A 56,272-nucleotide genomic window follows, 5' to 3' on the forward strand; every position below is an offset into this window, starting at 1 on the left:
TTCCCGGGCCAGCCCGCGTTGCTCCAGCGCACGGCGGGCGACTTCCACCAGACGTTCCGGCGAGAAGGGCTTTTCCATGAAGTCGTAGGCGCCGTCACGCATGGCGCCGACCGCCATCGACACGTCGCCGTGGCCGGTGATCAGCACCACCGGCAGGCTGCGGTCGCGTTCCTTCAGGCGAGTCAGCAATTGCAGGCCGTCGATGCCCGGCAGACGAATGTCGCTGATGACGATCCCGGCGAAGTTGTCGCCCACCAGATTCAACGCCTCTTCGGCGCTGCCCACGCCCTGGCTGTGAATGTCTTCAAGGGCCAGCGCCTGCTGGCAGCCGAGCAGCACATGGGGATCGTCTTCGACGATAAGGACGGTCAATTCAGTGTTCAATTTCATCCCCTGTCGCAATGCCATTGTAGGAGTGAGCTTGCTCGCGATTGCAGTCGACCAGACACATCGGTGGTGCCTGAAAGCATTTAATCGCGAGCAAGCTCACTCCTACGGGAGGTAGGTGTAACCTCGGGCTCATATTTTGGGTTCTCCACCTTCCAACAACGGCAAAATCAACACAAACATCGTGCCCCCTTCCACCGGGTCTTCGGCATTCAGGCTGCCACCGGCCGCCGCCGCGAGGCTGGCCGACAGGGTCAGGCCCAGGCCGAGCCCCTGTTCGCCAGGCTTGGTGGTGAAAAACGGTTCGAACAGATGTTTGCGCGCTTCGGCGTCGATGCCGTGGCCGTTGTCACGCACCCGCAGGCGGTAACGGCCTTCGAACACATCGCCCTGCAGCCACAGCACCGGCAAGGGCTGCGCCTGCATGGCGTCGAGGGCGTTGCCGATCAGGTTGACCAGAATCTGCTCCAGACGGGTCTGGTCGATAGCCAGTTCGACGTCGGCAAACTGCTGATGCAGATCCAGCGCGCTGTTTTCCAGACGCCCGGCGAGCACCTGCAAGGCGGCGTCCACCGCTTTGACCAGCGATGCCTGACCCTTGTCATCGCCACGACGGGCGAAAGCACGCAGGCTGGCGGTGATGCGGCCCATGCGGTCGACCAGATCGTTGATGGTGCGCAGGTTGGTGCTGGCGGTGTCCAGCGCGCCGCGTTCGATGAAACGCACGGTGTTGCCGGACAGCGTACGCAACGCCGCCAGCGGCTGATTGAGTTCGTGGGCGATGCTGGTGGACATCTGGCCGATAGCCGCCAGTTTGCCGGCCTGGACCAGTTCGTCCTGGGCCTTGCGCAGGGTTTCCTCGGCTTGCCTCCGCTCGCGGATCTGCCCCTTGAGCCGTTCGTTGCTGGCGCGCAGATCGGCGGTGCGTTCGGTGATCCGTCGCTCCAGTTCGTTGTTGGCTTCCTGCAGGGCTTCACGGGCGGCGAGGCGGGTGGAAATCACCTTGCGCCGCTCGTTCCAGGCAATCAGCAGAAAGGCCACCAGGGCACAGGCGACCGCCACCAGCATGCCCTGATTGGCGGCTTCGCGGCGCAGGTCTTCCAGCGGCGTCAGCAGAGTCAGGTGCCAGGGTGTGTCGGCCAGATCGCGGGTCTGGGCCAGATAGCTGACCACCGTATGTTCGTGATCGACGCTGCTGTTGGCGGGGAAGGTCAGTTTCTCCACGCCGTCGGCAATCGACTCGCGCTCCAGCGGCACCAGCTCATTGAGCGGCCACCAGTAATATTGCAGGCTGCGGGCGAGGCGATCCTTGGTTTCCTGATTCAGCGGGCGTACCGACTTGAGCCGGCGTGCCGGGTCGCTGGACAGGATGATGATGCCGTTCTCGTCGCTGACGAAGGCTTCCAGACGCGCCCGTTGCCAGCGCTCTTCCAGCGCTTCCAGACGCACCTTGATCACCGCCACGCCGATGATCTTGCCTTTCTCTTCCAGGCCGTGGGCCAGGTAATAACCGGGCTCGCCGGTGGTGCTGCCAATGCCGTAGAAGCGCCCGGGCAGGCCGCGAATGGCGTCCTGATAGTAGGCGCGGAAGGACAGGTCTTCGCCCAGATAACTGTCGGCATCGCGCCAGTTACTGGTGGCCAGCACGCGACCGGTGGTGTCGAGCACATAGATAGCGCGACTGCGGCTGCGGCGGTTCAGACCTTCCAGATAATCATTGACCTTGACCCGCAATTCAGGCGACGGATCGTTGAGCAGGTCGGAAACGTTGGACTCCAGCTCCAGCACGCTGGGCAGGTAGTTGTATTTGGCGATTTCGCTTTCGACGGTGCGCGCGTGCAGTTCAAGCTGACGCTCGCCATTTTCACCCAGCGCCTTGATGCCGTTCTTTTCGCTGTACAGATAGGTGACGTAGCCCAGCGCAACCATCAGCAGGATGATCAGCGGCGGCAGAAACAGTTGGCGGATGAGACGGGGTTTCACGGCAAGTGATGGTGGCGCGGTAAGAGGGGGGTCGCATTTCATCACAGTCGTCCTGGACCGACCAGCCGCCCGTGTCATGGATAGTGAACACGGACGACCGATCGTTTTTCTGCCCTTGTGGGGCGAATACTTTCTTGCTTAGTGCTGCAGGATCTTGTTCAGGAAGTGCTGAGCACGCTCGGAACGGGCGTTGATGTCGCCGAAGAACTCTTCCTTGGCGCAGTCTTCGATGATCTGGCCCTTGTCCATGAAGATCACCCGGTCAGCGACCTTGCGGGCGAAGCCCATTTCGTGGGTCACGCACATCATGGTCATGCCTTCGTGGGCCAGTTGCACCATCACGTCGAGCACTTCGTTGACCATTTCCGGGTCGAGCGCCGAAGTCGGTTCGTCGAACAGCATCACCACCGGGTCCATCGCCAGCGCACGGGCAATCGCCACGCGCTGTTGCTGGCCGCCGGACAGTTGGCCGGGATGCTTGTGGGCATGGGCCGACAGACCGACACGCTCAAGCAACGCCAGGCCTTTCTTGGTGGCTTCTTCCTTGCTGCGGCCGAGCACCTTGATCTGCGCGATGGTCAGGTTTTCGGTGATGCTCAGGTGCGGGAAGAGTTCGAAATGCTGGAACACCATGCCGACCCGCGAACGCAGTTTCGGCAGATTGGTTTTCGGATCGGCGATCGAGGTGCCGTCGACGACGATGTCGCCTTTCTGGAACGGTTCCAGCGCGTTGACGCACTTGATCAGGGTCGATTTGCCGGAGCCCGACGGGCCACAGACCACGATCACTTCACCTTTCTTGACCTCGGTGCTGCAATCGGTCAGTACCTGAAAGTCCCCATACCACTTGTTGATATTTTTGATGGAAATCATACGGCTAACCTTTTTTGCATGAGCTTGACCAGACGCGAGGCGGTGAAGCTGATGATGAAATACACAAGACCCGCGATGATCAGGAATTCATTGGAGCGGCCAATGATGTCGCCGCTGGCACGGGCAGAGTTGAGGAAGTCGACCAGACCGACCGTGTACACCAGCGAGGTGTCCTGGAACAGGATGATGCTCTGCTGCAGCAGCAGCGGGGTCATCTTGCGGAACGCCTGGGGCAGGATGATCAGGCGCATCATCTGGCTGTAGGTCATGCCCAGGGCCTGGGCGGCGCCCATCTGGCCACGGGAAATCGACTGCACACCGGCGCGGACGATTTCGCAGAAGTACGCCGCCTCGAACATCATGAACGCCACGACGCAGGAGGTGAACGCACCGACCGGGGTGTCTTCACCGGTGATCCAGCGCAGCACGAACGGCACCGCCAGATAGAACCAGGTGATCACCAGCAGCAGCGGGATCGAACGGAAATAGTTGACGTAAGCACCGGCGAGGTTCGACATCAGCTTGTTGTGCGACAGCCGCATCAGTGCCAGCAGAGTGCCGAGAACGATACCGCCGACCACGCCCATGACCATCAGCTGCAGGGTCATGACCATGCCGTTCCACAGACCGGGAATGGCCGGGACGATTCCAGAGAAGTCCATCATTTACCTCCCACGGAGATCAGGCCTGGCACCGCGACTTTCTTCTCGATCAGGCGCATCAGCAACATCAGGCTCATGTTCAGGGTGAAGTAGATCAGGGTGGCAAGGGTGAACGCTTCAAACAGGTTCGCGGAGAACTCGGCGGTCTGCTTGGTTTGCGCCAGCAGCTCCATCAGGCCGATCAGCGAGGCCACGGAGGAGTTCTTGAACACGTTGAGGAATTCGGAAGTAAGCGGCGGAATGATGATCCGGTAAGCCTGCGGCAGCAGCACGTTCCAGTAGATCTGCGGCAGTTTGAAACCCATGGCGCGGGCGGCGGATTCCTGGCCGCGCGGCAACGCCTGGATACCGGTGCGCACCTGCTCGCACACCCGTGCGGCGGTGAACAGACCCAGACACACGACAACGCTCAGGAATGCCGAGGTGGTCGGGTTGAGGTCCTGCTTGTACCACTCCTGCAGGTTTTCCGGCAGCAGATCGGGTACCAGGAAGTACCAGATGAACAGCTGCACCAGCAGTGGCACGTTACGGAAGATTTCCACGTAGACCGTGGCGATGGTCGATACCACACGGTTTGGCACCGTACGCATGACCCCGAGTACCGAGCCGAGGATCAAGGCGATGATCCAGGCGACGATAGAGATGCCGATGGTCCAGCCCAGTCCGGACACGTACCAGTCCAGATAGGTTTCGCTGCCAACGCCGGTGGACTTGAAGAAGACGCCCCAGTCCCAGTTGTAATTCATCAGGGTCTCCCCTCTGATCGATCGTTATGCACGCACACCGCTTTGCAGCGGCTTCCGGAGAGGTACATGGACCTCTCCGGGAGTCAGGCTCTACAGGTGAAGCTTGAGGAAAAGAGGCTTACGCCTTCTTCTCTGGCGCTGGCTTGTCGTTCGGGTTTTCGATCAGCTTCTTGAGCTCGTCGCTCATCGGGAAGCTCAGGTTCAGGCCTTTTGGAGGAATCGGCTGGGTGAACCACTTGTCGTAGATCTTGTTGATCTCGCCCGACTTGTAGAGGCCGACGATCGCGTCGTCCACGGCTTTCTTGAATGCAGGGTCGTCCTTGCGAACCATACAGCCGTAGATTTCATAGGATTGCGCGGTGCCGGTCACGTGCCAGTCGGTCGGCTTCTTGGCCTTGGCCATTTCGCCTGCCAGCAGCGCGTCGTCCATCATGAAGGCAACGGCACGGCCCGATTCCAGCATCTGGAAGGATTCGCCGTGGTCCTTGGCGGAGATGACGTTCATGCCCATCTGCTTGTCGGCGTTCATGGCCTTGATCAGACGCTCGGAAGTCGTACCGGCGGTGGTCACCACGTTCTTGCCTTTGAGGTCGTCGAAATCGTTGTAGGGCGAGCCGACCTTGGTCAGCAGACGGGTACCGATTTCGAAGATGCCGACGGAGAAGTCGACTTGCTGCGCGCGCTCGGCGTTGTTGGTGGTCGAACCACATTCAACGTCGACGGTGCCGTTCTGAACCAGCGGGATACGGGTTTGCGAGGTGACCAGGTTGTACTTGACGTTCAGATCAGGCTTGTTCAGGTCTTTCTTGATCGCTTCGACGATGGCCAGCTGGATATCGTGGGAGTAGCCGACCGGTTTGCCGGAGGCATCAGCGATGTAGGAGAACGGAATCGACGAGTCGCGGTGACCGAGGGTGATGGTGTTGGAATCGCTGATCTTCTTCAGGGTTCCAGTCAGCTCGGCGGCGAAAACCGGGGTGCTGATCAAAGTGGCAGCAATGGCTGCACCCAGGATGTGGGGAACGATGCGCATCTGTTAATCCTCGACTTTGTTTTTCTTATGGGTCCGGTGTTGGACGGCCCTATCGTTTCAGAACGCTTCAACGGCGGCCCAATCAGGCGGCACGCTACATCGGAGCAATCGTGCTTGAGTGTAGAGCATGACTCATGCCAAGCACGTGACAGGATCTAAGATGCTGAATTTAAAGGGTATTTTTTGGTGTGGCGGCTTTTTGCCGGGATCTGTCGTCCGGGATGCCGAATGGGGCGGGGAGAGGTGTTCGGAAATCCGAATGGGCGGGGGCAGGGCATTGCTTTGGCATGCCGTGCCGAATTGTGTCGGACACTACAAACCTGTGGGAGGGAGCCCTGCTCGCGAAGACGTCACGTCAGACGCTACAGCATCGACTGATCCAGCGCTTTCGCGAGCAGGGCTCCCTCCCACAAAATCATCCGTTCGGCGCGCGAGTGGCGGCGTCAGGAAAATATCTATTCGGACTCATGCCGCTTCTATAGCGCTTTTCTGCAGCCCCCGTTTGTCGAGATACGCCTGCACGTTCTGCTGTTCTTCTGCCGTCGTAAACAGGCCCAGCTTGGTCCGGCGCCAGAGAATGTCGTCCGCGCCGATGGCCCATTCCTCGTTGCACAGATAATCCACTTCGCGGCTGTACAGGCCGCCGCCCAGATGCTCGCCCATGTCGGCCAGACCCTGCATGCCGTCGACGATGCGCCAGCTGCGCGACCCGTAGGTGATGGCCCAGCGCTTGGCGATCTCCGTCGGCAGCCAGCTGTGGCGTTGTTGCAGTTCTGTCGCCAGGGCTGCCGGCGTGGTCATGTTTTCACCACCCGGCAAGTGGGTCCTGGCAGTCCAGCTGGCGGTCATTTTCGGGAAGAACGGCGCCAGTTGCTGCATGGCCGACTCGGCCAGCTTGCGGTAGGTGGTCAGCTTGCCGCCGAACACCGAGAGGATCGGCGCTTCGCCGCTATTGCCGGACAACGACAGGGTGTAATCGCGGGTGATCGCCGACGGGTTGTCCGACTCGTCGTTGCACAGCGGACGCACCCCGGAATAGGTGCGAATGATGTCGTCGCGGCTGAGCTGCTTTTTGAAGTGTTCGTTGACGATCTTCAGCAGGTAATCGGTTTCGCCTTCGGTGATCGCCACCTTCGCCGGATCGCCGGTGTACTCGCGGTCGGTCGTGCCGATGATGGTGAAGCGTTCCAGATACGGGATGGCGAACACGATGCGCTGATCTTCGTTCTGCAGGATGAACGCGTTCTCGCCTTCATACAGCTTCGGCACGATCAGATGGCTACCCTGGATCAGGCGAATGCCGTACTGCGACTCCAGTTTCAGGTCTTCACGAATGAATTTGGCGACCCACGGTCCGGCAGCGTTGACCAGAGCCTTGGCGTGAATGGAAAACAGGCTGCCGTCGGCGCGCTCCATGTTCAGGTGCCACTGGCCGCCGCTGCGGCGGGCGCTCAGGCAGCGGGTGCGGGTGTGCAGATGGGCGCCGTTTTCACGGGCAGCCATGGCATTGAGCACCACCAGACGGGCATCGTCGACCCAGCAGTCGGAGTATTCGAAACCGCGGGTGATGCTGGCATTCAGGGGACTGTTGGCGCCAAAGCGCAGGTTCTTCGAGCCCGGCAGTTTTTCCCGCTTGCCCAGATGGTCATAGAGGAACAGGCCGGCACGAATCATCCAGGCCGGACGCAGGTGCGGGCGATGGGGCAGCACGAAACGCATCGGTTTGACGATGTGCGGCGCTTTTTCCAGCAGCACTTCACGCTCGGCCAGCGCCTCACGCACCAGGCGGAATTCGTAATGTTCGAGATAGCGCAGACCACCGTGGATCAGCTTGCTGCTGGCCGACGAGGTGTGGCTGGCAAGGTCGTCCTTTTCGCAAAGGAACACCGACAGACCGCGTCCTGACGCATCCGCCGCAATCCCGACACCGTTGATGCCACCGCCGATGACGGCAATGTCGTAAACCTCGGAAAGGGGTGGAGTAGTCAAAGCGCTCTGGGCCATCGGGGCCTCCTGTCTGGATTCGATCAGGTTCGCTTGAGGCGAATTCGAACATTTGTGTTCATTTCCGAAAATAGTAACGCAATAAGACAGGGGCGACCACTCGGTATCGATTGAAAATACTGATCAGAGAGAAAGGAAAGGAACAAAAGCGAACATCGGAGGTGCAGCGAGGTGTCGGTATTGTGAATCCGTCAGGGGGCATGGCCTGTGGGAGGGAGCTCTGCTCGCGATGGCGATAATTAGGTCACCCTGGGTGTCTGACCTGACGCTATCGCGAGCAGAGCTCCCTCCCACCATTCTCTACCTGACGTGCGAGCGGCGGCGTCAGGCGATATCAGCAAAAGCGGGGATCAGACGATTTCCAGACGAATCTTGTTCTGCGCCAACAATTGCGCCAGCGCCGGGACCGGTGCCTGATCGGTGACCAGGCAATCGATCAGGGTGATCGGCCCCAGGCGCACCATGGCGTTGCGGCCGAACTTGCTGGAGTCGGCGGCAAGAATGACCTGCCGGGCGTTGGCGATGATCGCCTGGGACACCCGCACTTCCTGATAATCGAAGTCCAGCAGGCTGCCGTCTTCGTCGATGCCGCTGATCCCGACCAGGGCGAAATCGACCTTGAACTGGGTGATGAAATCGACGCTGGCCTGGCCGACCACGCCGCCGTCGCGGCGCACGTTGCCACCCGCCAGCAGCACTTCGAAATCATCCTTGCCGCTGAGGATCGAAGCCACATGCAGGTTGTTGGTGATGATTTTCAGATGGCTGTGATTGAGCAGGGCGCGGGCGATGGATTCGGTGGTGGTACCGATGTTGATGAACAGCGACGCGTGATCGGGAATCTGCGCGGCAATCGCCTCGGCAATGCGCTGTTTCTCGTCGCGCATCTGATCGGCACGCATGGCGTACGCGGTGTTTTCGATACTGGAGTCGTAGGCGGCACCACCGTGGTAGCGGCGCAACAGGTTCATCTCCGCCAGCTGGTTGATATCGCGCCGGATGGTTTGCGGGGTCACGACGAACAATTGCGCCATTTCCTCGATGCTGACATAGCCGCGCTCACGGACCAGCTCGAGGATCTGCTGTTGACGGGGTGGCAGATTCATTTTTTTTCCTTCGGGCAAGGGCGCCCATGATGCCGCAGGCAGCCATTACCTGTCAGCCGGAAAAAGAACCTGAAGCCACATGAGGTCCTGTAGGAGTGAGCTTGCTCGCGATGCGTTCTGTCAGCTAAATCTGTCACAGACAAATCGCTATCGCGAGCAAGCTCACTCCTACAGGGGGCGGGGTTATTCGGTGGTTTCGTGCGGCTCCCAGTCACGGGTGCGTTCGACGGCCTTGCGCCAGCCGGCGTAGAGTTTTTCTTTCTCTACGTTATCGCACTGAGGCTCGAACTTGCGTTCGATCACAGCCTTGTCCTTCAACTCGTCCAGGCCGCTCCAGAAACCGATGGCCAGTCCCGCCAGATAGGCCGCGCCCAACGCCGTGGTTTCGCGCATTTTCGGGCGTTCGACCTGAGTGCCGAGAATGTCGGCCTGGAACTGCATGAGGAAGTTGTTGGCCACCGCACCGCCGTCTACACGCAGCGCCTTGAGCGGTTCGCCGGCATCCTGCTGCATGGCGTCGAGCACGTCGCGGGTCTGATAGGCGATGGATTCCAGCGCGGCACGAATGATGTGATCGACCTTGACCCCGCGGGTCAGACCGAACAGCGCGCCGCGAGCGTAAGGGTCCCAGTAGGGCGCGCCGAGGCCGGTGAAGGCCGGCACCAGATAGACGCCGTTGCTGTTCTTGACCTTGGTGGCGAAGTATTCGGTGTCCATCGAGTCGTTGACGATTTTCAGCTCGTCACGCAGCCACTGCACGGTGGAGCCGCCGTTGAACACCGCACCTTCCAGCGCGTAGGCCACTTCGCCGCGCGGACCACAACCGATGGTGGTGAGCAGGCCGTGATTGGACTTCACCGCTTTTTTGCCGGTGTTCATCAACAGGAAGCAGCCGGTGCCGTAGGTGTTCTTGGCCTGACCGGGCTCGACGCACATCTGGCCGAACAGTGCCGATTGCTGGTCGCCGGCGATCCCGGCAATGGCAATGCCGCTCTTGCTGTGGCCGTAGACTTCGGAGGACGACTTGACCTCGGGCAGCATTTCCCGTGGTACATCGAGCACGTCCAGCATGCGCTGGTCCCACTCCAGGGTGTGGATGTTGAACATCATGGTGCGCGAGGCGTTGGTGTAGTCGGTGACGTGGACCTTGCCGCCGGTGAATTTCCAGATCAGCCAGCTGTCGACGGTGCCGAACAGCAGTTCGCCGCGCCGGGCGCGTTCGCGGCTGCCTTCGACATGGTCGAGAATCCACTTCAGCTTGCTGCCGGAAAAGTACGGGTCGATGACCAGCCCGGTGGTTTCCTTGATGTAATCCTCAAGGCCGTCACGCTTGAGCTGCTGGCAGATTTCCGTGCTGCGCCGGCATTGCCAGACCACGGCGTTGTAGATCGGCCGGCCACTGTCCTTTTCCCAGACCACCGTGGTTTCGCGCTGGTTGGTGATGCCGATGGCGGCGATCTGGTTGTGGTGCAGGTTGGCCTGGGCCAGCACCTTGGTCATGCAGGCCGTCTGGGTGGCGAAAATTTCCATCGGGTCGTGTTCGACCCAGCCAGGCTGCGGGTAATGCTGAACGAATTCGCTCTGGGCAGTGCTCACCACATTGGCATCGCGGTCGAAAATGATCGCGCGGGAGCTGGTGGTACCTTGATCGAGGGCGATGATGTAATTCTTGTTTTCGGTGTCGGTCATGTCGGTTGCCTGGTAATAAAGCCGGTATCCGGGAGAGCTGCCATCAGTTTACGTGCGAAAGGGCGTGCGTCACTCGATGACATCGAAGTCTCGCGCCTGATATTCGTATTCGAAAAAATATAGACGCAAACGAACGATGTCAAAGGTCGAAAGCGAACGGTGACGGCAGGCCTGTCACCACGCCGATTTTCCCGCCGGGTCGCGGGCCAGACTGAGGCGTTTCAAGAGCAGATGGCCTAAAGTAGTGGCAGCCAACAAGAAGCATTCTGGTCGTCTGGAGCCCTGCATGACCCCCGCACTGGATTTACTGAAAAAAGTTCGCGCCGAACACCGTATTCATAGCTACGAACATGATCCCAAGGCCGCTTCCTATGGTCTGGAAGCCGCAGAGAAACTCAACCTGCAACCCGCTCAGGTGTTCAAGACCCTGCTGGCCAGCACTGAAAAAGGCGAGTTGCTGGTCGCGGTGGTCCCGGTGGTGGGGTCGCTGGACCTCAAGGCGCTGGCCCATGCTGCCGGCGCGAAAAAAGCCGAAATGGCCGACCCGGCCGCCGCGCAACGTGCCACTGGCTATCTGCTGGGCGGCATCAGTCCGCTGGGGCAGAAGAAAAGATTGCGAACCTTTATCGACGAAACCGCTCAACCCTTTGCCACGATTTTTGTCAGCGCCGGACGACGCGGGCTGGAGGTCGAGCTGTCGGCCGCCGTGCTCGCACAACACACCAACGCGACATTTGCACAGATTGGCCGTGAATGATCGGGACGCGTCCTCTGGCCGGTCCGGATCATTGACGTTGTGACCAAAGCAGCGACCAGGGTCGGGCGCTGCGTACTTCAAATCACTGGGGATGCCTTCCATGCAGCTTGAATTTCATCAGGTCGATGCTTTCACCGATCAGCCGTTCGCGGGCAACCCCGCGATGGTCTATCGCCTGGATGCCTGGCTCGCAGATGAGCTGATGCAGCATATTGCCGCCGAACACAACCTGTCGGAGACAGCGTTCGTCGTGCGTGAGGCGCAGGGCTGGCATATCCGCTGGTTCACGCCGACCACGGAAGTGCCGTTATGCGGTCACGCCACGCTGGCCACCGCCCATGTGCTGTTTGAACAGTACGGTGAAACGGCGGCGGTCATCGATTTCATCGGCAAGTCCGGGCCGTTGAGCGTCACCCGTGAAAACGGTCGCCTGTTGCTGGATTTCCCGGCCATGCCGCCGAGCGAGGTGGGGGTCACGGTCGATATCGAGCGGGCACTGGGTGTCGAGGTGGTCGACGTGCTGGGTGCTGCCGCGCTGCTGGTGGTGCTGGAGTCGGAGCAGGCCGTGCGCGACTGCAAGCCGGACATGGCGGCCATTGCTCGCCTGCCATGGCCGGGCGTGATCATCACGGCCAAGGGGGATGGCGAACGGCATGACTTTGTCTCGCGCTACTTCGCGCCGAGCCATGGCATCCCGGAAGACCCGGTGACCGGCGCGACCCATTGCAGCCTGATTCCGTACTGGTCGGCCCGCCTGAACAAGTTCAGCCTGACGGCGTTTCAATGCTCGGCGCGGGGTGGGGAATTGTTCTGCCGCCTGGAAGGCGACCGGGTGAAGATCGGCGGGTATGCCACGCTGGTGGCGAGTGGAACATTGTCGTTGGGGTAGTGGTGAACGTCCGGCTGCCCCTTGTAGGAGCTGGCTTGTCCTGCGAGCGCGCCGGGGTCGCGTCCGACCGAAGTCGTCGTAAAACCTGCGCACGCGGTCTGTCTGATACACCCCATGCACAGAATTTACGACTGCTGCGCAGCCGGTCGCAGGACAAGCCAGCTCCTACAAAAGGGCAGTGTCAAATGTCCTGATGCACCGGCACGCTGCCCACGGCGGGGAACAGCACCAGATGTTCAGCGGCAACGCGAATCCCGGTTTCGTCGCCAGCGCGCAGGTCGACATGGCTGGGAAACAGCGCTTCCAGTTGCGTGCCGGTCGGCAATTGCAGGCGGTACAGGGTCGCTGCGCCCTGAAAGGTCTTGCTGGCGACTTTGGCTTTCAAGCGGCTGTCCGGCGCGTAGACAACGTCGTCCGGACGCAGCAGCACGTCCATCGGCGCGCCTGGACTTCCCGCATAGGCGCGGTTGCCACGCAGCAGGCCCAGTTCGGTTTGCACCGATTCGCTGTCGACCAGTTGCCCGCGAATGAAGTAACCCTGGCCGACAAAACTGGCGACGTAAGGCGTGGCCGGTTCGTGATACAGGTTGTAGGGGGTATCCCACTGTTCCAGCCGGCCTTCCTTGAACACGCCGACGTGGTCGCTGACGGCGAAGGCTTCTTCCTGGTCGTGCGTCACCAGAATCGCGCTGGTGCCACGGGCCTTGAGAATGTCGCGTACCTCATGGCTGAGGCGACGGCGCAGTTCGCCGTCCAGGTTGGAAAACGGTTCGTCGAGCAGCAGCAATTGCGGCTCGGGTGCCAGCGCACGGGCCAGCGCCACACGCTGCTGCTGGCCGCCGGACAATTCATGGGGGTGGCGCTTGCCCAGCGCGCCGAGGTTGACCAGTTCCAGCATCTCGTCGACCACCTGTTGCAGACGCGGGTGGTTGCGGATGCCGAAGGCGATGTTCTCGGCCACGGTCAGGTGCGGAAACAGCGCGTAGTCCTGGAACACCATGCCGATCCGACGCTTCTCCGGAGCCAGAGTAAAACCGGCCCTGGAAATGACTTCACCGGCCAGCACGATTTCCCCGGCATGCACCGGCTCGAAACCGGCGATGGCGCGTAGCGTGGTGGTCTTGCCGCAACCGGATGAACCCAACAGGCAACCGATGTCACCGGCGTTGAGATGCAGATCGAGGTTCTGCACCACACGCTGCTCCTGATAGCCGCAGGCGAGGTCACGCAGTTTCAGCAGCATGGGCGCACTCACGCGGGGCGATAGGCCGGAGCGACGAGGAATTCCAGCAAGGCCTTCTGCGCATGCAGGCGGTTCTCGGCCTGATCCCAGGCGACCGAACGCGGGTCGTCGAGCAGGTCTTCGCTGATCTCTTCACCACGATGGGCCGGCAGGCAATGCATGAACAACACGTCGTCGGCCGCGAGGTCGAGCAGGGCACGGTTGACCTGGAACGGCTTGAACAGCGCCAGGCGCTTGGCGGCCTCTTCTTCCTGACCCATGGAGGTCCAGACGTCGGTGCTGACCAGATGCGCGCCCTTGACCGCTTCGCGCGGGTCACGGGTCACGGTCACACGGTCGCCGGCCAGGGCCATGAAACGCGGATTGGGTTCGTAACCTTCAGGGCAGGCCACGCGCAGTTTGAAGTCGAACTGGATCGCCGCTTCTATATAGCTGTTGCACATGTTGTTGCCGTCGCCGATCCAGGCCACGGTCTTGCCCTGGATCGAACCGCGGTGTTCGAGGAACGTCTGCATGTCAGCGAGCAACTGGCAGGGGTGCAGGTCGTCGGACAGGCCGTTGATCACCGGCACGCGGGAGTGCGCGGCGAACTCGGTGAGGTTGCCGTGGGCGAAGGTGCGAATCATCACCGCATCGACCATGCGTGACATGACCCGTGCGCCGTCGGCGATCGGCTCGCCGCGACCCAATTGGGTGTCCCGGGGCGAGAGAAAAATGGCCTGACCGCCGAGCTGAATCATGCCGGCTTCGAAGGAAACCCGGGTACGAGTCGAAGATTTCTCGAAGATCATCGCCAGCACGCGGCCTCGCAGCGGCTCGAACAGCACACCTCGATTTCGCAGGTCCTTCAGCTCAATGCCGCGTCGGATTACGGCGCCCAGCTCATCTGGCGTGTAATCCATCATCGAGAGAAAGTGCCTGGTGTTCATCATTAACTACCTTGTCTGCAACAGACCGCAGATCCTCAAAGCCGGGTTTTATCGGGAAAACGGGCGAGACCTGCGGCAAAAGCCGCACGGGGCGACGAATAGGGAAGGCGCGAGGGTATAAGAAAATGTCGCCTCGTGCCAAGGCCCGCCGTGCGGGAAATTGCCTGTCAGACGTTCGGTCGCCGGAAATGGGCGCTTGCAGGACGCTTTTCATGTAACGAAGTGCTACAGTTGCTTCCATCGGCAGGCACTTAGCCACCTTTACCTTTCAAGGTTTTCGGTTGCGTGCCGATAAACTGGCGATTACTGCCGAATCTGTAATAGTTAAAACCGCCGCAGGCCTTCTGCGACGCGCTTCACGCCGTGGAGACCAGGACGTTTCCTAAACCGGCAGTGTGGGTTATAAAGACCGCTTATGTACTCCAGAGAGGGGTGGGGAATGGATTCAAAAGAGAAACAACTGACGGAATTGCTCGGGCTCACCGCCCGCACCCTGACGCACCTCACCGCTTCCATGACATCAATGTCGTTTGAACTGATGCGCAGCGAAGACGAAGTGACGCGTTCGGCAGGCCGTCGCATGATCGACCGCATGGCGACCATCAGTGCCGGGCTGGATGATCACTGGCGTCTGATCGGTGAACTGACCGGCGTGCAGGTTTCCCAGGAACAGGTCGAGACCGTGTCCGAGCTGCAAATGCAGCGCAAGGTCGTCACCCCCATTGGCGGTTCCGCCTCCTGAGTTTCATCCCTCTTTTCTGCCACATCAGGGTGAGTCATCGGCTACCCTGATGCTGCACGATTCACCGAATTGACGTCTCTGGCGCAGTCGGGCGACAAGCCCCATAGTTTTGTTTCCGCGATCACCCGGATCGCCCTACAAAAACATGAGACTGGCGATGACCAAGACTCTCCACCACCGTGCCTGTCACCTGTGTGAGGCCATCTGCGGCCTGACCATCGAAACCACTGTCGAAGACGACGCCAGCGTGCGGATCAGCTCGATCAAGGGCGATGCACAGGACACGTTCAGCCGTGGGCACATTTGCCCCAAGGCGGTGGCGTTGCAGGACATCCAGAACGACCCCGACCGGCTTCGCCAGCCCATGCAGCGCATCGGTGACCAATGGCAGCCCATCGAGTGGCAGGCCGCTTTCGACCTTGTTGCCGAACGCTTGCTGGACATCCAGCAGCGCCACGGGCAGAACGCGGTGGCGGTGTATCAGGGCAACCCCAGCGTGCACAACTATGGGCTGATGACCCACAGCAACTATTTCCTTGGCCTGTTGAAAACCCGCAACCGCTTTTCCGCGACTTCGGTGGATCAACTGCCGCACCATCTAACCAGTTACCTGATGTATGGCCATGGCCTGCTGCTGCCGATCGCCGACATCGATCACACCGATTTCATGCTGATTCTGGGCGGTAACCCGCTGGCGTCCAACGGCAGCATCATGACCGTGCCCGATGTCGAGAAGCGCTTGAAGGCGATTCAGGGCCGCGGCGGCAAAGTGGTGGTGGTCGATCCGCGCCGCAGTGAAACGGCGGCGATTGCCGATCAACACCTGTTCATCCGCCCCGGAGGTGATGCTGCGCTGCTGATCGGCCTGCTGCATACCCTGTTCGCAGAAGGGCTGACCCGTGACAGCCACTTGCCTGTGGACGGGCTGGAAGAAGTCCGCGCGGCCATCGGACCGATGGATGCCGAGGCGATGAGCCCGCGCTGTGGCGTGCCGGCCGAACAGATCCGCCAGCTGGCGCGGGATTTTGCGGCCGCACCCAGCGCGGTCTGCTACGGCCGCATGGGCATTTCCACCCAGGCATTCGGCACGCTGTGTCACTGGCTGGTGCAGCTGATCAATCTGGTCACCGGCAACCTCGATCGGGTCGGCGGGGCGCTGTGTACCGAACCGGCGCTGGACCTGGTGGCGTCCACTTCCGGTGGTGGTTTCAACCGCTGGCAAAGCCGCGTATCGGGCCTGCCGGAGTACGGCGGCGAGCTGCCGGTGTCGGCGCTGGCCGAAGAAATGCTCACGCCCGGTGAAGGGCAGGTGAGGGCGCTGGTCACCGTGGCCGGCAACCCGGTGCTGTCGACCCCCAATGGCCGGCGGCTGGACGAAGGGCTCGACGGCCTGGAGTTCATGCTCAGCATCGACCTGTACATCAACGAAACCACGCGCCACGCGGACCTGATCCTGCCATCCACCTCGGCGCTGGAAAACGATCACTACGACACCACCTTCAACATGTTTGCGGTGCGCAATGTCAGCCGTTTCAACCGGGCGATCCTGGCCAAGCCGGAAGGCGCGCTGCACGACTGGGAGATTTTTGTCGGCTTGGCCCAGGCGTTTGCCGCCCGCGCCGAACGTGAACTGAAACCGACGTTGCCACCCGCGCAGATGGTCGATAGAGGCCTGCGTGCCGGGCTATATGGCGATGCGTCACCTTACAAGCTGTCGCTGGAAACCCTGCGCGATTACCCCCATGGCATTGACCTCGGAGCGCTCAAACCCAATCTGACGACCCGCCTGAGAACCGCCAACGGCCGTGTTCAGGCGGCGCCGGAAGTGATCCTTGCCGATCTGGTGCGCTTCGCCACCTTGCCGGTTGCGCAGGGGGACGAGTTGCTGTTGATCGGACGGCGGCATGTGCGCAGCAACAACTCCTGGATGCATAACTATCACCGGCTGGTGAAGGGCAAGCCACGCCACCAGTTGCTGATGAACCCGGACGATCTGGCCAGTCGCGGCCTGGCGGACGGTCAGCGGGTGCGGGTGAGTTCGCGGGTGGGTGTGATCGAAGTGGAAGTGCTGGGCAGCCCGGACATGATGCGCGGCGTCGTCAGCCTGCCTCACGGCTGGGGTCATGGCCGGCCCGGCGTACACATGGACATCGCGCGCGAGCAGCCCGGTGAGAGTGCCAACGACCTGACCGACGAACGGCAGCTGGACGCGGTTTCCGGAAACGCTGCGCTCAACGGCGTGCCCGTGACCGTGGCTGCGGCATGACGGGCGTAATACTTTCGTGGAGAACTAAAGCCAAGACCGAGCGTTACGCTAGGTAATCCGTTACAATGCGCCACCGTGTCGACTTGTACAGTCGTAAAGTTCAGCCGAGGTGCTCCGTGGATATCATTGAAACGATCAAAGACCAGATTGCCAAAAACACTGTTCTGATTTACATGAAAGGCGCGCCGAACGCCCCGCAGTGCGGCTTTTCGGCCAAAGCTTCCCAGGCGCTGATGGCCTGTGGCGAGAAGTTCGCTTACGTCGACATCCTGCAGAACCCGGAAATTCGCGCCAACCTGCCGAAATACGCCAACTGGCCAACGTTCCCGCAACTGTGGGTGGCCGGTGAGCTGGTCGGCGGCAGCGACATCATCACCGAGATGTACGAAAAAGGTGAGCTGCAGACCCTGATCAAGGACGCTGTCAGCAAGGCTTCGGCCTGACATCGGCCGCTTCGGCTTGCCGCACCTTGCTGGCAAGCCGACATGAAAAAGCCCCGCTCTCTGACGAGAAGCGGGGCTTTTTCGTATCCGGGATCTGAAGATCAGTCTTCTTCGCCCATCTGCGACTGCAGGTAGTTTTCGATACCCACCTTGTCGATCAGGCCCAGCTGGGTTTCCAGCCAGTCGATGTGCTCTTCTTCGGATTCAAGGATATCTTCGAGCATTTCACGGCTACCGAAATCGCCAACGCTTTCGCAGTGAGCAATGGCGGCTTTCAGATCAGCGTGGCCCTTGCGTTCGATTTTCAGGTCGCATTCGAGCATTTCCTTGGTGTGTTCACCGATCAGGATTTTGCCCAGGTCTTGCAGGTTAGGCAGGCCTTCCAGAAACAGGATGCGCTTGATCAGTTTGTCAGCGTGTTTCATCTCGTCGATGGATTCTTTGTACTCGTGCTTGCCCAGCTTGTTCAGGCCCCAATCTTCATACATGCGGGCATGCAGGAAGTACTGGTTGATCGCGACCAGCTCGTTTCCGAGGATCTTGTTGAGATGCTGGATGACTGTAATGTCGCCTTTCATGATCGAGGTCCCGTCGAAGATGTTTGTATATAAGGCGCAAGTTTGAGCTGACTACAGATGACTGTCAAACCTAAGTTATTGAATAGTAAGTGAAATTAAATATTAATAAGAATGTTTGTGTTCCGCATCTTATCGCTAAGCACTTGAATTAAGAGCATAAAAAAACCGGACACAAGGTCCGGTTCTTTGAAAACGGTCGAATCACGCAGCAGAAAATTCTGCCGGGTAGGCCAGTGCAACCTGGGCCGTTTGCAGTTCGGTCAGGGTTTCGCGCACCACTTCCTTGGCAAGGCAGGCGCATTTCCCGCATTTGCTGGCGACATTCAGCTTTTCGCGAACCTCGCGATAGCTGCAGCATCCTTCCATGATTGCTTCGCGGATTTGTCCGTCGGTGACACCTTGGCAGAGGCAGACATACATAAAAAGAAAACCGTCGCAGAGTTATTTGCTCGATGCCCCGGATAATAATGTTAATGAGAATGCTTGTCAAAAATAGTCAGGGGCAGATGGATGAAGGCCGATGAGCGGTCAGCCTTCCGGTGAGTGGACGGTACGTGTGGCTAGATTTGCGGTATGAAAAAAGCCGCCTGAAAAGGCGGCTTGTCCGGGCGAGTAGCTAAACGCTGGCTTGGGAGAGGTGCACCACCCCGTCGGTGATACTGAACTGGGCATCGTTGAGATTGTAGGTGCCGACCAGTTTGATGAGCGTGTCAGTGCCCTCGACGAATGTGTTGTCCGCCGAGACATCGTGGACGATGTAAGTGTCGCCCCCAAACTGGAACCATTTCAGCGATGTCGACAGGGTGGCATCGGCCGCTGCCGCCGTATTGAGTAACGTGGCGAAGTCTGGCCCCGTCACTGCAGCACTGAACGCGGTTTGAGTGGTCAGCGGGGTGGCGCCAGTCGTCTGGCTGAAATCCACATCGAGGTCCTGGCTAAAGCCCGAAATCGTCGTGAATGCAGTCGATGTGGACGTATTTTCCAGCACCAGGGTGTCCTGCCCGTTGCCGAAATCGAGAGTGGCAGCGCCGTTGCCTTTCAGCGTCAGAGTGTCTGCCCCTGCGCCGCCATGGTAGTCCAGCGTTCCGCCGTCGGTGTCGATATCAAGGTTGTTGGTGCCCGTGGCGCTGCCCCGGACCGTAATTCCCGTGCCGGTCAATGTCCCGCTGCTCCAGGTAAACCCGCCTTGGGTGAGGGCGCTGGCATCCACGTTGATCAGATCGGTGCTGTCGGTGGTCAGTGTCAGTCCGGCGTTGCCGGTCACTGTCACGTTTTTCAGCGACGTATCGTTCAGCGTGAGGGTGTTGTTGTAGTTGCCGGAGGGTGACGATCCGGTGTCTACGCTGCCGATCTCGATGTTCTCGACGTCTGACGCGGTAACCCCTGTGGTTGCGTAAGCAATACTGGCACCGGTGTTGTTTATCAGCGCAAGATTGAGCGAGTCGTTGGTGCCTGAGAAGTCCGCGCCGTTCAACTCGTAGGCGCTGCCGGCACCGGTCAGGATCAGGCCGTCGTCGTTGCTGAGATTGTCGAGCGTCAGGCCGTTGCCGCCTGATGTAAGGAAGGCGTGAGTGCCTGCAAAGTGGCTGACATCGATGGTCTGCGCCGTAGCCCCGGTGAAGGTGACCGATTCGAAGCCGGAGATCAGGCTGTCGGCGGTACTCGCCGCTGCGCCAGCATCGATGGTCAGCTCGTCCTGGCCGCTGCCTCCCGTGACCACGTGAGTGGCGGCGGCCGTGCCGGTCAGCGTGACATGATCGTTCCCGTTGCCGCCGCTGTAACTGGCTTTGGTGGCGTCGAGCGTCACGTTCAGGTCGCCGCTGGTGGTGGAGGCGTCCACGGAGGTGACGCTCGCCCCCGCCAGGTTGGCATTCAGTCCGGCCTGGCCGGTGACCTTGACGGTTTCCAGTGCCGACATACCTGCGGTCGAGGCCAGGGTCAGTGCGTGGTTGCCTGTTACGTTCAGGGTGGTCAGCGCCGAGTCGACGATGTTCGTCAGTGTTGAATCCGCGCCGGTATTGAATACGTTGAGGGTGGTGTAGACGTCCGAGTCATCTAGCTTGCCGCCAGTCACGCCGTTGAGTGTCAGATATAGTGTCGTGGTCGATGGATTCGGAGTCGATGATGAGCTGTTGTCGATCGTGATATCACCGCCTCCTGTCGTCAGGGACAGGTAGCTGAGGGCATTGTCCTTTACCTGCAGACTGAGATAGTTGGCGATATATATGTCTCTGATTTGTCCTACGGCGTTCGCGTCTGTGATCTTCACTGACACGCCGTTCACTCCGCCAGTGACGTTCACGGTACCCGCCGTCGGCGTAATGACGTTGTTTGCCGCATTGGTGATATCGACTGAATTGCCCCCGGTCACAGAGATAGTGTTGTCCGTAAATACCGGTGTATTGGCGGTACTGGTCACTTTCACTGCCGTGCTATTACCCACGACCAACGTCGTGTGAGCGTTGGTCACATTGGTGGTCAGTGTGGTCAGTCCGGTCCAGGTCGTCGTGTCGAGTTCCAGCGCACCGACGGTCGTAAACGATGCACTCTCTACGTTGGTGACCGCCACATTGGGCGCCACAATACTGCCCGGATCATTCACCACCAGTTTGTCGGACCCACTACCGCCATTGATCGAGTCGCCCGTGCCAAAGCCGCCCGCCACCGTCGAGGTAAACGTATCGTCGCGATCAGTGCCGGTGAAATTATCGATCCCAGCCGTCAGGGTAAATATCTCGCCCGGCGTGCCACCGCTGCCACCGGTATTGGTTGCGGTCACCACCGCATCGGCCAACGCCGCGTTGGCGGCGGTGACGGAGGCAGGGTCGGCACCCACGGTTTTCAGGAAGCTGCGGGCGTAGTCGAACGACGCGCTGCCGGCATAGCCGCTGATTTCGGCAGCAGTGTCGATTTGCGCGGTAAAGGCGTTGGCGATGATCAGCTTGTTCGCCACGGATGTCGCGTCGCTGTTCAGCGCACCGTTGACGATGGCCTGCGCGGCCTGGGCCAGCGACACCTTGCCTTCGCTGATCTGCGCTTTCCAGTATTGCAACCCGGCGTCATCCGGCGTGCGGTTGAACAGGTTGCCGTAGATGGCGGAAATCACTTCGTCGGTGGTCTGGCCGTTGTACAACGCCTGGGACTCTGCCGCGTCGGAAAAGCCGGAAATGATGCTGGAAAGATCACCGCCCTGGGCGTCGGCCTGGTTGGCCCAGTAGGCCAGACCGTCCGGGTCGGCGGGGCGGCCGAGGTAAGCGATATAAATCGTCTGTATTGCATTCAGATAAGCAGAGGCAGCCATTGGCAAAAACTCCAGAATTATCACTGCGGAATGCGCGATGGGAGCTAGAGTGATAGCACGCGGCTTGTAACATTTCCTGACACGTGGTGGTCACTCGTCGAATAGCTGCCCGCCCGATCAACGTCGGACACTGTCTGACGATTGCCCGGGAAGATGAGGTAGGTCAGTGAAACACTGACCGGCTGCAGCTGTTTTCAGCCCAACCCGTGCTTTGTGGCGAATGGAAAAGCTATGAGTGTGACGCTGGCTCTGGACGCATTTGAAACGGTTAAACGCTTTCCCCTGTCTGCCACGCTCTGGCAGCGTCTGTGTCAATTGGTGGGCCAATTGACCCCTGACGCGCGCCACATGCTGACCTGGCAGATCGTTCATCAACCGCTGGAGCCGGGGCTGGCTGAATGGCTTCGCTGCTCTGTGCTGGCCGATCTGACCAAGGATGCCCAGTGGTATGCCCGGCAAGCCGCCGAAGCCAGCGAGCACTGGCCTGCCGATGCAGTGATGAACCTGCTGGGTCTGGCCTGGCATCATGCGCTGGCCCGTGCGCCGGACCGCACCGTGCTGGCCGAACTGTTGGAAAAAGTCGATGCGCCCAGGCTGCTGCGTTTGCTCGCCCGGCAACTGGAACCGCCAGCCTTGCCGGAAGGGCCACGGGAACAGCGCCCGTTGCGAATCGCCATCTATACCCCGCAATTGGGTAACGAAACCCATGGCAGCACGCTGTTCACGCTCAATGTCATGAGTGCGCTGAGCGAAGACATGGCCGAAGTACAGGCTTTCAGCGCTCAGGAAAACCATATTCCCGCCATCGCCAGCTACCACGGCGGCACCGAATCCCTTGCCCCGGTCGTCGTGCAGCCAGAAACCCTGCGACTCAAGCGGCCCGGCGAGGCGCGCTTCACCCTGACCGATCCGCAGTTCTCGCTGCACCATCGTCTCGCCCAGGCACAGAATGCGATCACCGCCTACGCCCCTGATGTGGTGCTGTTTTCCGGCTTCATGTCGCCCTTGATGTACCGGCTCCACGAGCGTTATCCCACTGTCGGTCTGTCGGTTCATGCGTTGCCACCGCTGGTGCCGGTCGATGTCTGGCTGAGTGCCGAGCCCGAGGCTGCCCGCTATTGGTCAGGCGTGCCGGAACCTGCCGCGCTCGCCTTTCCCTTCCGCTTCTGGCCCAAGGGACAGGCTGAGCCGATTGATCGGGTTTCACTGGGGTTGCCGGCCGACTCCACGCTGCTGATCAGCGTCGGTTACCGGCTTGAAATCGAAATGCCGACACCCTGGATCGAGCGCATGTGTGCCTGGCTGGATCGCCATCCGCAGGTGCACTGGTTGCTGGTGGGCGTGGCCGAGACCGTTCCCATGGACAGCCTGCCGCGCCATGACCGGATTTATCGCGTACCGCCGCAGCCGCAGATCGAGCGATGGCTGGCGGCCAGCGACATCATGATCAACCCGCCACGCGCCGGAGGCGGTGGCGCGGCCGCACTGGCCATGGAACAGGGCGTGCCTGTCCTTGCGCTCAGGGACAGCGATGCCGGTGACAAGCTCGGTCCTTTCGCGGTGGACGATATCGACCGCTACCTGAACACTCTCGATGAATGGGCCGCCAGTCCCGAGCGGCGGCGCGAGGTCGGCGACGCCTTGAGAACCCGTTTCCATCAACGGCTGGATTTCTCTGCAGGCGCTGCCGCTTCCGGGCTGCTGAGCGCGTGCAGGCAAGCCATGCACCGTTTCCAATTGCGAGCTTCGCACCGTGAATGACCGTTACCCAAGCGTCTCGGACGACACCCGCCCCGTGGTGATTTTCGGCAATCTGCGTTCGGCCAGCCTGGCCTGGTACTGCCTGTGCCACGACAGCCCATGGACCGTCGCCGGGTTCACCGTGGATCAGGCTTACATGACGGGTCATAGGTTTGAAGGATTGCCGCTGGTGCCGTTCGAGGAGCTGGAGCGTCATTACCCGCCTGACGACTTTCGACTGCTGATCCCCATGGGCTACCAGCAGATCAACGGTGTGCGCCGGGCGCGTTTCGAGGCCGCGAAAAGGCGCGGTTATACCTTCGTCAATTACATCTCCAGCCGGGCAAGCGTCTGGCCGGACCTGGTGGTGGGCGAAAACGTGCTGATCTACGAGCACGCGATCATCCAGCCATTTGTCCACATCGGCAGCAACAGCATCATCCGCAGCGGCGCGCACGTGTCCCATCACTGCACGATCGCCGACCACGCATTCGTCGCCGCGCAAGTCGCCATGGGTGGCGAAGGCTATGTCGGGGAACAGGCGTTCGTCGGTGTCGGCGCGGTGTTGAGGGACCGTATTGTCCTGGCCGAACGCACCTTTATCGGGGCGGGGGCGGTGGTGCTCAAGGACACAGAAGCCGACGGGCTCTATGTCGGCAATCCCGCGAAAAAAATGCCAAGAACCGCACTGGAAGCATCGGGGGGCTGAATGCAGGTCGGGAAACCGTTTTTCATCAACCTGGCCTGCACGGGTGTGATCCCCACTAGGGCCATGAGCGCCCATGTGCCGCTGAGCCACGACGAAATCCTCGCCGATGTGGCGCAGGCCATCGCGCTGGGCGTACAGATGGTGCACCTGCATGCGCGTGACGAGGAGGGCGTGCAAACTGCGGATCCTCAGCCCTATGGCCGCCTGATCGAAGCGATTCGCGCCCTGCCGCAAGGCCGGCAACTGATCGTCGGCGTCACTACCAGTGGCCGTCTGGACGCCGGTTTCGAGGCCCGTTCACGGGTACTGGCACTGGACGGTGATGCCCGGCCGGACATGGCCAGCCTGACCTTGAGTTCGCTGAACTTCGCTCAGTCCGCCAGCATCAATGCGCCGGACACCATTCGTCGACTGGCCGCGCGCATGGCCGAGTGCGGCATCAAGCCGGAGCTGGAAATCTTCGACGCCGGAATGGCGAACTTCGCCAACGTGCTGCTCAAGGAAGGGCTGCTGCAACCGCCGGTGTATGCCAACGTGCTGCTGGGCAACGTTGCCGGCGCCCAGGCGGACTTGTTGCAACTGGCGGCGATCCTGGCGGCGCTGCCCGTCGACAGCATCGTCGGCATCGCCGGGCTTGGCCGCTTTCAGTTGGCGGCCAACGGGCTTGGCTTGCTGGCGGCCGACGGTGTGAGGGTGGGGCTGGAAGACAATCTCTGGTTCGACCAGCAACGAACCATACCCGCGTCCAATCGCCAGTTGATCGAACGGGTGCTCGCCCAGGCCGCGTTGTTCGAGCGGCCGCTGCTTGACCGCGCCGCTCTCAGGGAACGTTTGGGGATCGCACGTTGAACGACGATTTCATCGTATTCGGTGCGCCCGATATCGGCGACGCGGAGATCCGCGAAGTGCTCGACACGCTGCATTCGGGATGGCTGGGCACCGGGCCGAAGGTGGCCGAATTCGAGCGGCGCTTTGCCGAGTTCAAGGGCGTCGAACCCGAGCGGGTGGTCGCGCTCAATTCCTGCACCGCGGCGCTGCATCTGAGCCTGGTGGCGGCCGGGATCGGGCCGGGTGACGAGGTCATTACGTCACCGCTGACGTTCTGCGCCACCGTCAATGCCATCCTGCATGTGGGCGCGCGCCCGGTGCTGGTGGATGTCGATCCGCTGACCATGAATCTGGACCCGAACGGCCTGGAAGCCTGTATCACTGCGCGTACCAAGGCGGTGCTGCCGGTGCATTTCGCCGGACTGCCGTGCGCCATGAGCGAGATTCTGGCCATCGCCCGGCGTCACCGGCTGATCGTGATCGAAGACTGTGCGCATGCGATCGAAGCGTCTTATAGAGGCCGCCCCGTCGGAACCCTGGGTGATTTCGGTTGTTTCAGTTTCTACGCAACCAAGAACATGACCACCGGCGAAGGCGGCATGCTGCTGGCGCAAGACCCGGAGCACGCTGGGCGCATTCGCAGGCTTGCCCTGCATGGCATGACCCGTGACGCCTGGAAGCGCTTTTCCGATCAAGGCTACGCGCACTATCAGGTCGTCGAGGCCGGATTCAAATACAACATGATGGATCTGCAGGCCGCCATCGGCATCCACCAACTGGCGAGGGTCAGCGACGGCTGGCCGCATCGCGAGAGGATCTGGAACCACTATCGCGAGGCGTTCAGCCATCAGCCGGTGATCCTGCCGCCTCAGCCTCCTGCTCACGTCCGTCACGCCTATCACCTGTTCACCCTGCAGATGGACGTTGATCAGGGCGCGGTGACGCGCGACACATTCATCGAGCGCATGACCCGCGCCGGAATCGGGGTGGGCGTGCACTATCTGGCGTTGGGCGAGCATCCCTACTATCAGCAGCACCTCGGCTGGCGTCCCGAAGACACGCCGCACGCGACCGCCATTGGTCGACGCACGGTGAGCCTGCCATTGAGCCCGGTGCTGACCGACGAGCAGGTCCGGCGGATCGTGGAGGCGGTGCAGGAGCATGTCCGGGCAATCTGACCGGCAGGCCATTCACCGTGTCGCGTCGAAAGAGCAGGTCAAAAAAACCGGCCACAAGGGCCGGTTTTTTCGAGCGTGCGCACGTCAATCGTCGAAGTCGTGCCAGCCGCCCATTTCCTTCCAGCGGTTGACGATGCCGCAGAACAGCTCGGCCGTCTTCTCGGTATCGTAGCGGGCCGAATGCGCCTCGCGGCCGTCGAAGTCGATGTCTGCTGACTGGCAGGCTTTGGCCAACACGGTCTGACCGTAGGCCAGACCAGCCAGGGTGGCGGTGTCGAAGCTGGAGAACGGATGAAACGGGTTGCGTTTCATGTCCAGACGCGCCACGGCGGCGTTGAGGAAGCCCAGGTCGAAACTGGCGTTGTGGCCGACCAGGATCGCCCGCTTGCAGCCGTTGGCTTTCAGGGCCTTGCGCACGCCACGGAAGATATCCGTGAGCGCGGTTTCTTCACTGACGGCCATGCGCAACGGGTGATCGAGCTTGATCCCGGTGAACTCCAGCGCTGCCGGTTCGATGTTGGCGCCTTCGAACGGTTCGACCCGGAAGAAGTAGGTGTGCTCGGGGAACACGAAGCCTTTTTCGTCCATGCCGATAGTGGTCGCGGCGATTTCCAGCAAGGCATCGGTGGCCGCATTGAAGCCGCCGGTCTCTACGTCGACGACGACCGGCAGGTAACCGCGGAAACGCGCTGCCATCGGATGTCTGGAGCCGGTACCGCCGCCAGAGCCTTCCAGGTCGTCATCGTATTGGTCTTCACTCACGCGTTTTCCTCCAGCAGGCGCCAGCGCAGTTTCTCTCCGGCGCGCAGCGGGATGACAGACAGCTCGCCGAACGGCAGGCTGGCAGGCGCAGTCCATTCTTCGCGGACCAGCGTGATGGTGTCGGTGTTGACCGGCAGACCGTAGAACGCCGGGCCGTTACGGCTGGCGAAACCTTCCAGCTTGTCCAGCGCGTTGCGCTGTTCGAAGGCTTCGGCATACAACTCGATGGCGGCGTAGGCGGTGTAGCAGCCGGCACAACCGCAAGCGGCTTCCTTGGCATGCTGGGCGTGCGGTGCCGAGTCGGTACCGAGGAAGAACTTGCTACTGCCGCTGGTGGCGGCGTCGAGCAGGGCGACCTGGTGCGTGTTGCGCTTGAGGATCGGCAGGCAATAGAAGTGCGGGCGAATACCGCCGACCAGCATGTGGTTGCGGTTATACAGCAAGTGGTGGGCGGTGATCGTCGCACCGACGTTGTCCGAAGCTTCGCGCACGAACTGCACGGCGTCGGAGGTAGTGATGTGTTCGAATACCACTTTCAGCGTCGGGAAACGCTCGACCACACGGCGCATATGCTCGTCGATGAAGATCTTTTCGCGGTCGAACACGTCGATGTCGCCACGGGTAACTTCACCGTGGATCAGCAGCGGCATGCCGACTTCGGCCATGGCTTCCAGCACCGGGAAGATCTTGTCGATGCTGGTCACGCCGGAATCGGAGTTGGTGGTGGCACCGGCCGGGTACAGCTTGGCCGCGTGCACGAAGCCGCTGGCCTTGGCGGCACGGATGTCCGCAGGCTGAGTCAGATCGGTGAGGTAAAGCACCATCAGCGGGTCGAAACGGCTGCCTTGCGGGCGCGCGGCGAGGATGCGCTGGCGATAGGCATCAGCTTCCTGCGCGTTGCGTACCGGCGGCACGAGGTTCGGCATGATGATGGCGCGGCCAAAAGTGCGCGCTACGTCAGCGACGGTGTGGGGCAGAACGGCGCCATCACGAAGATGGATATGCCAGTCGTCGGGGCGCAGGAGGGTCAGGCGTTCGGACATTGGGGATTCCAGGCGGGCAAACTCGCTGGGAATGCTACCGGAAAAGACTCTTGCAGGCACTCGCTATCAAGTTTTGCGACAACTAACCGATAGCCACGTGTAGGCGATAAATTTTGTAACGCCGTGAATTCTTGTGGAGCCTGCCGTGCGCCAGCGATATCTAGCCCTCCTCAGTGTGTTTGCCAGCCTGCCGGCGATGGCGCTCACGTTCCAGACCCGTCTGGAGAACATCGAGTGGAAGGTAGAAGGCGATCAGTTCGAGTGCCGTCTGAGTCAGCCGATCACCGATTTCGGTACCGGTGAGTTCGTTCGTCGCGCCGGCGAGCAGGCGACTTTCCGACTGAAGACCACTGCCTACAGCCTCGGTCCCGGTTCGGCGACGTTGATTGCTGCCGCCGCCCCGTGGCAGCCGGGGCGGGGCGACGTCAATCTGGGTGCGGTGAAGGTCGGCAACGGCGAGATTCCGTTCAATTCCAGCCAAGCCCAGGCCGGGCGTCTGATCAGTGGCCTGATGGAAGGGCGTAGCCCGGTGATCCGGCATTTTTCCCGTGACAGCGGCGGGCCGATGGAAGTGCGTCTGCTGCCGGTGAAGTTCAACAAGGCCTATGCGGATTTCCAGCTGTGCACCGCCAAGCTGCTACCCATGAACTTCGAGCAGGTCCGTCAGGCCGAGATCGGCTTTCCCGGTGGCGGCATTGATCTGGACGCACAGGCCAAGCGTCGGCTGGATACGGTGCTGGCGTACATGAAGGCTGATCCGACGGTCAATCGCGTCGAACTGGACGGCCACTCCGACAACAGCGGCAATCGCCTGACCAACCGTGACCTGTCGCGCCGTCGGGCGCTGTCGGTCATGGATTACCTCAAGGCCAATGGCGTGCCGGAAGAGCAGATCACCGTGCGCTTCCACGGTGAACAGTATCCGCTGGTACCCAATACCAATAACGCCAACCGCGCACGTAACCGGCGAGTGAATATCCATCTGGATCGCGTGGCCGAGCAGAAACCGCTCGTCGCACCGACGCCCGCTGCCGCACCGGCTCCGGCGCCGACACCTGCGCCAACCGCCCCCGCATCGACACCGGCACCCGCCGCGTCGGGCCCTGCGTCTGCGCCCGCCGCGCCGAAAGCACCGTCTGCCGCCCCGGGCGTGGCCGTGCCGAAAACCTCATAACCCATTCGGGTCGTAGATCCGACAGCTTTTGTCGCTTCATCGTCAGAAGCTGTCGCGCCACTGTAAATCCAACGCTTTGACCGGTAGAATCAGCGGTTTTCCGTACAACGCGTTGGAGTGATGGCATGGCGGACGTAAACAAGGTAGTTCTCGCGTATTCCGGTGGCCTGGATACTTCGGTAATCCTCAAGTGGCTGCAAGATACGTACAACTGCGAAGTGGTGACTTTCACCGCTGACCTGGGTCAGGGCGAAGAAGTCGAGCCAGCACGCGCCAAGGCGCAGGCCATGGGCGTCAAAGAGATCTACATCGACGACCTGCGCGAAGAATTCGTGCGTGACTTCGTTTACCCGATGTTCCGCGCCAACACTGTCTACGAAGGCGAGTACCTGCTGGGTACCTCCATCGCGCGTCCGCTGATCGCCAAGCGTCTGATCGAAATCGCCAACGAAACCGGCGCCGACGCCATTTCCCACGGCGCAACCGGCAAGGGTAACGACCAGGTCCGCTTTGAGCTGGGTGCCTACGCGCTCAAGCCAGGCGTGAAAGTCATTGCACCATGGCGTGAGTGGGACTTGCTGTCCCGCGAGAAGCTGATGGACTACGCCGAAAAGCATGGCATCCCGATCGAGCGCCACGGCAAGAAGAAGTCGCCGTACTCCATGGACGCCAACCTGCTGCACATCTCCTATGAAGGCGGCGTGCTGGAAGACACCTGGACCGAGCATGAAGAAGACATGTGGCGCTGGACCGTTTCGCCTGAAAACGCTCCGGACAAGCCGCAGTACCTGGAACTGACCTACCGCAACGGCGACATCGTTGCGCTGGACGGCGTGGAAATGACCCCGGCCACCGTACTGGCGACCCTGAACCGCATCGGTGGCGAGCACGGCATCGGTCGTCTGGACATCGTCGAAAACCGTTACGTCGGCATGAAGTCCCGTGGCTGCTACGAGACCCCTGGCGGCACCATCATGCTCAAGGCTCACCGCGCCATCGAGTCGATCACGCTGGACCGCGAAGTCGCTCACCTGAAAGACGAGCTGATGCCGAAATACGCCAGCCTGATCTACACCGGCTACTGGTGGAGCCCTGAGCGTCTGATGCTGCAACAGATGATCGATGCGTCGCAGGCTCATGTGAACGGTGTCGTGCGTCTGAAACTGTACAAAGGCAATGTGATCGTGACCGGTCGCAAGTCCGACGATTCGCTGTTCGATGCCAACATCGCGACGTTCGAAGAAGACGGCGGTGCCTATAACCAGGCGGACGCAGCGGGCTTCATCAAGCTCAACGCGCTGCGCATGCGTATCGCGGCAAACAAGAACCGCAAGCTGTTCTGATGTAGTTCATGTGTAAGGTGCAGCCACTTCGGGGCTGCACCTTGTTCATTCTGTCGGCTCGGCCGATTCTGCTGTATCCCTTCTCTTTTATCTGATCCCGGTAACCGGACATGCCTTTGCAGGACTGTGCAATGGGCCAGACGTTTATTCCTCTGTCATATTCTCTGTGTCGGATATCACGTCTGCCGAATGTTCCTTTTTCTGTGGATTTTTGAACTCGAAGCGATAAGCCTTACCGATATTCCAGATGTCTCGCACACCCAGATCCAATAACTGGGCAATCTCCGGCACCGTGTAGCCCAGCGTCGAGTAATGCATGGCATGACCGGCAATGACATCGTCGACCGTAGCCACTTCCCGACTGCGCGCTGAACGTAGTCCCCGGACGGGGCGGCTGTAGAGAATTTTCAGGCCGTTTTCGCTGGCCAGGCGCTTGATCTCCTTACGGTTCATACGCAACGAATATTGCAGTGCGGAAACCCCGGCGCCCTTGGCAACCAGCCCCTTGAGCTGCTCCAGCTTGGCGTACATCTGTGCCTCGTGATCGGGCTCGATGGCGAGTTCTACGGCAAGCTCCGCGGATTCACCTTCAGGGACTACATCGATGACGCCGCCCTGGGCGAAAAACTGTTCTACAGCGTCGGCCAATTCCTGATGTTCTCTATGACTGGCGGCTGAAGAAACCCCTGTTTTTTTATTCATGGTTTATTCCTTTTGAACATGTTGATATACAGGGTCTGAAAAAGACCGAAACGCCCGTTCAAAAAACTTCCATGCACCGGTCGAGACTATCTTGAGGCGGCAGATATCCTGCTCGCGCTTGAAATCCAGGCAAGGAGTACTTAACAGCATTAGCAACAGAGGCTGATAAAAATAGATAGCCGATGTTGGTGCCAACGGTTGGGCAATTGACTGACGAAAAAAGTAACGATTGGTAATAGGATTTGCAAGTAAAAAATAAAAAACAGCTCTCTTGTTTCTTTTGGTTTTTTTAGTTGTTTTTGGCGAGGTCGTAATAGTCTGTTAGTTCTGTAGTATTTTTCTGCTTTGTCCAAAGTTGGCTAGATTAAATATAAGTGATGGTATTACGTGAAGGTCGGACGAGCTCGAAAAAACGAATGAGGCGGTCATTTTCCGGTTTTCAGATTTTTCGCGATATGCCGCCCTGACCGTTTTTTTTTAGCGGGCCGGTGGTCGGGAGGCAGCATGGCGTCTTGCGTAGCGTCTCGCATTGCAGCGACAGAGATGGTTCCGAAATTTCTGTAGGTTTTTTCTTGTAATAAATATGTATGAAAAAAATCTTGCGTGTGTGTGTAGTTTTTCAACGACGGACTGCAAATCGCTGTGAGCTGGCGGTTGGCAACATTTTTTGATTGTTGTCTTCTGGTGGGTGGGCAGGATGTGCTTATCCTGAAGCAGGCACGGTCAATGGAGCGGAGTCGATCAGTTTGCGGTTTCCGAATTCAAGAGCGGGTGTTTGCGAGGAGAAACAATGTTTCGATCCTGACCACCTGTCGAGACGAATAGTCCTATCAGGTCTTTTGTTGGCGGACAGGCGTATTGTAATAATGAATTTCCGAAATACCGGCTCAACCGACCCTGTCTTCTTGTATGGAGCATGTCGTTGTATTTGGGCGAGCAAGCCCATGAAATGTATCGGTCGAGCAGTTGAACAGGCAGGATTTGTAGGAAATTTCTGTTGGTTAAGTGGGAAAGGTCTTTGCCTGCTAGTCCATAGGGAGGAGCGCCATGCAAAGCACTAAACGACTAAGCTATTGTGCGGGCTCTGAAATTCGAACAGTAAAAAATTGGACTGCTCATGAATAAAGTGTTGATCGTGGATGATCACCCTGTCATTCGGCTCGCCGTACGCATGTTGATGGAGCGCCATGGCTATGAGGTCGTCGCCGAAACGGATAATGGCGTGGATGCATTGCAGCTGGCCCGCGAGCATCTCCCGGACATTGTCATTCTGGACATCGGTATCCCGAAGCTGGACGGCCTTGAGGTCATTGCCCGTCTGTCGGCGATGACCTTGCCTTTCAGGGTACTGATCCTGACTTCCCAGGCGCCAGGGCATTTCTCGATGAGGTGCATGCAAGCCGGCGCTGCGGGGTATGTCTGCAAGCAGCAGGACCTTACCGAGCTATTGAGTGCCATCAAGGCCGTTCTGTCCGGGTACAGCTATTTTCCCAATCAGGCGTTGCATACGGTGCGTTCCAGCCTGGGTAATGCCAGCGAAGCGGAGATGGTGGACCGTCTGTCCGGGCGCGAAATGATGGTGTTGCAGCAGCTTGCGCGAGGCAAGACGAACAAGGAGATCGCGGACAGCATGTTTCTCAGCAACAAGACCGTCAGTACTTACAAGACGCGGCTGTTGCTGAAACTCAATGCCCACTCGCTGGTGGATCTGATCGAGCTGGCACAGCGTAACGGATTGGTCTAGAGAAGGGACGGGGACGCTATCGCAGCGGGGATTTTGCTTTATGGGCGTCCGCGATGGGTTCGAATCTACAGGCTGAAGCCTCTCAGGTTATCGAGAGGCTTCGAACCGTTCATTTGGGGATTACAGGTCGAAGTCGTAATCTGCCAATTGCTTCTGCAGGCGGCGTTCTTCCAGCAGGTTGTCGATGGTGCGGCGCTTGCTCAAATTGGTCTTGGCGGTTTCTACAGGCACTTGTGCGGCTTCATCAGAGTCTCCGCTGACGAAATCATCATCAACGTCCATCTGCTCTTTGTCAGTGCTCATACAGTTGACTCCAGACTTAGGCTGTCATTGGCGCACCTTATAGCGACAAACTTCGATGGGGTAAAAAAGATTTTTTCAATCGATCGGATCGAAAAATATCTATTGCTCAATCGTCAGAGGTTTTCTGCTTGTATTCGCACAAGTCTTCTATTCGGCAGCTACCGCAGCGGGGCTTGCGGGCGATGCAGACGTAGCGTCCGTGCAGAATCAGCCAGTGATGCGCATCGAGCAGATAGTCCTTGGGCACAAACTTCATCAGCTTGTTTTCCACTTCCACCACGTTCTTGCCCGGGGCAATTCCTGTCCGGTTGCTGACCCGGAAGATGTGGGTATCGACCGCCATCGCCAGTTGGCGGAATGCCGTGTTGAGCACGACGTTGGCGGTTTTGCGTCCTACACCTGGCAGCGCTTCGAGGGCTTCGCGGGTCTGCGGAACCTCGCCGCCGTGTAGTTCCACCAGCAGGCGGCAGGTCTCGATGACGTTTTTCGCCTTGCTGTTGTACAGGCCGATGGTCTTGATGTACTCCGACAGGCCTTCCACACCCAGGTCGTAGATGGCCTGGGGCGTGTTGGCAACCGGGTAGAGGCGGGCAGTGGCCTTGTTGACGCTGACGTCGGTGGCCTGAGCGGACAGGATGACCGCAATCAACAACTCGAAAGGGTTGCTGTAAGACAACTCGGTCTTTGGATCAGGATTGTCCTCGTGAAGGCGACGAAAAATCTCCAGACGTTTTGCTGCATTCATGAGGTGTGCTTTTCCTTCAAGACGGTCGGGTCGAGTCTCACGGCTCCGGTCGCTTGTATGTCAGGTGTTTGCCGCCAATTCAAGCGCTTTCAGGGTCTGTTCGGCTTCAGCGACTTCGGCAGTCAGCGTGGTGATCTGCTCGGGGCTCGCGTCGTTCGCCTGGGCCTTGTTCAGCGCTGCACGGCGCATCGCCAGCTGGATTTTCGCCCGGTTGAACGCCGCCTTGTCGAACGGGGCCGACGTACTGGCAGGTGTGGCCGTAGCCGTGTCTGGCGCCTGGTTTTGCAGCGCGGCGAGTGCCTGTTCGGCTTTCTCGAATTCGTTCTGCAACTGGGCCAGTTGCGCAGCCTGCTCTGCCGTTGGCGGATGGCCGAATGCCTTGAGCGAGCGATTCAACTGGGCGCGGGTCATGGTGACATTGACCCGTGCCTGTTTCAGGCCCGCGTCGGAGTCGGCGGCTTTCTGCTCACGTACCCGCGCCAGCGCAGCCTGTACCGGATCCACCGGCGTGGCGGTCTCGATTGCAGGGCGCTGTTGACGCGACAGACGGCTGGCCTGGCGTTGCTGTTCCTCACGTTGCAGGCGGGCGTTGCGTGCTTCGAAACGTTGTCTGGCGTGGTCGCGTCTTGCGGAACGAGCTGCTCGCTGTGAGTCGTCGAGTGTCATTCCGGCCACGATGGGCACCACTGTCGGAGGCAGGGGCAACATGTCAATGCAATCGACCGGGCAAGGCGCAATACACAGGTCGCAGCCAGTGCATTCATCGGCGATCACGGTGTGCATGAGCTTGGCGGCGCCGACAATGGCGTCGACCGGGCAGGCTTGAATGCATTTGGTGCAGCCGATGCATTCGGCTTCGCGGATGAAGGCGACTTGTGGCGGGGCGGTGCCGCGTTCGGTGTCCAGTGGCAAGGCCACTACGTTCAGCAGGCGCGCCAACGCTGCGATGGTTTCATCGCTACCTGGCGGGCATTTGTTGATGGCTTCGCCGCCGGCAATGCCTTCGGCGTACGGCTTGCAGCCGGCATGGCCGCACTTGCCGCATTGGGTTTGCGGCAGCAGTGCGTCGATACGTTGGATGAGGGTCATGCTTTGATCCGGCCGACGCCCCACAAGGAGCGTCGGCCAACACGTTTACTTGATGCGCTGGCCCGGCTTGGCGCCGCTGTCAGGGCTGAGCAGGTAGATTTCTTCACCGCCGGGGCCGGCGGCCATCACCATGCCTTCGGAGATCCCGAAGCGCATTTTCCGTGGTTTGAGGTTGGCGATCATCATGGTCAGACGGCCTTCCAGCTCCGCCGGGTTCGGGTACGCGCTCTTGATGCCGGAGAACACGTTGCGCTTCTCGTCACCGATGTCCAGGGTCAGGCGCAGCAGCTTGTCGGCACCTTCGACGTGCTCGGCCTTTTCGATCAGCGCCACGCGCAGGTCGATGGCGGCAAAGGCGTCGAACTCGATTTCCGGCGACAGCGGATCCTTGGCCAGTTCGCCATTGCCCTGTGGTGCGGCGCCGGTATCGGTGGCGCTGGCAGCCAGGTCTTCTTTCGAGGCGTTGGTCATGGCTTCCACTTTGGCCGGGTCGATACGGGTCATCAGGGCCCGGAACGGATTCAACTGATGGTTGCCGAGCAGGGTCAGGTGGTCGTCCCAGGTCAGCGGCGCGACATTGAGGAACTGTTCGGCATCGGCGGCCAGGTTCGGCAGCACCGGCTTGAGGAAGATCACCAGTTGACGGAACAGGTTGACGCCCAGCGCGCAGATCGCCTGGACTTCGTCCTGTTTGCCTTCCTGCTTGGCCAGCGACCACGGTGCCTTGTCGGCGATCCAGGCGTTGGCGCGGTCGGCCAGGGCCATGATTTCACGCATGGCGCGGGCAAAGTCGCGGCCTTCATAGGCTTCGGCGATGCTCGGCGCGGCGGCGAGGAAGGCGTCGGTCAATTCCGGCGCGGCGTTGCCGGCAACCAGCACGCCAGCGTTGCCCTTATGGATGAAGCCGGCGCAGCGGCTGGCGATGTTGACCACCTTGCCGATCAGGTCGGAGTTGACCTTCTGCACGAAGTCTTCGAGGTTCAGGTCGAGGTCGTCGACACCACGGCTCAGCTTGGCAGCGTAGTAGTAGCGCAGGTATTCCGGCGACAGGTGCTCAAGGTAGGTCCGCGCCTTGATGAAGGTGCCACGGGACTTCGACATTTTCTGGCCGTTGACGGTCAGGTAGCCGTGGACGTTGATGCCGCTCGGTTTGCGGAAGCCCGAGCCTTCGAGCATCGCCGGCCAGAACAGGGCGTGGAAGTTGACGATGTCCTTGCCGATGAAGTGGTACAGCTCGGTGCTGGAATCCTTGTTCCAGAACGCATCGAAATCCAGTTCCGGGCGACGGGCGCAGAGGTTCTTGAAGCTGGCCATGTAGCCGATCGGCGCGTCCAGCCAGACGTAGAAGTACTTGCCCGGCTCGTCAGGGATTTCGAAGCCGAAATACGGCGCATCGCGGGAGATGTCCCACTGTTGCAGGCCGGAATCCAGCCATTCGGCGATCTTGTTCGCGACGGCGTCTTGCAGGGTGCCGCTGCGGGTCCAGCCTTTGAGCATGGCGTCGAAGGCCGGCAGGTCGAAGAAGAAATGCTTGGAATCCTTGAGCACTGGGGTAGCACCGGAAATTGCCGATTTCGGGTCTTTCAGGTCGGTCGGTGCATAGGTGGCGCCGCATTTTTCGCAGTTGTCGCCGTACTGGTCTTCAGTGCCGCATTTCGGGCAGGTGCCCTTGATGAAGCGGTCGGCCAGGAACATTTTCTTTTCCGGGTCGAAATACTGGGTCACCGAACGCGTGGCGATATGCCCGGCATCACGCAGACGGGTGTAGATCAGGCTCGACAGCTCACGGTTTTCTTCGGCGTGGGTCGAATGGAAGTTGTCGAAGTCCACCAGGAAGTCGGCAAAGTCGGCGCTGTGTTCGGCCTGGACGTTGGCGATCAGTTGTTCCGGGGTGATGCCTTCCTTCTCCGCGCGCAGCATGATCGCCGAACCGTGGGCATCGTCCGCACACACATAGATGCACTGATTGCCGCGGTGCTTCTGGAAACGCACCCACATGTCGGTCTGGATGTACTCGAGCATGTGGCCAAGGTGGATGGAACCATTGGCATAGGGCAGGGCGCTGGTGACGAGGATCTTGCGTGGCTCGGACATGGGGCTCGGCTACTTTGAAGTGAAACGGAGGTCGGCCACTATAAAGCTCCGGCGGTTTTTTTTCATCCCGCAGATGAGCAGCGGCTGGCAGGACAAAACAGCAATACCTGTCCGATGCAAGACCTGTAGGAGCTGGTTTGCCCTGCGAGCGGCGACGAAGTCGTCGTAAATCCGGACGGCCCGGTGTGTCAGGTGCACCGCATGCACAGGTTTTACGACGGGTTCCCCGCCGCTCGCAGGGCAAGCCAGCTCCTACAGATTCGGGGTGAAATCCAGCCCCCCGCTTGTCCGACAGACGCGGTAGGATAGCCGCCTGTTTTGCTCAGTCTTTTCTCGGGAGTGACCCATGAGCGCTGTAACTCGCGCAGCGGTGGAAGCCGTCCTTCGCCAATATACCGATCCCTATTTGAACCAAGACCCGGTCAGTGCCGGTTGTGTGCGTGCCATCGATATCGACGGTGAGCGCGTCAGCGTGCAACTGGAGCTGGGTTACGCCGCCGATCTGTTCAAGAACGGCTGGGCGCAGATGCTGCAGATGGCTATCGAGGGCCTGGACGGCGTGACCTCGGCCAAGGTGCAGGTCGCCACTGTCATTACTGCGCATAAGGCCCAGGGGCAGGTGCCGGGCTTGGCCAACGTCAAGAACATCGTCGCGGTCGCGTCCGGCAAGGGCGGGGTCGGCAAGTCCACCACGGCGGCCAACCTGGCGCTGGCGCTGTCTCGCGAAGGCGCGCGGGTGGGGATCCTCGACGCCGACATCTACGGCCCGAGCCAGGGCGTGATGTTCGGTATCGCGGAAGGCACCCGGCCCAAGGTCAAGGATCAGAAGTGGTTCGTGCCGATCGAGGCTCACGGCATCGAAGTGATGTCCATGGCGTTCCTCACCGACGACAACACGCCGATGGTCTGGCGCGGGCCGATGGTATCCGGCGCGTTGCTGCAACTGATCACCCAGACTGCCTGGAACGATCTGGATTATCTGGTCATCGACATGCCGCCCGGCACCGGCGACATCCAGCTGACCCTGGCGCAGAAAGTCCCGGTGGCCGGTGCCGTCATCGTCACCACGCCGCAGGATCTGGCGCTGCTGGACGCCAAGAAAGGTGTGGAAATGTTCCGCAAGGTCAACATCCCGGTGCTCGGCGTCGTGGAAAACATGGCGGTGCATATCTGCTCGAACTGCGGCCATGCCGAGCATCTGTTCGGTGAAGGCGGTGGCGAGAAGCTCGCTTCGCAATACGGTGTCGAACTGCTGGCCTCGCTGCCGCTGTCGATGCTGATCCGCGAGCAGGCCGATGGCGGCAAGCCAACGACCATCGCCGAACCGGAAAGCCAGATCGCCATGATCTATCAGGAACTGGCCCGCCACGTCGGCGCGCGCATCGTTCTGCAGGAAGCCGCATCGCCGGCGATGCCGAACATCAGCGTCAGCGACGACTGATCGCAGGCCGTTCCCGCACAGCTCCGTGCGGGAACGGCCTGATTTCTACGCCTCCAGCGCCCGCAGGCGCAGGCGGCGAGCCTCTTCTTCCTTCGACTGGCTTGGCAGCAGGGTGAAATCGAAGTCGATCTGCGCGAAACGCTGATTGACGCCCCGGGCTTCGCAAGCGGCCGGATCATCGTGGAAACGGATCTCGGCGATCAGTTCGTCGCGGGTCGCATAAGCAAAATCATCATGCAGGTATTGGTCGCCCGCCAGATTGATCTGGGTGGTCAGGTGCCGGTAACCCGGTGCGCTGATGAAAAAGTGGATGTGCGCCGGGCGCTGACCGTGGCGACCGATGGCGTCCAGCAATTGCTGGGTCGGCCCGTCAGGTGGGCAGCCGTAACCGCTGGGTACGATGCTGCGCAGTTGGTAGCGGCCATCGGCGTCGGTTTCGATGCGGCGACGCAAGTTGAATGCCGACTGGCTGCTGTCGAAATACGAATAATTGCCTTGGGTATTGGCGTGCCACACGTCGACGATGGCGCCGGCCAACGGCTTGCCTGCACTGTCCAGCACGCGGCCCTGCATGAACAGCACGGTGCCGGGGTCCAGGCCGTCGTCCAGCCGGGCGATGTACTGGCTCAGCGGAGCGCCGGCGACGTACAGCGGGCCTTCGATGGTGCGTGGCGTACCGCCGCTGACGCCGTCCGCCGCGTCCTGCGCGTCGAGCAGCAGGTCCAGGTAGTGTTCCAGGCCCAGCCCGGCGGCCAGCAGCCCGGCTTCACTCCGTGCGCCCAGCACGTTCAGGTAATTGACCGCCGTCCAGAACTCTTCCGGGCTGACCTGCATGTCCTCGATCAGCCGTACGCTGTCTTCGAGAATGCGCTTGATCAACGCCTTGAGTCGCGGATTGCCGGCGTCGTTGTGCAGCCCGCTGGCTTCTTCAAGGAAATGCCGGACGGCTGTCGTATCGGAAATTTTCACGGCCATGAACGTCTCTCGTCTTGTTGTTTTTGTGCGCGGGCAAACCCTTGCCCGCCTCGCCGAACAGCAGAGCAAGGGCGGTGCCAAACCGTGAATATTTTTTAACTATCTGTTTTTAAAGGATAAAAATACATTTTGCGATGAGGCTTGGCGGGTGACGATTGTCCAGATCATCAATGCTCGCCTGCGCCATTGCGCAAATGATCAAACGCCGCCCCGGGTCTCTTCGGCGGGGCCCTTCTTCAAACGGTAAGCCAGTGCCGGTCGGGTCATGCCCAGCAGGCGCGCGGCCTCCGAGACGTTTTGCTGGCTGCGATCCAGCGCCGCCTGCATCAGCGCATCCTCCACCGAGGCGAGGCTGATGCCGCCGTCGAAAATCTGCTCGATCCATGGCTGGGACTGCCCGCCGGATTTTTCTGCCAGGCGCCCGTCGCTGGTCAGCCCGACGCTTTGTGGCAGTGCCTCTTCGTGGGGAAACAGCGAATCGATGGCGATGCTCTGGTTCACATCGGTGATGATCACCCCGCGCTCCATGAGGTTCTCCAGTTCGCGGATATTGCCCGGCCAGTCGTATTGCAGACATGCCTGCAAGGCGCGGTCGGAAAGGCCGAGGGTTTTCTTGCCGTAGCTGGCGTGGAGCTTGTCGAGGAAGTGTTCGATCAGCAGCGGGATGTCCTCGTGGCGTTCACGCAGCGCTGGAATCTTTACCGGAAACACATTCAGACGATAAAACAGGTCGGCGCGGAATCGCCCGGCCTTGACCGCGTCTTCAAGGTTTTCATGGGTGGCGGCAATGACCCGGACGTTGACGCGGCGGGTCTGTGAGTCGCCGACCCGCTCCAGCTCCTGCTCTTGCAGCACTCGCAGCAGCGATGCCTGGGCGCGAGCTGTGAGCTCGACGATCTCATCGAGAAACAGCGTACCGTTGTGCGCCCGTTCGAAACGGCCCATGCGTGACTGCTGAGCGCCGGTGTAGGCGCCTTTTTCCACGCCGAACAACTCGGCTTCGATCAGGTCCGGCGGGATCGCCGCGCAGTTGAGCGCGACGAAAGGCCCGCCGGCGCGCTCACTGCGCAAGTGCAGGCTGCGGGCGATGACTTCCTTGCCGACCCCGGTCTCGCCCAACAGCAGCACCGACGCCTTGCCGGGGGCGACCTTGTCGATCAGCGTGCAGGTCTTGCGATAGACCGCCGACTGACCGATACCGTAGAACTGCCCGGCCTCCTGCTGCAGGCGCTGGCGCATGTTGGCCACCTGGACCTGCAAGACCTGCAGCTCATCAATGATCGGGTCGCTCTGGAAGTAGCGCATGAACGCTTCGGCGTCCTCCCACTGCTCGGCGGGTTTGCCGACGATCCGGCAGTGCGCGTCGCCGCAACCACGGCAGCTGACTTCCTTGTAGAGAATCTGCCGACCCAGAAAGAACGAGCTGTAGCTGATCGCATAACCCAGCAGCATCCAGCACACCGGTTGGTCGGAGTGCAGGTGTTCGGCGGAGCAGTTCTCCACCTCGAAGGAGTCCTGCCATTCGATCTCGGCGTAGAAGTGGCCGTTGTCCAGATCGATGTCGATGGTCTGCGGCAGGACGTTGACCATGCCCTTGAGCGAGTGCAGCTGCGGCCCGGTGAAGAACATCTCTACGTCGCTGCCGTTGGGGCGCAGCTTGCGCGCCAGTTCGGCGTCCTTGAGTCCGGACTGATAACCCAGGCGCAGGAAGAAGCCCTTGGCCCGTTCGACGCCGAGCATTTCGATCAACTCGCGTCGACAGGACGCCATCATCGACACCTGGACCAGCAGCATGCGCTGTTCGTCCAGCCAGATCTTGCCCTGGCTGCCATGGAAGCGGACCTGGTCGGTCAGGTCCTTGAGCGCCGGCACAGGCTGCGACGCTTTGTACGTGGTCATCATGCGGTACGCCCCTGATTTGTAATTGTGTGGGGTGGCGTCAGGCTGTGGGTCGTGTCCCGCTCAGGCCATGGCGGGGGTGTGACACGACCTTGCGACCTGCGGTTTTTGTCCCCCGCGAGGCGCTCCTGTCTTTTTCTAAGCGGCCTGAAAGCGCAGAAAAAGTCAATCTCCCCATCGATTGGTCATTTGCGTGATTGGCCCTTTCCCGATTGATCAAATGCTCAATTCAGCGGCTGGCGCAGCGGCTGAAGATGCTCGGCGGAGCGCTTTGGGTTAGAGCGTAAATTGTTCGTAACTGTATGAATAATAATGGATTTATTGAGTTGTTTTGTTGCGTTGGCGCAGGCTGGCACAGCGATTGCTCAGGACCTGTTGCCCCCAACCGGGCACGTCCCAACTGGAGCCGCCGAACATGAATCACACCGGCAACACCTTCGATCAGATGCAGCGCTATGTGCGTGTTCGCAGCGATGCGGACGCCGCCTTCGTCGAATTCGATTTCGCCATTGGCTATCCGGAGCTGTTCGTCGAACTGGTCCTGCCACGTCGGGCCTTCGCGCTGTTCTGCGAACACAACAACGTGCAGCACATGGACGCAGCGATGGCCCAGGCCGTCGACGACGACATGCGCAAGTGGCGCTACGGCGAAAGCCACGAGCCGACCGGACACTGAGCGCCACCGGCAAAACCCCCGACGTCACCGATAAAAACAACAGGACTTCGTCATGAGCATCGAGATCAAGACCGCGACCGTGGAGCCGATCCGGCACACGTTCAGCCACACCCGCCGACGTTTCGGCGACAAACCTGCCAGCCGCTATCAGGAAGCCAGTTTCGATATCGAATCGGCGACCAACTTTCACTACCGGCCGCTGTGGCAGCCGGAAAAACTGCTCAATGACGCCAGCCGCACTGCAGTGGTGATGGCCGACTGGGGCGCGATCAGCGACCCGCGGCAGTTCTACTACGGCGCCTATGTGCAGGCCCGGGCGAAGATGCAGGAGAACGCCGAACACGATTTCGCCTTCTGCGAAAAGCGCAACCTGCTGGCGACCCTCGACCCCGCGCAGCGCACCCGGATTGCCCGCCTGCTGCTGCCACTGCGCCATGCCGAGCTGGGCGCCAACATGAACAACAGCGGCATCGCCGCCGACGGTTTCGGCACCAGCCTGACCCAGATGCACATGTTCGCCGCCATGGACCGTCTGGCCATCGCGCAGTACCTGTCGCGCATCGGCCTGATGCTGGAAGACGACGGACTGGCGCTGCTGGCGACGGCCAAGCAGCAGTGGCTGGACGATCCGGCCTGGCAGGGCGTGCGCCGTTATGTCGAAGACACGCTGGTGATCGGCGACTGGTTCGAGCTGACCCTGGCGCAGAACCTGGTCAGCGATGGCCTGGTGTATCCGCTGCTGTTCCACACCTTCGACGACCAACTCAGTGCTGCCGGCGCAGGGCAGGTGGGCATGCTTACCGAGTTCATGCGCCTGTGGTTCGCCGAGAGCCAGCGCTGGGTCGATGCGCTGGTCAAGACGGGCGCCGGTGAAAGCGCGGCCAACCATGGCCTGATCGAAACATGGGTCGGCCACTGGCGCGGTCGGGCGCTGCAAGCGCTGGCGCCGCTGACCGGGATCGGCCTCGGGGCCGAGGCGCTGGACGCCGTCGACCAACAGTTTGCCGCGCGCTTGAAGAAGATCGGCCTGACCGGAGCAGCCCCATGAATTCCCTCGTTTACATCGCCTTTCAGGACAACGACAGCGCGCGCTACATCGTCGACGCCATCACCCAGGACAACCCCCATGCGCAGGTCCAGCATCAGCCGGCGATGATCCGTGTACAGGCAGAACAGCGCCTGGAGATCCATCGCGCGACGGTCGAGGAGAAGCTCGGGCGCACCTGGGACGTGCAGGAAATGCTGATCGACGTGATTACCCTCGGCGGCAACGTCGAGGAAGACGACGACAGCTTCGTCCTGCACTGGAACTGAGCCGCGCCCCATCACAACAAGAACCGGAGACGACCATGGCCGCCAAACGCCTGAACCAGAAAGAAAAATACCGCTGCCTGACCCGCGATCTGGGCTGGGAGCCGAGCTATCAGCGCAAGGAAGACATCTTCCCCTACGAGCGTTTCGAGGGCATCAAGATCACCGACTGGGACAAGTGGGAAGACCCGTTCCGCCTGACCATGGACGCCTACTGGAAATACCAGGCGGAGAAAGAGAAGAAGCTCTATGCGATCTTCGATGCCTTCTCGCAGAACAACGGCCATACCCACATTTCTGACGCGCGCTACGTCAATGCCTTGAAGCTGTTCCTGTCCGGCGTGACCCCGCTGGAATATCAGGCCTACCAGGGTTTTGCCCGGGTGGGGCGGCACTTCGGCGGCACTGGCGCGCGGGTGGCCTGCCAGATGCAGGCGATCGACGAACTGCGCCATGTGCAGACGCAGATCCACGCCATGAGCCACTACAACAAGCACTTCAACGGCCTGCACGACTTTGCCCACATGCACGACCGGGTGTGGTTCCTGTCCGTGCCCAAGTCGTTCTTCGAGGATGCCCGTACCGCCGGCCCCTTCGAGTTCCTCACGGCGATTTCGTTTTCCTTCGAATACGTGCTGACCAACCTGCTGTTCGTGCCGTTCATGTCCGGCGCGGCCTACAACGGCGACATGGCGACCGTCACCTTCGGCTTCTCGGCGCAGTCGGACGAAGCGCGGCACATGACCCTGGGGCTGGAAGTCATCAAATTCCTGCTGGAGCAGCACGAAGACAACGTGCCGATCATCCAGCGCTGGATCGACAAATGGTTCTGGCGCGGCTACCGGCTGCTGACCCTGGTCGGGATGATGATGGACTACATGCTGCCGAACAAAGTGATGTCCTGGGCGGAGGCCTGGGAAGTCTATTTCGAGCAGGCCGGCGGCGCGCTGTTCAAGGATCTTGAGCGCTACGGTATTCGTCCGCCCAAGTACGTCGAACAGGCCAATATTGGCAAAGAGCACATCTCCCATCAGGCCTGGTCGATCTTCTATCAGTACAGCCAGGCCACCAACTTCCACACCTGGATGCCCACTGACGAAGAGCTGGACTGGCTGTCGGCCAAGTACCCGGACAGCTTCGACAAGATCTACCGGCCACGTTACGAGCACTGGCGCGCGTTGCAGGAAAAGGGCGAGCGCTTCTACAACCCGACGCTGCCGATGCTGTGCCAGATCTGCCAGATCCCGCTGTCGTTCACCGAACCGGATGATCCGACCACCCTCAGCCATCGCAGCGTCGAACATGAGGGCGAGCGCTATCACTTCTGCTCCGACGGTTGCTGCGACATCTTCAGTCATGAACCGATGAAGTACGTGCAGGCGTGGCTGCCGGTGCATCAGATCCTGCAGGGCAATTGTGGCGGCGGTGACGTCGAGTCGGTGGTGCGCGATTACTACAACATTCAGTCCGGCCAGGACAATTTCGAGTACCACGGCTCGCCGGAGCACCGCCGCTGGCAGCAATGGCACCCCGACGCCAAGGGCGCGCCTGCCGACGCCGACGCCAGCGGCGATCTGCCACGCAAGGCCAGTTGAAGCCTGGCGGGTGCCGTTCGCCCGCCCTCACGCAAGAATAAGGAACAGCAATCATGTCCGTGACCGCCATCGGCCGTTATCACGCCGAACCCCTCGACTTGCAGCACCACTTCCACGGCGCGCAATTGGTGTATCTGTGCTGGGAAAATCACTTGATGTTCTGCGCGCCGTTCACCTTCCCGTTGCCGCCCCAGCTGGGCTTCGCCGACTTTGTCGAACAGGTGCTGAAACCGGCCATTGCGCAGCATCCCGATGCTGCCCGGGTGGACTTCGCTCAAGCGCAATGGCGTCTGAATGACCAGCCGTTCATGCCTGATCCACACGCAAGCCTGAGTGCCAACGGCATTGCCCACAAAAGCCTGCTGCACCTGTCGACCCCCGGTCTGAATGGCCTGGCCGGCAGCGGCAACTGAGGAGGTCGCCATGAGTTATCACGTCACCATCGAGCCGACCGGCGAGCAGATCGAAGTCGAAGAAGGGCAGACCATTCTCCAGGCGGCCCTGCGTCAGGGTGTATGGCTACCGTTCGCCTGCGGTCATGGCACCTGCGCGACCTGCAAGGTCCAGGTGCTGGAAGGCGAGGCCGACCTCGGCGCGGCGTCGTCTTTTGCCCTGATGGACATGGAGCGCGATGAAGGCAAGGTGCTGGCCTGTTGCGCAATCCCGCAGAGCGACATGGTCATCGAGGCCGACATCGACGTCGATGCGGACTTCCGTGGCTATCCGGTGACCGACTATCAGGCCGTGGTCAGCCGCATCGTCGATCTGTCGCCGACCATCAAGGGTGTTCACCTCAAGCTCGACCGGCCCATGGCCTTTCAGGCCGGTCAGTACCTCAATCTGCAATTGCCGGGGATCGACGGCACCCGCGCGTTTTCGCTGGCCAATCCGCCGTCGTGCGGCGACGAACTGGAGCTGCATGTGCGCCGCGTGGAAAACGGTGTCGCCACCGGTTTCATTCATGACCGGTTGCAGGTCGGCGACAGCGTCGAAGTCTCCGGGCCATACGGGCAGTTCTTTGTTCGTGGTTCCCAGGCCGGTGATCTGATCTTCATCGCCGGCGGCTCCGGACTGTCGAGCCCGCAGTCGATGATCATCGAACTGCTGGAGCAGGATGACCAACGCCGCATCGTGCTGTTCCAGGGTGCGCGCAATCGCGCCGAGCTGTACAACCGCGAGCTGTTCGAGGAACTGGCGCGCAAGCATGCCAACTTCCAGTACATACCGGCGTTGAGCCAGGCGGCGGACGACCCGGACTGGCAAGGTTTTCGCGGGTATGTGCATGACGCGGCGAAGAAGCACTTCGACGGCCGTTTCAGCGGCAACAAAGCCTATCTGTGCGGGCCGCCGCCGATGATCGACGCCGCTATCACCTGCCTGATGCAGGGCCGGCTGTTCGAGCGCGACATCTTCATGGAGCGTTTCTACAGCGCAGCCGATGGCGCCGGCGAGGCCCAGCGGTCGGCGTTGTTCAAGCGGATCTGACATCGCCTGCGCCACACCGATCTACCCCACCGATCCACCGCATGTCGCTTCCTGGCCTGAGCGCCAGGGAGCGGCACGCACGCGACCCATAACAATAAAAAGGTTGAATTCGATGGCTGAAAAAATCGTATCTGCGCTGATTCCTGTCTCCCTCGGTTCGCTGCTGGCGCTGTGCATGCCGGCGCAGGCTTCGGAGGGCGGTGGCAGTTCCTACCCCATGGGCGCGGAAAACTACCTGTCCGGCGCCATGCCGCCTCCGGGGTTCTATGGTCAGCTGTTCGTCAATCATTACGAAGCCGACAATCTGCGCGGCAACGACGGCAAGAAGTTGCCCGTGGATTTCCGGGTCAGGGCCAACTCGATCACGCCAAGGCTGATCTGGGTCACCGACCAGACCTTGTTGGGCGGCAACGTCGCCATGCATGTCATCGCGCCACTGGTGGATCTCAAGGTTGACCTCAACGGTCAGTCCCAGAGCAAACAGGGGCTGGGTGACGTGATTTTCGGCACGGCACTGGGCTTTCATCACTCCGAGAAGTTTCACAGCATCCTGTCGATGGACTTCATCGCCCCGACCGGGCGTTATGATCGCAACGACCTGGCCAATATCGGTCGCAATTACTGGGTGTTTGAACCGGTGTATGCCATGTCCTACATCGACCCGGACGGGTTGAACCTGGACGCCAAGGTCATGTACGACTTCAACCGCAAGAACCCTGACACTGACTACCGCTCCGGTCAGGAACTGCACGTCGACTACGCCGTCGGCTGGGGGCTGGGCAATGGCTGGGTGCTGGGCGTGGGCGGGTACATGCTGCGCCAGACCACCGACGACCGGCAGGACGGCCACACCATAGAAGACAACAAGGGCAGGGCGTTAGCTATCGGACCGTCGGTCAAATACACCAGCAAGGACGGCTGGTTCCTGACCGCCAAGTGGGAGTCGGAAACCCAGGTGCGCAACCGCGCTCAGGGCGACGCTTACTGGTTGAAGCTGACGGTGCCGTTCTGATTGACAGGCATAAAAAAACCCGCCGATGAGGGCGGGTTTTTTCAAGCGATGAAGCAGAAGTTAGATAACTTCAACTTCTTCAGCTTGCATGCCTTTCTGACCGCGGGTAGCGATGAAAGAAACCTGTTGGCCTTCTTTCAGGCTCTTGAAGCCGTCAGCCTTGATGGCTTTGAAGTGTACGAACAGGTCGTCACCGGATTGTGGAGTGATGAAGCCGAAGCCTTTTTCATCGTTGAACCACTTGACGGTACCGGTTTGGCGATTGGACATGGTGTATCTCCTTGGACAAAGTTAACTGCGACTCAGGAAAAGCCCTGGCCGAGACTGAGTGCAAAGAGCAGGAAAATTCATGGAGATGGTTGGATCGAAATTCAACATCGTGTAGAGATTCTCAGTGACACAAGCAACACAGTGGCGCCACCTTAAACCTTTTTCCGGAGTGTGCCAATGCTTCCTCGACGTTTATTTCGGCGGATGACAGACGGTTGCCGCAAGGCCACGGCGTGCGCAGTCTTTGAACCGGAGGCCGCGGCCCGGTAAGATGCCGGACATCTTTTTCACCTCGCTATTCAGGACACCGCCATGAGCATCAAATCGGACAAGTGGATTCGCCGCATGGCGCAAGAGCACGGCATGATCGAGCCGTTCGTGGAGCGCCAGATGCGTGGCGAAGGCGCTGACCGCCTGATCTCCTTCGGGGTGTCCAGCTACGGCTACGACGTGCGCTGCGCCGACGAATTCAAGGTGTTCACCAACATCAACTCGGCGACCGTCGATCCGAAGAATTTCGACGAAAAGAGCTTCGTCGACGTCAAGAGCGACGTCTGCATCATCCCGCCGAACTCGTTCGCTCTGGCCCGCACCGTCGAATATTTCCGCATTCCGCGCAATGTCCTGACCATCTGCCTGGGCAAGAGCACTTACGCGCGCTGCGGCATCATCGTCAACGTGACCCCGCTGGAACCGGAGTGGGAAGGTCACGTCACCCTGGAATTCTCCAACACCACCACCCTGCCGGCGAAGATCTACGCCAACGAAGGCGTGGCGCAGATGCTGTTCCTTGAGTCGGACGAAGAGTGCGAAGTGTCCTACAAGGATCGTGGCGGCAAGTACCAGGGCCAGCGTGGCGTGACCCTGCCGCGCACCTGATTCACCGTTGGTCATGTCGAGACGGAATTAGTCTCGACATCGGCACTCTATTGCACTGAACTGTTCCCACCTGCGCCTCGCGGGTGGGGCCGACGCTCAGGAGTGCCCTATGAAGAGACAATCTAAACCCAGCAGCAAGGAAACCGACCCGGGACACAATCAGGTCGGGTTGCTGGCTTGGTCGCTGTTAGCGCATCCACATCTGAACAACATGGTCGCCGGCGGTATCCCCGGTCAGCCGACGCCCGATACCCCCAACGATTACCCTCAGCCTGAGGAGCCTGGCGAGCCGACCTTGCCGGACGAACCGCCACCCGCGCCCGTGGCCTGAGATCGCCGGGCTGCCGGTGTCGCGGTACCGGCAGCCTTACGATGACTCGCCCGGAACAAACGTTTCAGCTGTCTGGAAAAATCGTCAATTTGCCTCCCAGACCGCGCCATCGCCGATTACATAAATCCGACTGTCTTCCCTGCGCTGAATGCTGAATCCGCCGGTAAACGCACCGAAGGCGGGCAGAAGGCTGACGTTCGCTTGCAGGTAAAAGCAGGGCAGGCGCAGGCGCTGACGGCCTTTGCCAACCAACCGATAGACCGGATGCACATGGCCGGCCAGCACATGGCGGTCAGCGTGAGGTTCCGGCTCATGCTGCAAGGCAAACGGCCCCAGCAGCAGCGGCTCTGGCACCACGTCGATACGTAAATAGTCCGGCGGGTCGCCCGCGCGCTTATCGTGATTACCGCGAATCAGGGTGATGTCCAGCGAGGCATGTCGCTCGCGCCAGGCCGTCAGGGCCGACAGGGTGGCGGGCGCATGGGATTGCGGAGCATGGAGGAAATCGCCGAGAAAGATCAGGTGCTGCACGTCATGCCCCGCCAGCAAGAGATCCAGCCGCCGCAGGTTGTCGTCGGTGGTGCCGTGGGGCACCGGTTGGCCAAGGCGGCGATAGGCGGCGGCCTTGCCAAAATGCGCATCGGCAATCAGCAGGGCTCGCTTGTCCGGGTAGTAGACGGCCTTGTCCGCCAGCAGCCAGATTTCGGTGCCTGCCAGCCGGGTCGCCAGATAGGGCCTCATGGGCTGACCTCCGGACCGGCGGCGCTTTCCAGATCTTGCACCATGCGGGCGATGCGGTCGGCAAGCTTTTCCGTGCTCAGACTTTCGCGCATGCGTTCGACCAGCAACGGGAAGGCCATGGGTGTCGGGCGCTTGATCACGTGCAGGTCCAGCGTTCGGCTATTGATGCGGCGCAGGGTCTGCTCCAGGCGGCTCACTTCCAGTTCCTGGCGCAGCACTTCCTGCTCGGCCTGGGTCAGCAGCAGGTTGTCGGCGTCGTATTGCCTGAATACCTCGAAGAACAGGCCGCTTGAGGCCTGCAACTGGCGGTTGCTCTTCGGCGCACCGGGGTAGCCGGAAAACACCAGCCCGGCGATCCGCGCAATCTCGCGGAAACGGCGCAACGCCAGTTCACCGGCATTGAGGCTGGCGAGGATATCGATCAGCAGGTCCTGCTCACTGAACAGCTGTGGGCTCAGTTGCTGCGACCAATCGATGGCCGTTGCGCTGAGCAATTCAAAGCCATAGTCGTTGACCGCGATGGAGAACGTCAGCGGCGTGTTGCGGCTCAAGCGCCAGGCCAGCAGGCTCGCCAGCCCCAGGTGTACGTGGCGACCGGCGAAGGGGTAAAGGAACAGATGCCAGCCTTCGCGGGACTTCAGTTGCTCGGCCAGCAGCGTGTCCTTGCGTGGCAGAGCCGACCACTGCCGTTGCACCTCCAGCAGCGGGCTGACGCAGTGCATTTCCGGGCTGCTGAAGTCGCCGTGGGCGGCGGCATCGAATTTTTCCACCACAGCGTCGGCCAGTTCGCTGGACAGCGGCATGCGTCCGCCGCTCCAGCGTGGTACGGCGGCTTTCTTGCCGGTGGCGCGGCGCACGTAGGCGGTCATGTTTTCCACCCGCACCAATTCCAGCAACCGGCCGCTGAACAAAAAGCCGTCTCCGGGTTTCAGCCGGGCAATGAAGCCTTCTTCGACACTGCCCAGCGAGCCGCCGCCACCGCCTTTGCTCCAGTACTTCACGTTGATGCTGGCGTCGCTGACGATGGTGCCGACACTCATGCGATGGCGTCGCGCCAGGCGCGCATCGGGAACCCGCCAGACACCGTCTTCGTCGGGTTCGACCCGGCGGTAATCGGGGTAGGCGGTCAGTGACAGCCCGCCATGGCGGACGAACGCCAGAGCCCATTGCCATTCTTCATCCGTCAGGTCGCGATAGGCCCAGGCGCTGCGGACTTCGGCCAGCAGCTGTTCAGGGCGGAAGCCGCCCCCCAGTGCCATGCTCACCAGGTGCTGTACCAGCACGTCCAGCGGCTTGTACGGCGACTCGCGCGGTTCGATCGAACGTGCATCGACCGCATCCCGCGCGGCAGCCGCCTCCACCAGTTCCAGACTGTGGGTCGGCACCAGGGTGATGCGCGACGGGCGTCCGGGTGCGTGACCGGAGCGCCCGGCGCGCTGCATGAGGCGGGCGACCCCTTTCGCCGAGCCGATCTGCAGCACACGTTCGACCGGCAGAAAGTCCACGCCCAGATCCAGGCTTGAGGTACACACCACGGCTTTCAGATGGCCTTCCTTCAAGGCGCGCTCGACCCAGTCACGTACTTCCCGCGCCAGAGAACCATGGTGCAGGGCGATCAGGCCGGCCCAGTCAGGTCGTGCATCGAGCAGCGCCTGATACCAGATTTCCGATTGCGCCCGGGTGTTGGTAAACAGCAGGCAACTGCTGCTGGTGTCCACTTCGGCCAGCACTTGGGGCAGCATGCGCAGGCCCATGTGCCCGGCCCAGGGAAAGCGTTCGATGGCGGCGGGCAGCAGGGTGTCGACGATCAGTTCCTTGACCACCTTGCCCTGCACCGCCGTGCCGCCGCTGCCGAGCAGCACCTCTTGTGCATGCTGCTGATTGCCGAGAGTCGCGGACTGGCCCCAGACAATCAGCGCCGGGTTCCACTGGCGCAGGCGGGCGAGGGCCAGTTGCAGCTGTACACCGCGTTTGTTGCCGATCAGTTCGTGCCATTCGTCGACCACGACCATGTTCAGGGTCGACAGCGTGGCCTGGGCATCGGCGCGGGTCAGCAGCAAGGTCAGGCTTTCCGGGGTGGTGATCAGCGCCGACGGCAGGCGTCGGCCTTGTTTTGCCCGCTCGCTGCTGTTGGTGTCGCCGGTACGCAGGCCGACTGTCCAGGGAATGTCCAGTTCCGCCAATGGTGCTTCCAGTGCGCGAGCGGTGTCCGCGGCGAGGGCGCGCATCGGCGTGATCCACAGGACGTTGAGCGGCGCCGCTGCCGGTTTGCGTTTGTGGGGTTTGTCCTCGCCGGGAGACGTCGCCGGGCGGGCGAAACGGTTGAGTGCGGCGAACCATACCGCGTAGGTCTTGCCGGCGCCGGTGCTGGCATGCAGCAACCCGGACTCGCCCCGGCCCACGGCGGCCCAAACCTCCTTTTGAAAGGCGAACGGTTTCCAGCCACGGGCGGCGAACCAGCGCTGGGCAAAGTTGACGGTTCTGGGCATGCGCAGGCTCTGACGGGGGTTAAGTCAAAGACCGCGAGGGGAGGGGATTAGTTTTGTGGGGGATTAAGGCGAAATGGATCGCACCACGGATTTGTAGGAGTGAGCTTGCTCGCGATTGCGTTCTGTCTGAAACGAATGCATGCCTGACATAACGCAATCGCGAGCAAGCTCACTCCTACAAGGGATACGCGGTTATTTCAGGTTGCCGCTGAGGAACTGCTTCAGGCGTTCGCTCTTCGGGTTGCCCAGCACGTCGTCCGGGTGGCCGATTTCTTCGATCTGGCCCTGATGAAGGAACACCACCTGATTCGCGACCTTGCGGGCGAAGCCCATTTCGTGGGTCACCAGAATCATGGTCCGGCCTTCCTCGGCCAGGCCCTGGATCACCTTGAGCACTTCACCCACCAGCTCCGGGTCGAGCGCCGAGGTCGGTTCGTCGAACAGCATGATTTCCGGTTCCATCGCCAGCGCCCGGGCAATCGCCACGCGCTGCTGTTGACCGCCGGAAAGGAACGCCGGGTACTGATCGGCGACACGGGCCGGCAGGCCGACTTTTTCCAGATACTTGCGCGCGCGGTCTTCGGCCTCGGCCTTGGACACGCCCAGCACCCGGCGCGGGGCCATGGTGATGTTTTCCAGCACGGTCATGTGGCTCCACAGGTTGAAGTGCTGGAACACCATCGCCAGACGGGTGCGGATGCGCTGCAGTTCGGCCGGATCGGCCACGCGCATGCCGGTGGCGTCGCTGACCATCTTGATCTGCTGGCCGTCGAGGGTCATCGCGCCGTCGTTGGGTTGTTCAAGAAAGTTGATGCAGCGCAGGAAAGTACTCTTGCCCGAACCGCTGGCGCCGATCAGGCAGATCACGTCACCGAAGTTGGCCTTGAGCGAGACGCCCTTGAGCACTTCGTGGTCGCCGTAGCTTTTATGCAGACCATCGATGGTCAGTTTGTACATGACTGGCAATCCTTAAGGAGAAAGTAAGTAGCCGCTGCGGAAGGCTTCGGTGCCGGCGACATGGGCGATGACCATGCCGGCGGTTGCCATGCGTCGCAAGGAGCGGGCGTACATAAGGCCGGCGTTGGCCGCGTGGATCGGGGTCACCGTGTCGCTGATCGGGTCGATGATCTCTGCGATCAGTTGCCCGGCTTCGACGTATTCGCCAGGCAAGGTGCAGAACACCAGCAGGCCGCCGACAGGCGTGGCAACCGGTTCGACCGCCGCCAGTGGCGTCGCCGGGTAAATCAGTTCGGGAGGCGTGGCCGGCTCGCCGGCAATCGCGCCGTAGTGCATCAGGTAGCTGATGATCGCCTGGCAGTCGCGGCTGGCGAGGGCATGGTTGACGTCGCCCTGACCACGCAATTCGACGGTCACGGAAAAACTGCCCAGTTCGATCGGGAAGCGCTTTTCGAAACGCTGCTGCAGTTGCCACCACACCAGCGTGAAGCACTCGTCGAACGACTGACCGCCGGAGTCGGTCGCCAGCAGGCTGGCCTGAGCGCCGATGTAGCGCGACAGCAGTTCGACCTGCGGCCAAGCTTCCGGCGTGGTGTACAGGTGTTCGACCGATTCGAAGTCGCAGTGCAAATCCAGCACCATGTCGGCATCGCATGCCAGCCGCTGCAGAGTCAGGCGTTGCGAGTCCAGTTGGGTGGCGGCGACGAGCGCTTTCAAACCGGCGCGCAGGCTGTTGCGGATCAGCGTGGTGTTGCGTTTCGCGTCGTCGCCGAGCAGCGGCTCGACCTCGTCGCCGACCTGTTGGGCGAGGTCGACGAAATGGCGATTGAAGTTTTGCCCGCTTTCCAGCTCGTAGCGGCCCAGCGGGGTGTCCATCAGCACCTGTTCCAGTCCGGCGGGGTTGGCCACCGGCACCACGACGATTTCGCCGAGCAACTGGCCGGCCCGCTCCAGTTCTTCAAGGCGTTGTTTCAGGTACCAGGACACCAGCATGCCGGGCAATTCGTCGGCATGCAGCGATGACTGGATGTATATCTTGCAGGCGCCGTTTTCCGGGCCGTAATGAAAGCTGTGGATCTGCCGCGCGGTGCCCGGCACCGGGGCAAGCAGATCGTGGGTCTGGTGTCGCATGGGCGGGTCCTAGTGAGACGGGCCGAGGAAGGCCAGCCAGCGGCGTTCGGCAAGGCGGAAGAGGCCGACCAGTATGAAGGTGACTGTCAGGTAGATCAGCGCGGCGATGCCGAATGACTGGAAGGTCAGGAAGGTGGCCGAGTTGGCGTCGCGCGCGACCTTGAGGATGTCCGGCACGGTGGCGGTGAAGGCCACGGTGGTCGAGTGCAGCATCAGGATCACTTCGTTGCTGTAGTACGGCAGCGAGCGGCGCAGGGCCGACGGCATGATCACGTAGGTGTACAGGCGCCAGCCGGTCAGGCCGTAGGCCTTGGCGGCTTCGACTTCACCGTGGTTCATGCTGCGGATGGCACCGGCGAAGATTTCTGTGGTGTAGGCGCAGGTGTTCAGGGCGAAGGCGAGGATGGTGCAGTTCATCGCATCGCGGAAGAACGCGCCGAGCATCGGTTGCTCACGCACCGCAGCGATGCTGTAAATGCCGGTGTAGCAGATCAGCAGCTGGATATAGAGCGGGGTGCCGCGAAACAGGTAGGTGTAGAACTGCACCGGCCAGCGCACCAGTGGATTGGGTGAAACGCGGGCGATGGACAGCGGAATCGAGCAGATGAAGCCGATGGCGATGGAGGCGCTGAGCAGCCACATGGTCATGGCCAGGCCGGTGATGTTCTGGCCGTCGGTGTAGAGAAACGCGCGCCAGTAGTCTTGCAGCAGTTCGATCATCGTTGAGCCTCCCGGCTGCCTGCGGCGTAACGCCGTTCAGCCCAGCGCAGGGCAAAGTTGGAAACGCTGGTGATCAGCAGGTAGATCAACGCGGCGAGTACCAGGAAATAGAACAGTTGATAGGTGCTCTTGCCGGCATCCTGAGACGCCTTGACCAGATCGGCCAGACCGATGATCGACACCAGCGCGGTGGCCTTGAGCACCACTTGCCAGTTGTTGCCGATGCCGGGCAGGGCAAAGCGCATCATCTGTGGGAACACCACGAAGCGGAAACGCTGGGCGCGGCTCAGGCCGTAGGCCGTGGCGGCTTCCACCTGTCCGCGCGGTACGGCGAGGATCGCGCCACGGAAGGTCTCGGTGAAGTAGGCGCCATAAATGAAGCCCAGGGTGATGACCCCGGCGGCGAAGGGATCGATCTCGATGTAATCCCATTCCATGATTTCGGTGAGGCTGGTCAGCCAGGTTTGCAGGCTGTAGAAAATCAGCAGCATCAGCACCAGGTCCGGCACGCCGCGAATCAGCGTGGTGTAGACCTGCGCCGGTACGCGCAGTAACGCGGTCTTCGACAGTTTGGCACTGGCGCCGAACAGGCCAAGCACGATGGCCAGCAGCAGCGACATTACCGACAGTTTGACGGTCATCCAGGTGCCTTGCATCAGCAGCGGGCCGAAGCCCTTGAGGCTGAACGCGGACAGTCCCAGGTTTTGCAGGAGAGTTTCGAACATGTGCAACCTATACAGTCAATAAAAACGCCCATCGACTTCAGCGGGGGATTCGGATGACCGCTGACGTGGACGGGCGTTAGTTTTCTTACTTGCCGCTGTACAGATTCAGATCGCCGAAGTGTTTCTTCTGGATCTCGGCGTATTTGCCGTCATCGTGGAGCGCCTTGATGCCTTTATCCAGCAGGGCCTTGAGCTCTTTGTTGCCCTTGGCGATGCCGACGGCGGTCTTGGCTGGCAGCAGTGGATCGTCGATTGGCTGGCTGACTTCGTAGTCGGCGCCTTGTGGCGACTTCAGGAAGCCCAGCTCGGCTTGCAGCATGTCCTGTACGGAAGCGTCCAGACGACCGGACACCAGGTCGGCATAGACCTGATCCTGGTTGGCGTAGGCCTGGGTCTTCACGCCGGCCTTGTCGAGGATGGCCTTGGCGTAGGCTTCCTGGATGGTACCTTGCTCGTAGCCAACGGTCTTGCCTTTGAGCGAAGCGGTGTCGGCGGAGAGGCCGGAACCTTTCTTGTAGACCAGCGAGGTCGGGCCGGAGAACAGTTCGCT

53 protein-coding genes (2 of these 53 only partly in view) are annotated in these 56,272 nt (G+C 60.8%); 22 read left to right on the forward strand and 31 right to left on the reverse strand.

The features are described from left to right. The 9 genes from ACIPL0_RS05020 to glpK all read right to left on the reverse strand — a co-directional run. Positions 1-390, reverse strand: partial view of a sigma-54-dependent transcriptional regulator gene (locus ACIPL0_RS05020; RefSeq protein ID WP_400592853.1) — the 5' portion only. 942 nt of this gene lie to the left of the window's left edge; only the first 390 of its 1,332 coding nucleotides appear in the window; the start codon lies at positions 388-390; its stop codon lies off the left edge, out of view. Between the two features lie 129 nt (positions 391-519). After that, entirely contained in the window at positions 520-2,412 is a 1,893-nt protein-coding gene (locus ACIPL0_RS05025) for an ATP-binding protein (RefSeq protein WP_400592850.1), read from the reverse strand. A gap of 96 nt (positions 2,413-2,508) precedes the next feature. After that, positions 2,509-3,243 (reverse strand): amino acid ABC transporter ATP-binding protein, encoded by a 735-nt coding sequence (locus ACIPL0_RS05030; protein ID WP_400592847.1) that lies wholly within the window; start codon positions 3,241-3,243, stop codon positions 2,509-2,511. After that, a complete protein-coding gene (locus tag ACIPL0_RS05035; RefSeq protein ID WP_400592845.1) occupies positions 3,240-3,908 on the reverse strand; it encodes an amino acid ABC transporter permease in 669 nt (222 codons plus the stop codon). Before ACIPL0_RS05035 ends, ACIPL0_RS05030 begins: the two co-directional genes overlap by 4 nt. Beyond that, positions 3,905-4,651: an amino acid ABC transporter permease gene (locus ACIPL0_RS05040; protein ID WP_400592842.1), complete on the reverse strand. Its 747-nt coding sequence runs from the start codon at positions 4,649-4,651 to the stop codon at positions 3,905-3,907. Before ACIPL0_RS05040 ends, ACIPL0_RS05035 begins: the two co-directional genes overlap by 4 nt. A 118-nt stretch (positions 4,652-4,769) precedes the next feature. Beyond that, on the reverse strand, positions 4,770-5,684 hold the full coding sequence (locus ACIPL0_RS05045) for a glutamate/aspartate ABC transporter substrate-binding protein (RefSeq protein ID WP_400592839.1): 915 nt from the start codon (positions 5,682-5,684) through the stop codon (positions 4,770-4,772). Between the two features lie 465 nt (positions 5,685-6,149). Continuing rightward, entirely contained in the window at positions 6,150-7,688 is a 1,539-nt protein-coding gene (gene glpD, locus ACIPL0_RS05050) for a glycerol-3-phosphate dehydrogenase (protein ID WP_400592837.1), read from the reverse strand. Positions 7,689-8,038: 350 nt separating this feature from the next. Continuing rightward, a complete protein-coding gene (locus ACIPL0_RS05055) occupies positions 8,039-8,794 on the reverse strand; it encodes a DeoR/GlpR family transcriptional regulator (protein ID WP_400592835.1) in 756 nt (251 codons plus the stop codon). Positions 8,795-8,977: 183 nt separating this feature from the next. After that, on the reverse strand, positions 8,978-10,483 hold the full coding sequence (gene glpK / locus ACIPL0_RS05060) for a glycerol kinase GlpK (protein ID WP_400592832.1): 1,506 nt from the start codon (positions 10,481-10,483) through the stop codon (positions 8,978-8,980). A 286-nt stretch (positions 10,484-10,769) separates the two neighbouring features. Here glpK and ybaK point away from each other — a divergent pair, with 286 nt between their 5' ends. Further along, positions 10,770-11,240: a Cys-tRNA(Pro) deacylase gene (ybaK, locus tag ACIPL0_RS05065; protein ID WP_400592830.1), complete on the forward strand. Its 471-nt coding sequence runs from the start codon at positions 10,770-10,772 to the stop codon at positions 11,238-11,240. 100 nt (positions 11,241-11,340) lie between these two features. Continuing rightward, positions 11,341-12,129, forward strand: coding sequence for a PhzF family phenazine biosynthesis protein (locus ACIPL0_RS05070; protein WP_400592827.1), 789 nt, complete (start codon positions 11,341-11,343; stop codon positions 12,127-12,129). Positions 12,130-12,310: 181 nt separating this feature from the next. On the opposite strand, the gene ACIPL0_RS05075 is transcribed toward ACIPL0_RS05070, so the two are convergent. Both ACIPL0_RS05075 and argF read right to left on the reverse strand, forming a co-directional pair. Next, positions 12,311-13,384 carry an ABC transporter ATP-binding protein gene (locus ACIPL0_RS05075; protein ID WP_400592824.1) on the reverse strand — a complete coding sequence of 358 codons (1,074 nt, stop codon included), beginning with the start codon at positions 13,382-13,384 and terminating at the stop codon, positions 12,311-12,313. Continuing rightward, positions 13,381-14,301 carry an ornithine carbamoyltransferase gene (gene argF, locus ACIPL0_RS05080; protein WP_400592821.1) on the reverse strand — a complete coding sequence of 307 codons (921 nt, stop codon included), beginning with the start codon at positions 14,299-14,301 and terminating at the stop codon, positions 13,381-13,383. The genes ACIPL0_RS05075 and argF overlap by 4 nt, the downstream gene beginning before the upstream one ends. A 439-nt stretch (positions 14,302-14,740) precedes the next feature. On the opposite strand from argF, the gene ACIPL0_RS05085 reads away from it, so the two are divergent. The 3 genes from ACIPL0_RS05085 (at position 14,741) to grxD (ending at position 17,752) form a co-directional block, all read left to right on the forward strand. Then, positions 14,741-15,043: a hypothetical protein gene (locus ACIPL0_RS05085; protein WP_400592818.1), complete on the forward strand. Its 303-nt coding sequence runs from the start codon at positions 14,741-14,743 to the stop codon at positions 15,041-15,043. 157 nt (positions 15,044-15,200) lie between these two features. Next, complete coding sequence (locus ACIPL0_RS05090; RefSeq protein WP_400592815.1) at positions 15,201-17,309, forward strand: molybdopterin oxidoreductase family protein; 2,109 nt, start codon at positions 15,201-15,203, stop codon at positions 17,307-17,309. A gap of 116 nt (positions 17,310-17,425) precedes the next feature. After that, on the forward strand, positions 17,426-17,752 hold the full coding sequence (grxD, locus tag ACIPL0_RS05095) for a Grx4 family monothiol glutaredoxin (protein WP_400592813.1): 327 nt from the start codon (positions 17,426-17,428) through the stop codon (positions 17,750-17,752). 101 nt (positions 17,753-17,853) lie between these two features. Here grxD and bfr read toward each other — a convergent pair whose 3' ends face one another. From bfr to ACIPL0_RS05110, 3 genes are all read right to left on the reverse strand, one after another. Continuing rightward, positions 17,854-18,330, reverse strand: a complete 477-nt coding sequence (bfr, locus tag ACIPL0_RS05100) for a bacterioferritin (RefSeq protein WP_400592811.1) — start codon at positions 18,328-18,330, stop codon at positions 17,854-17,856. A gap of 201 nt (positions 18,331-18,531) precedes the next feature. After that, the gene (locus ACIPL0_RS05105) at positions 18,532-18,750 is read right to left on the reverse strand and encodes a bacterioferritin-associated ferredoxin (RefSeq protein ID WP_400592809.1); all 219 of its coding nucleotides are present in this window, start codon (positions 18,748-18,750) and stop codon (positions 18,532-18,534) included. 196 nt (positions 18,751-18,946) lie between these two features. After that, positions 18,947-21,631: a DUF4214 domain-containing protein gene (locus ACIPL0_RS05110; protein ID WP_400592806.1), complete on the reverse strand. Its 2,685-nt coding sequence runs from the start codon at positions 21,629-21,631 to the stop codon at positions 18,947-18,949. A gap of 231 nt (positions 21,632-21,862) precedes the next feature. On the opposite strand from ACIPL0_RS05110, the gene ACIPL0_RS05115 reads away from it, so the two are divergent. From ACIPL0_RS05115 to ACIPL0_RS05130, 4 genes are read left to right on the forward strand one after another with little or no spacing between them, the layout of a single operon-like run. Further along, a complete protein-coding gene (locus ACIPL0_RS05115; RefSeq protein WP_400592803.1) occupies positions 21,863-23,392 on the forward strand; it encodes a hypothetical protein in 1,530 nt (509 codons plus the stop codon). Further along, positions 23,385-24,080, forward strand: coding sequence for an acetyltransferase (locus ACIPL0_RS05120; protein WP_400592801.1), 696 nt, complete (start codon positions 23,385-23,387; stop codon positions 24,078-24,080). Before ACIPL0_RS05115 ends, ACIPL0_RS05120 begins: the two co-directional genes overlap by 8 nt. Continuing rightward, positions 24,081-24,929: a 3-keto-5-aminohexanoate cleavage protein gene (locus tag ACIPL0_RS05125; protein WP_400592798.1), complete on the forward strand. Its 849-nt coding sequence runs from the start codon at positions 24,081-24,083 to the stop codon at positions 24,927-24,929. It abuts the gene before it with no gap. After that, a complete protein-coding gene (locus tag ACIPL0_RS05130) occupies positions 24,926-26,086 on the forward strand; it encodes a DegT/DnrJ/EryC1/StrS family aminotransferase (protein ID WP_400592795.1) in 1,161 nt (386 codons plus the stop codon). Before ACIPL0_RS05125 ends, ACIPL0_RS05130 begins: the two co-directional genes overlap by 4 nt. 84 nt (positions 26,087-26,170) lie before the next feature. On the opposite strand, the gene rnt is transcribed toward ACIPL0_RS05130, so the two are convergent. Then, positions 26,171-26,848 (reverse strand): ribonuclease T, encoded by a 678-nt coding sequence (gene rnt, locus ACIPL0_RS05135; RefSeq protein ID WP_400592793.1) that lies wholly within the window; start codon positions 26,846-26,848, stop codon positions 26,171-26,173. Next, on the reverse strand, positions 26,845-27,891 hold the full coding sequence (gene pyrC, locus ACIPL0_RS05140) for a dihydroorotase (RefSeq protein ID WP_400592790.1): 1,047 nt from the start codon (positions 27,889-27,891) through the stop codon (positions 26,845-26,847). The genes rnt and pyrC overlap by 4 nt, the downstream gene beginning before the upstream one ends. A gap of 145 nt (positions 27,892-28,036) precedes the next feature. On the opposite strand from pyrC, the gene ACIPL0_RS05145 reads away from it, so the two are divergent. Both ACIPL0_RS05145 and ACIPL0_RS05150 read left to right on the forward strand, forming a co-directional pair. Beyond that, complete coding sequence (locus ACIPL0_RS05145; protein ID WP_400592788.1) at positions 28,037-29,065, forward strand: OmpA family protein; 1,029 nt, start codon at positions 28,037-28,039, stop codon at positions 29,063-29,065. Positions 29,066-29,190: 125 nt separating this feature from the next. Next, the gene (locus ACIPL0_RS05150; RefSeq protein ID WP_400592785.1) at positions 29,191-30,408 is read left to right on the forward strand and encodes an argininosuccinate synthase; all 1,218 of its coding nucleotides are present in this window, start codon (positions 29,191-29,193) and stop codon (positions 30,406-30,408) included. Positions 30,409-30,552: 144 nt separating this feature from the next. Here ACIPL0_RS05150 and ACIPL0_RS05155 read toward each other — a convergent pair whose 3' ends face one another. Beyond that, positions 30,553-31,110, reverse strand: a complete 558-nt coding sequence (locus ACIPL0_RS05155; RefSeq protein ID WP_400592782.1) for a hypothetical protein — start codon at positions 31,108-31,110, stop codon at positions 30,553-30,555. Between the two features lie 1,117 nt (positions 31,111-32,227). Between ACIPL0_RS05155 and ACIPL0_RS05160 the strand changes: the two genes are divergently transcribed. Beyond that, positions 32,228-32,854, forward strand: a complete 627-nt coding sequence (locus tag ACIPL0_RS05160) for a response regulator (protein WP_400592779.1) — start codon at positions 32,228-32,230, stop codon at positions 32,852-32,854. Positions 32,855-32,974: 120 nt separating this feature from the next. Here ACIPL0_RS05160 and ACIPL0_RS05165 read toward each other — a convergent pair whose 3' ends face one another. From ACIPL0_RS05165 to metG, 4 genes are all read right to left on the reverse strand, one after another. Beyond that, positions 32,975-33,157, reverse strand: coding sequence for a PA3496 family putative envelope integrity protein (locus ACIPL0_RS05165; RefSeq protein WP_400592776.1), 183 nt, complete (start codon positions 33,155-33,157; stop codon positions 32,975-32,977). Positions 33,158-33,263: 106 nt separating this feature from the next. Further along, the gene (gene nth, locus ACIPL0_RS05170; RefSeq protein WP_400592773.1) at positions 33,264-33,902 is read right to left on the reverse strand and encodes an endonuclease III; all 639 of its coding nucleotides are present in this window, start codon (positions 33,900-33,902) and stop codon (positions 33,264-33,266) included. A gap of 60 nt (positions 33,903-33,962) precedes the next feature. Next, a complete protein-coding gene (rsxB, locus tag ACIPL0_RS05175) occupies positions 33,963-34,991 on the reverse strand; it encodes an electron transport complex subunit RsxB (protein WP_400592771.1) in 1,029 nt (342 codons plus the stop codon). Between the two features lie 45 nt (positions 34,992-35,036). Continuing rightward, positions 35,037-37,085, reverse strand: a complete 2,049-nt coding sequence (gene metG / locus ACIPL0_RS05180; protein ID WP_400592768.1) for a methionine--tRNA ligase — start codon at positions 37,083-37,085, stop codon at positions 35,037-35,039. A gap of 346 nt (positions 37,086-37,431) precedes the next feature. On the opposite strand from metG, the gene apbC reads away from it, so the two are divergent. After that, on the forward strand, positions 37,432-38,526 hold the full coding sequence (apbC, locus tag ACIPL0_RS05185; protein ID WP_400592765.1) for an iron-sulfur cluster carrier protein ApbC: 1,095 nt from the start codon (positions 37,432-37,434) through the stop codon (positions 38,524-38,526). A gap of 45 nt (positions 38,527-38,571) precedes the next feature. Here the strand turns inward: apbC and catA are convergent, their stop codons facing one another. Next, positions 38,572-39,501, reverse strand: coding sequence for a catechol 1,2-dioxygenase (gene catA / locus ACIPL0_RS05190; protein ID WP_400592762.1), 930 nt, complete (start codon positions 39,499-39,501; stop codon positions 38,572-38,574). 198 nt (positions 39,502-39,699) lie between these two features. Continuing rightward, positions 39,700-41,403 (reverse strand): sigma 54-interacting transcriptional regulator, encoded by a 1,704-nt coding sequence (locus ACIPL0_RS05195; protein WP_400592760.1) that lies wholly within the window; start codon positions 41,401-41,403, stop codon positions 39,700-39,702. Positions 41,404-41,815: 412 nt separating this feature from the next. Between ACIPL0_RS05195 and ACIPL0_RS05200 the strand changes: the two genes are divergently transcribed. The 7 genes from ACIPL0_RS05200 to ACIPL0_RS05230 all read left to right on the forward strand — a co-directional run bounded on the left by ACIPL0_RS05200 (position 41,816) and on the right by ACIPL0_RS05230 (position 47,479). Beyond that, positions 41,816-42,076: a phenol hydroxylase subunit gene (locus ACIPL0_RS05200; protein WP_400592757.1), complete on the forward strand. Its 261-nt coding sequence runs from the start codon at positions 41,816-41,818 to the stop codon at positions 42,074-42,076. Between the two features lie 52 nt (positions 42,077-42,128). Continuing rightward, a complete protein-coding gene (locus tag ACIPL0_RS05205) occupies positions 42,129-43,124 on the forward strand; it encodes an aromatic/alkene monooxygenase hydroxylase subunit beta (RefSeq protein ID WP_400592754.1) in 996 nt (331 codons plus the stop codon). Then, positions 43,121-43,390 (forward strand): MmoB/DmpM family protein, encoded by a 270-nt coding sequence (locus ACIPL0_RS05210; protein WP_400592752.1) that lies wholly within the window; start codon positions 43,121-43,123, stop codon positions 43,388-43,390. The genes ACIPL0_RS05205 and ACIPL0_RS05210 overlap by 4 nt, the downstream gene beginning before the upstream one ends. A 35-nt stretch (positions 43,391-43,425) precedes the next feature. Next, positions 43,426-44,982, forward strand: a complete 1,557-nt coding sequence (locus tag ACIPL0_RS05215; RefSeq protein WP_400592750.1) for an aromatic/alkene/methane monooxygenase hydroxylase/oxygenase subunit alpha — start codon at positions 43,426-43,428, stop codon at positions 44,980-44,982. 53 nt (positions 44,983-45,035) lie between these two features. Further along, positions 45,036-45,395: a phenol hydroxylase subunit P4 gene (locus tag ACIPL0_RS05220; protein WP_400592747.1), complete on the forward strand. Its 360-nt coding sequence runs from the start codon at positions 45,036-45,038 to the stop codon at positions 45,393-45,395. 10 nt (positions 45,396-45,405) lie between these two features. Next, complete coding sequence (locus ACIPL0_RS05225; RefSeq protein WP_400592744.1) at positions 45,406-46,467, forward strand: NADH:ubiquinone reductase (Na(+)-transporting) subunit F; 1,062 nt, start codon at positions 45,406-45,408, stop codon at positions 46,465-46,467. 175 nt (positions 46,468-46,642) lie between these two features. After that, positions 46,643-47,479, forward strand: coding sequence for a transporter (locus ACIPL0_RS05230; RefSeq protein ID WP_400593916.1), 837 nt, complete (start codon positions 46,643-46,645; stop codon positions 47,477-47,479). Between the two features lie 60 nt (positions 47,480-47,539). Here the strand turns inward: ACIPL0_RS05230 and ACIPL0_RS05235 are convergent, their stop codons facing one another. After that, positions 47,540-47,749, reverse strand: a complete 210-nt coding sequence (locus tag ACIPL0_RS05235) for a cold-shock protein (protein WP_028943495.1) — start codon at positions 47,747-47,749, stop codon at positions 47,540-47,542. A 312-nt stretch (positions 47,750-48,061) separates the two neighbouring features. On the opposite strand from ACIPL0_RS05235, the gene dcd reads away from it, so the two are divergent. Both dcd and ACIPL0_RS05245 read left to right on the forward strand, forming a co-directional pair. Further along, positions 48,062-48,628 carry a dCTP deaminase gene (gene dcd, locus ACIPL0_RS05240; RefSeq protein ID WP_003184751.1) on the forward strand — a complete coding sequence of 189 codons (567 nt, stop codon included), beginning with the start codon at positions 48,062-48,064 and terminating at the stop codon, positions 48,626-48,628. 109 nt (positions 48,629-48,737) lie between these two features. Then, entirely contained in the window at positions 48,738-48,959 is a 222-nt protein-coding gene (locus tag ACIPL0_RS05245; RefSeq protein WP_400592741.1) for a hypothetical protein, read from the forward strand. An 84-nt stretch (positions 48,960-49,043) separates the two neighbouring features. Here the strand turns inward: ACIPL0_RS05245 and pdeM are convergent, their stop codons facing one another. From pdeM to ACIPL0_RS05280, 7 genes are all read right to left on the reverse strand, one after another. Further along, entirely contained in the window at positions 49,044-49,700 is a 657-nt protein-coding gene (pdeM, locus tag ACIPL0_RS05250; protein ID WP_400592738.1) for a ligase-associated DNA damage response endonuclease PdeM, read from the reverse strand. After that, positions 49,697-52,189, reverse strand: a complete 2,493-nt coding sequence (locus tag ACIPL0_RS05255) for a ligase-associated DNA damage response DEXH box helicase (protein WP_400592735.1) — start codon at positions 52,187-52,189, stop codon at positions 49,697-49,699. Before ACIPL0_RS05255 ends, pdeM begins: the two co-directional genes overlap by 4 nt. A 192-nt stretch (positions 52,190-52,381) precedes the next feature. Then, positions 52,382-53,146: an ABC transporter ATP-binding protein gene (locus ACIPL0_RS05260; protein WP_400731317.1), complete on the reverse strand. Its 765-nt coding sequence runs from the start codon at positions 53,144-53,146 to the stop codon at positions 52,382-52,384. A gap of 12 nt (positions 53,147-53,158) precedes the next feature. Continuing rightward, entirely contained in the window at positions 53,159-54,277 is a 1,119-nt protein-coding gene (locus ACIPL0_RS05265) for a succinylglutamate desuccinylase/aspartoacylase family protein (protein ID WP_400592730.1), read from the reverse strand. A gap of 9 nt (positions 54,278-54,286) precedes the next feature. Beyond that, positions 54,287-54,997, reverse strand: coding sequence for an ABC transporter permease (locus ACIPL0_RS05270; protein WP_400592727.1), 711 nt, complete (start codon positions 54,995-54,997; stop codon positions 54,287-54,289). Continuing rightward, positions 54,994-55,722, reverse strand: a complete 729-nt coding sequence (locus tag ACIPL0_RS05275) for an ABC transporter permease (RefSeq protein ID WP_400592724.1) — start codon at positions 55,720-55,722, stop codon at positions 54,994-54,996. Before ACIPL0_RS05275 ends, ACIPL0_RS05270 begins: the two co-directional genes overlap by 4 nt. 85 nt (positions 55,723-55,807) lie before the next feature. Next, positions 55,808-56,272, reverse strand: partial view of a transporter substrate-binding domain-containing protein gene (locus ACIPL0_RS05280; RefSeq protein WP_400592721.1) — the 3' portion only. It continues 318 nt past the right edge of the window; only the last 465 of its 783 coding nucleotides appear in the window; its start codon lies off the right edge, out of view; it ends in the stop codon at positions 55,808-55,810.

The sequence above is a fragment of the Pseudomonas sp. NPDC090208 genome (assembly GCF_044746785.1).
Taxonomy (GTDB): domain Bacteria; phylum Pseudomonadota; class Gammaproteobacteria; order Pseudomonadales; family Pseudomonadaceae; genus Aquipseudomonas.

Coding starts and splice junctions, on each gene's coding strand:
- ACIPL0_RS05055 (WP_400592835.1), bottom strand. CDS start 8,794: ATGAATCTGCCACCCCGTCAACAGCAGATCCTCGAGCTGGTCCGTGAG.
- ACIPL0_RS05260 (WP_400731317.1), bottom strand. CDS start 53,146: ATGTACAAACTGACCATCGATGGTCTGCATAAAAGCTACGGCGACCAC.
- ACIPL0_RS05115 (WP_400592803.1), top strand. CDS start 21,863: ATGAGTGTGACGCTGGCTCTGGACGCATTTGAAACGGTTAAACGCTTT.
- glpK (WP_400592832.1), bottom strand. CDS start 10,483: ATGACCGACACCGAAAACAAGAATTACATCATCGCCCTCGATCAAGGT.
- ACIPL0_RS05205 (WP_400592754.1), top strand. CDS start 42,129: ATGAGCATCGAGATCAAGACCGCGACCGTGGAGCCGATCCGGCACACG.
- catA (WP_400592762.1), bottom strand. CDS start 39,501: ATGGCCGTGAAAATTTCCGATACGACAGCCGTCCGGCATTTCCTTGAA.
- ACIPL0_RS05090 (WP_400592815.1), top strand. CDS start 15,201: ATGACCAAGACTCTCCACCACCGTGCCTGTCACCTGTGTGAGGCCATC.
- pdeM (WP_400592738.1), bottom strand. CDS start 49,700: ATGAGGCCCTATCTGGCGACCCGGCTGGCAGGCACCGAAATCTGGCTG.
- ACIPL0_RS05035 (WP_400592845.1), bottom strand. CDS start 3,908: ATGATGGACTTCTCTGGAATCGTCCCGGCCATTCCCGGTCTGTGGAAC.
- ACIPL0_RS05225 (WP_400592744.1), top strand. CDS start 45,406: ATGAGTTATCACGTCACCATCGAGCCGACCGGCGAGCAGATCGAAGTC.
- ACIPL0_RS05270 (WP_400592727.1), bottom strand. CDS start 54,997: ATGATCGAACTGCTGCAAGACTACTGGCGCGCGTTTCTCTACACCGAC.
- ybaK (WP_400592830.1), top strand. CDS start 10,770: ATGACCCCCGCACTGGATTTACTGAAAAAAGTTCGCGCCGAACACCGT.
- ACIPL0_RS05030 (WP_400592847.1), bottom strand. CDS start 3,243: ATGATTTCCATCAAAAATATCAACAAGTGGTATGGGGACTTTCAGGTA.
- argF (WP_400592821.1), bottom strand. CDS start 14,301: ATGAACACCAGGCACTTTCTCTCGATGATGGATTACACGCCAGATGAG.
- ACIPL0_RS05210 (WP_400592752.1), top strand. CDS start 43,121: ATGAATTCCCTCGTTTACATCGCCTTTCAGGACAACGACAGCGCGCGC.
- ACIPL0_RS05265 (WP_400592730.1), bottom strand. CDS start 54,277: ATGCGACACCAGACCCACGATCTGCTTGCCCCGGTGCCGGGCACCGCG.
- ACIPL0_RS05195 (WP_400592760.1), bottom strand. CDS start 41,403: ATGATGACCACGTACAAAGCGTCGCAGCCTGTGCCGGCGCTCAAGGAC.
- ACIPL0_RS05255 (WP_400592735.1), bottom strand. CDS start 52,189: ATGCCCAGAACCGTCAACTTTGCCCAGCGCTGGTTCGCCGCCCGTGGC.
- ACIPL0_RS05150 (WP_400592785.1), top strand. CDS start 29,191: ATGGCGGACGTAAACAAGGTAGTTCTCGCGTATTCCGGTGGCCTGGAT.
- nth (WP_400592773.1), bottom strand. CDS start 33,902: ATGAATGCAGCAAAACGTCTGGAGATTTTTCGTCGCCTTCACGAGGAC.
- ACIPL0_RS05045 (WP_400592839.1), bottom strand. CDS start 5,684: ATGCGCATCGTTCCCCACATCCTGGGTGCAGCCATTGCTGCCACTTTG.
- ACIPL0_RS05085 (WP_400592818.1), top strand. CDS start 14,741: ATGGATTCAAAAGAGAAACAACTGACGGAATTGCTCGGGCTCACCGCC.
- ACIPL0_RS05160 (WP_400592779.1), top strand. CDS start 32,228: ATGAATAAAGTGTTGATCGTGGATGATCACCCTGTCATTCGGCTCGCC.
- ACIPL0_RS05155 (WP_400592782.1), bottom strand. CDS start 31,110: ATGAATAAAAAAACAGGGGTTTCTTCAGCCGCCAGTCATAGAGAACAT.
- ACIPL0_RS05165 (WP_400592776.1), bottom strand. CDS start 33,157: ATGAGCACTGACAAAGAGCAGATGGACGTTGATGATGATTTCGTCAGC.
- metG (WP_400592768.1), bottom strand. CDS start 37,085: ATGTCCGAGCCACGCAAGATCCTCGTCACCAGCGCCCTGCCCTATGCC.
- ACIPL0_RS05125 (WP_400592798.1), top strand. CDS start 24,081: ATGCAGGTCGGGAAACCGTTTTTCATCAACCTGGCCTGCACGGGTGTG.
- pyrC (WP_400592790.1), bottom strand. CDS start 27,891: ATGTCCGAACGCCTGACCCTCCTGCGCCCCGACGACTGGCATATCCAT.
- ACIPL0_RS05235 (WP_028943495.1), bottom strand. CDS start 47,749: ATGTCCAATCGCCAAACCGGTACCGTCAAGTGGTTCAACGATGAAAAA.
- ACIPL0_RS05275 (WP_400592724.1), bottom strand. CDS start 55,722: ATGTTCGAAACTCTCCTGCAAAACCTGGGACTGTCCGCGTTCAGCCTC.
- ACIPL0_RS05025 (WP_400592850.1), bottom strand. CDS start 2,412: ATGAAATGCGACCCCCCTCTTACCGCGCCACCATCACTTGCCGTGAAA.
- ACIPL0_RS05040 (WP_400592842.1), bottom strand. CDS start 4,651: ATGAATTACAACTGGGACTGGGGCGTCTTCTTCAAGTCCACCGGCGTT.
- ACIPL0_RS05110 (WP_400592806.1), bottom strand. CDS start 21,631: ATGGCTGCCTCTGCTTATCTGAATGCAATACAGACGATTTATATCGCT.
- bfr (WP_400592811.1), bottom strand. CDS start 18,330: ATGAAAGGCGACATTACAGTCATCCAGCATCTCAACAAGATCCTCGGA.
- dcd (WP_003184751.1), top strand. CDS start 48,062: ATGAGCATCAAATCGGACAAGTGGATTCGCCGCATGGCGCAAGAGCAC.
- ACIPL0_RS05230 (WP_400593916.1), top strand. CDS start 46,643: ATGCCGGCGCAGGCTTCGGAGGGCGGTGGCAGTTCCTACCCCATGGGC.
- ACIPL0_RS05070 (WP_400592827.1), top strand. CDS start 11,341: ATGCAGCTTGAATTTCATCAGGTCGATGCTTTCACCGATCAGCCGTTC.
- rsxB (WP_400592771.1), bottom strand. CDS start 34,991: ATGACCCTCATCCAACGTATCGACGCACTGCTGCCGCAAACCCAATGC.
- ACIPL0_RS05105 (WP_400592809.1), bottom strand. CDS start 18,750: ATGTATGTCTGCCTCTGCCAAGGTGTCACCGACGGACAAATCCGCGAA.
- ACIPL0_RS05215 (WP_400592750.1), top strand. CDS start 43,426: ATGGCCGCCAAACGCCTGAACCAGAAAGAAAAATACCGCTGCCTGACC.
- ACIPL0_RS05200 (WP_400592757.1), top strand. CDS start 41,816: ATGAATCACACCGGCAACACCTTCGATCAGATGCAGCGCTATGTGCGT.
- ACIPL0_RS05245 (WP_400592741.1), top strand. CDS start 48,738: ATGAAGAGACAATCTAAACCCAGCAGCAAGGAAACCGACCCGGGACAC.
- glpD (WP_400592837.1), bottom strand. CDS start 7,688: ATGGCCCAGAGCGCTTTGACTACTCCACCCCTTTCCGAGGTTTACGAC.
- ACIPL0_RS05220 (WP_400592747.1), top strand. CDS start 45,036: ATGTCCGTGACCGCCATCGGCCGTTATCACGCCGAACCCCTCGACTTG.
- apbC (WP_400592765.1), top strand. CDS start 37,432: ATGAGCGCTGTAACTCGCGCAGCGGTGGAAGCCGTCCTTCGCCAATAT.